This is a genomic window from Spirillospora sp. CA-128828 (genome assembly GCF_050945415.1).
Taxonomy (GTDB): Bacteria; Actinomycetota; Actinomycetes; order Streptosporangiales; family Streptosporangiaceae; genus Spirillospora.
Genome location: NZ_CP191986.1, coordinates 5879141 through 5933946, shown reverse-complemented (window position 1 = coordinate 5933946; position 54806 = coordinate 5879141). Strand labels below are relative to the sequence as shown.

55 protein-coding genes, 1 pseudogene and 1 riboswitch (2 of these 57 running past the window's edge) are annotated in these 54806 nt (G+C 72.7%); of the genes and pseudogenes, 21 read left to right on the top strand and 35 right to left on the bottom strand.

The features are described 5' to 3' along the window. On the top strand, positions 1–369 hold the 3' portion of the coding sequence (locus ACQPXG_RS28880; protein WP_433462264.1) for an IclR family transcriptional regulator domain-containing protein. Its footprint begins 441 nt before the window's first position; 369 of the gene's 810 nt are visible here — the last part of the coding sequence; its start codon lies beyond the left edge, outside the window; its stop codon occupies positions 367–369. On the opposite strand, the gene ACQPXG_RS28875 is transcribed toward ACQPXG_RS28880, so the two are convergent. The 5 genes from ACQPXG_RS28875 to ACQPXG_RS28855 are packed head-to-tail and all read right to left on the bottom strand — an operon-like array spanning position 347 to position 4515. Then, complete coding sequence (locus tag ACQPXG_RS28875) at positions 347–1312, bottom strand: quinone oxidoreductase family protein (RefSeq protein ID WP_433462263.1); 966 nt, start codon at positions 1310–1312, stop codon at positions 347–349. The two genes, ACQPXG_RS28880 and ACQPXG_RS28875, sit on opposite strands and share 23 nt — an antisense overlap. Before the next feature lie 4 nt (positions 1313–1316). After that, the gene (locus tag ACQPXG_RS28870; RefSeq protein ID WP_433462262.1) at positions 1317–1679 is read right to left on the bottom strand and encodes a hypothetical protein; all 363 of its coding nucleotides are present in this window, start codon (positions 1677–1679) and stop codon (positions 1317–1319) included. Next, positions 1676–2539 carry an extradiol ring-cleavage dioxygenase gene (locus ACQPXG_RS28865; protein ID WP_433462261.1) on the bottom strand — a complete coding sequence of 288 codons (864 nt, stop codon included), beginning with the start codon at positions 2537–2539 and terminating at the stop codon, positions 1676–1678. The genes ACQPXG_RS28870 and ACQPXG_RS28865 overlap by 4 nt, the downstream gene beginning before the upstream one ends. Beyond that, positions 2532–3350 (bottom strand): citryl-CoA lyase, encoded by an 819-nt coding sequence (locus ACQPXG_RS28860; protein WP_433462260.1) that lies wholly within the window; start codon positions 3348–3350, stop codon positions 2532–2534. Before ACQPXG_RS28860 ends, ACQPXG_RS28865 begins: the two co-directional genes overlap by 8 nt. Further along, the gene (locus tag ACQPXG_RS28855; protein WP_433462259.1) at positions 3343–4515 is read right to left on the bottom strand and encodes a CaiB/BaiF CoA transferase family protein; all 1173 of its coding nucleotides are present in this window, start codon (positions 4513–4515) and stop codon (positions 3343–3345) included. The genes ACQPXG_RS28860 and ACQPXG_RS28855 overlap by 8 nt, the downstream gene beginning before the upstream one ends. A 197-nt stretch (positions 4516–4712) precedes the next feature. On the opposite strand from ACQPXG_RS28855, the gene ACQPXG_RS28850 reads away from it, so the two are divergent. Together ACQPXG_RS28850 and ACQPXG_RS28845 are read left to right on the top strand one after the other, a co-directional pair. Then, the gene (locus tag ACQPXG_RS28850) at positions 4713–6146 is read left to right on the top strand and encodes an amidohydrolase family protein (RefSeq protein WP_433462258.1); all 1434 of its coding nucleotides are present in this window, start codon (positions 4713–4715) and stop codon (positions 6144–6146) included. A gap of 140 nt (positions 6147–6286) precedes the next feature. Further along, the gene (locus ACQPXG_RS28845; protein WP_433462257.1) at positions 6287–8032 is read left to right on the top strand and encodes a feruloyl-CoA synthase; all 1746 of its coding nucleotides are present in this window, start codon (positions 6287–6289) and stop codon (positions 8030–8032) included. Here ACQPXG_RS28845 and ACQPXG_RS28840 read toward each other — a convergent pair. Then, on the bottom strand, positions 8017–8847 hold the full coding sequence (locus ACQPXG_RS28840; protein WP_433462256.1) for a hypothetical protein: 831 nt from the start codon (positions 8845–8847) through the stop codon (positions 8017–8019). The two genes, ACQPXG_RS28845 and ACQPXG_RS28840, sit on opposite strands and share 16 nt — an antisense overlap. A gap of 191 nt (positions 8848–9038) precedes the next feature. On the opposite strand from ACQPXG_RS28840, the gene ACQPXG_RS28835 reads away from it, so the two are divergent. From ACQPXG_RS28835 to ACQPXG_RS28825, 3 genes are all read left to right on the top strand, one after another. After that, entirely contained in the window at positions 9039–9374 is a 336-nt protein-coding gene (locus ACQPXG_RS28835; protein ID WP_433470069.1) for a hypothetical protein, read from the top strand. Positions 9375–9472: 98 nt separating this feature from the next. Then, positions 9473–9838 (top strand): roadblock/LC7 domain-containing protein, encoded by a 366-nt coding sequence (locus tag ACQPXG_RS28830; protein WP_433462255.1) that lies wholly within the window; start codon positions 9473–9475, stop codon positions 9836–9838. Between the two features lie 38 nt (positions 9839–9876). Continuing rightward, positions 9877–10671 (top strand): SAM-dependent methyltransferase, encoded by a 795-nt coding sequence (locus ACQPXG_RS28825; RefSeq protein ID WP_433462254.1) that lies wholly within the window; start codon positions 9877–9879, stop codon positions 10669–10671. Between the two features lie 51 nt (positions 10672–10722). On the opposite strand, the gene ACQPXG_RS28820 is transcribed toward ACQPXG_RS28825, so the two are convergent. The 7 genes and pseudogenes from ACQPXG_RS28820 to ACQPXG_RS28790 all read right to left on the bottom strand — a co-directional run bounded on the left by ACQPXG_RS28820 (position 10723) and on the right by ACQPXG_RS28790 (position 15424). Continuing rightward, positions 10723–11010, bottom strand: coding sequence for a DUF6295 family protein (locus ACQPXG_RS28820; RefSeq protein WP_433462253.1), 288 nt, complete (start codon positions 11008–11010; stop codon positions 10723–10725). Between the two features lie 11 nt (positions 11011–11021). Next, positions 11022–11765, bottom strand: coding sequence for a dienelactone hydrolase family protein (locus tag ACQPXG_RS28815; RefSeq protein ID WP_433462252.1), 744 nt, complete (start codon positions 11763–11765; stop codon positions 11022–11024). Between the two features lie 96 nt (positions 11766–11861). Then, on the bottom strand, positions 11862–12692 hold the full coding sequence (locus tag ACQPXG_RS28810) for an undecaprenyl-diphosphate phosphatase (RefSeq protein WP_433470068.1): 831 nt from the start codon (positions 12690–12692) through the stop codon (positions 11862–11864). A gap of 121 nt (positions 12693–12813) precedes the next feature. Continuing rightward, positions 12814–13929, bottom strand: coding sequence for a 5-methyltetrahydropteroyltriglutamate--homocysteine S-methyltransferase (locus ACQPXG_RS28805; RefSeq protein WP_433462251.1), 1116 nt, complete (start codon positions 13927–13929; stop codon positions 12814–12816). Positions 13930–14047: 118 nt separating this feature from the next. Then, positions 14048–14587 carry an LLM class flavin-dependent oxidoreductase gene (locus ACQPXG_RS28800; protein WP_433470067.1) on the bottom strand — a complete coding sequence of 180 codons (540 nt, stop codon included), beginning with the start codon at positions 14585–14587 and terminating at the stop codon, positions 14048–14050. A 145-nt stretch (positions 14588–14732) separates the two neighbouring features. Continuing rightward, a pseudogene (locus ACQPXG_RS28795) lies at positions 14733–14945 on the bottom strand (LLM class F420-dependent oxidoreductase); the annotation flags it as partial. Positions 14946–14971: 26 nt separating this feature from the next. Next, the gene (locus ACQPXG_RS28790; protein WP_433462250.1) at positions 14972–15424 is read right to left on the bottom strand and encodes a MarR family winged helix-turn-helix transcriptional regulator; all 453 of its coding nucleotides are present in this window, start codon (positions 15422–15424) and stop codon (positions 14972–14974) included. A gap of 156 nt (positions 15425–15580) precedes the next feature. Here ACQPXG_RS28790 and ACQPXG_RS28785 point away from each other — a divergent pair, with 156 nt between their 5' ends. Then, positions 15581–17032 (top strand): MFS transporter, encoded by a 1452-nt coding sequence (locus ACQPXG_RS28785; RefSeq protein ID WP_433462249.1) that lies wholly within the window; start codon positions 15581–15583, stop codon positions 17030–17032. Between the two features lie 39 nt (positions 17033–17071). Here the strand turns inward: ACQPXG_RS28785 and cobF are convergent, their stop codons facing one another. Further along, positions 17072–17818, bottom strand: a complete 747-nt coding sequence (cobF, locus tag ACQPXG_RS28780; protein ID WP_433462248.1) for a precorrin-6A synthase (deacetylating) — start codon at positions 17816–17818, stop codon at positions 17072–17074. 63 nt (positions 17819–17881) lie between these two features. Here cobF and cbiE point away from each other — a divergent pair, with 63 nt between their 5' ends. Genes cbiE through ACQPXG_RS28765 form a run of 3 tightly spaced genes read left to right on the top strand, consistent with a single transcriptional unit; the run spans position 17882 to position 20558 of the window. Continuing rightward, a complete protein-coding gene (cbiE, locus tag ACQPXG_RS28775; RefSeq protein ID WP_433462247.1) occupies positions 17882–19099 on the top strand; it encodes a precorrin-6y C5,15-methyltransferase (decarboxylating) subunit CbiE in 1218 nt (405 codons plus the stop codon). Further along, positions 19096–19851 carry a precorrin-4 C(11)-methyltransferase gene (gene cobM, locus ACQPXG_RS28770; protein ID WP_433462246.1) on the top strand — a complete coding sequence of 252 codons (756 nt, stop codon included), beginning with the start codon at positions 19096–19098 and terminating at the stop codon, positions 19849–19851. Before cbiE ends, cobM begins: the two co-directional genes overlap by 4 nt. Further along, entirely contained in the window at positions 19836–20558 is a 723-nt protein-coding gene (locus ACQPXG_RS28765) for a cobalt-precorrin-6A reductase (protein ID WP_433462245.1), read from the top strand. The genes cobM and ACQPXG_RS28765 overlap by 16 nt, the downstream gene beginning before the upstream one ends. Here ACQPXG_RS28765 and ACQPXG_RS28760 read toward each other — a convergent pair. From ACQPXG_RS28760 to ACQPXG_RS28750, 3 genes are read right to left on the bottom strand one after another with little or no spacing between them, the layout of a single operon-like run. Then, positions 20549–22036 (bottom strand): precorrin-2 C(20)-methyltransferase, encoded by a 1488-nt coding sequence (locus ACQPXG_RS28760; RefSeq protein ID WP_433462244.1) that lies wholly within the window; start codon positions 22034–22036, stop codon positions 20549–20551. The two genes, ACQPXG_RS28765 and ACQPXG_RS28760, sit on opposite strands and share 10 nt — an antisense overlap. Further along, on the bottom strand, positions 22036–22656 hold the full coding sequence (locus ACQPXG_RS28755) for a precorrin-8X methylmutase (RefSeq protein ID WP_433462243.1): 621 nt from the start codon (positions 22654–22656) through the stop codon (positions 22036–22038). Before ACQPXG_RS28755 ends, ACQPXG_RS28760 begins: the two co-directional genes overlap by 1 nt. After that, positions 22637–23749, bottom strand: a complete 1113-nt coding sequence (locus ACQPXG_RS28750; protein WP_433462242.1) for a precorrin-3B synthase — start codon at positions 23747–23749, stop codon at positions 22637–22639. The genes ACQPXG_RS28755 and ACQPXG_RS28750 overlap by 20 nt, the downstream gene beginning before the upstream one ends. A 121-nt stretch (positions 23750–23870) precedes the next feature. Here ACQPXG_RS28750 and ACQPXG_RS28745 point away from each other — a divergent pair, with 121 nt between their 5' ends. After that, positions 23871–24539: an alpha/beta hydrolase gene (locus ACQPXG_RS28745; RefSeq protein WP_433462241.1), complete on the top strand. Its 669-nt coding sequence runs from the start codon at positions 23871–23873 to the stop codon at positions 24537–24539. 164 nt (positions 24540–24703) lie between these two features. Next, positions 24704–24827: riboswitch (cobalamin riboswitch) on the top strand. A gap of 52 nt (positions 24828–24879) precedes the next feature. Next, positions 24880–28482 (top strand): cobaltochelatase subunit CobN, encoded by a 3603-nt coding sequence (cobN, locus tag ACQPXG_RS28740; protein WP_433462240.1) that lies wholly within the window; start codon positions 24880–24882, stop codon positions 28480–28482. Here the strand turns inward: cobN and ACQPXG_RS28735 are convergent. From ACQPXG_RS28735 to ACQPXG_RS28710, 6 genes are read right to left on the bottom strand one after another with little or no spacing between them, the layout of a single operon-like run. Further along, a complete protein-coding gene (locus ACQPXG_RS28735) occupies positions 28437–29768 on the bottom strand; it encodes a cobyrinate a,c-diamide synthase (RefSeq protein ID WP_433470066.1) in 1332 nt (443 codons plus the stop codon). The genes cobN and ACQPXG_RS28735 overlap by 46 nt on opposite strands. Further along, on the bottom strand, positions 29765–30367 hold the full coding sequence (cobO, locus tag ACQPXG_RS28730) for a cob(I)yrinic acid a,c-diamide adenosyltransferase (protein ID WP_433462239.1): 603 nt from the start codon (positions 30365–30367) through the stop codon (positions 29765–29767). Before cobO ends, ACQPXG_RS28735 begins: the two co-directional genes overlap by 4 nt. Position 30368: 1 nt before the next feature. Further along, a complete protein-coding gene (locus ACQPXG_RS28725; protein ID WP_433462238.1) occupies positions 30369–32321 on the bottom strand; it encodes a VWA domain-containing protein in 1953 nt (650 codons plus the stop codon). Next, positions 32318–32920, bottom strand: coding sequence for a histidine phosphatase family protein (locus tag ACQPXG_RS28720; RefSeq protein WP_433462237.1), 603 nt, complete (start codon positions 32918–32920; stop codon positions 32318–32320). The genes ACQPXG_RS28725 and ACQPXG_RS28720 overlap by 4 nt, the downstream gene beginning before the upstream one ends. Then, positions 32869–33615, bottom strand: a complete 747-nt coding sequence (locus ACQPXG_RS28715) for a CbtA family protein (RefSeq protein ID WP_433462236.1) — start codon at positions 33613–33615, stop codon at positions 32869–32871. Before ACQPXG_RS28715 ends, ACQPXG_RS28720 begins: the two co-directional genes overlap by 52 nt. Before the next feature lie 8 nt (positions 33616–33623). After that, positions 33624–33809, bottom strand: a complete 186-nt coding sequence (locus ACQPXG_RS28710; protein WP_433462235.1) for a CbtB domain-containing protein — start codon at positions 33807–33809, stop codon at positions 33624–33626. 313 nt (positions 33810–34122) lie between these two features. Between ACQPXG_RS28710 and ACQPXG_RS28705 the strand changes: the two genes are divergently transcribed. Together ACQPXG_RS28705 and ACQPXG_RS28700 are read left to right on the top strand one after the other, a co-directional pair. After that, a complete protein-coding gene (locus ACQPXG_RS28705; protein ID WP_433462234.1) occupies positions 34123–35031 on the top strand; it encodes a class I SAM-dependent methyltransferase in 909 nt (302 codons plus the stop codon). A gap of 48 nt (positions 35032–35079) precedes the next feature. Continuing rightward, a complete protein-coding gene (locus ACQPXG_RS28700; protein ID WP_433462233.1) occupies positions 35080–35925 on the top strand; it encodes an LLM class F420-dependent oxidoreductase in 846 nt (281 codons plus the stop codon). Between the two features lie 5 nt (positions 35926–35930). Here ACQPXG_RS28700 and ACQPXG_RS28695 read toward each other — a convergent pair whose 3' ends face one another. The 4 genes from ACQPXG_RS28695 to ACQPXG_RS28680 all read right to left on the bottom strand — a co-directional run bounded on the left by ACQPXG_RS28695 (position 35931) and on the right by ACQPXG_RS28680 (position 41864). Beyond that, positions 35931–36707, bottom strand: a complete 777-nt coding sequence (locus ACQPXG_RS28695; protein WP_433462232.1) for an Fpg/Nei family DNA glycosylase — start codon at positions 36705–36707, stop codon at positions 35931–35933. An 18-nt stretch (positions 36708–36725) separates the two neighbouring features. Further along, a complete protein-coding gene (locus ACQPXG_RS28690; RefSeq protein ID WP_433462231.1) occupies positions 36726–38819 on the bottom strand; it encodes a SpoIIE family protein phosphatase in 2094 nt (697 codons plus the stop codon). A gap of 133 nt (positions 38820–38952) precedes the next feature. Further along, the gene (locus tag ACQPXG_RS28685) at positions 38953–40887 is read right to left on the bottom strand and encodes an amino acid transporter (RefSeq protein WP_433462230.1); all 1935 of its coding nucleotides are present in this window, start codon (positions 40885–40887) and stop codon (positions 38953–38955) included. A gap of 110 nt (positions 40888–40997) precedes the next feature. Continuing rightward, on the bottom strand, positions 40998–41864 hold the full coding sequence (locus tag ACQPXG_RS28680; protein ID WP_433462229.1) for an alpha/beta fold hydrolase: 867 nt from the start codon (positions 41862–41864) through the stop codon (positions 40998–41000). A 100-nt stretch (positions 41865–41964) separates the two neighbouring features. Here ACQPXG_RS28680 and ACQPXG_RS28675 point away from each other — a divergent pair, with 100 nt between their 5' ends. The 3 genes from ACQPXG_RS28675 (at position 41965) to ACQPXG_RS28665 (ending at position 43611) form a co-directional block, all read left to right on the top strand. Then, positions 41965–42282, top strand: a complete 318-nt coding sequence (locus ACQPXG_RS28675) for a hypothetical protein (protein WP_433462228.1) — start codon at positions 41965–41967, stop codon at positions 42280–42282. 100 nt (positions 42283–42382) lie between these two features. Next, positions 42383–43012, top strand: a complete 630-nt coding sequence (locus ACQPXG_RS28670) for a ClpP family protease (RefSeq protein ID WP_433462227.1) — start codon at positions 42383–42385, stop codon at positions 43010–43012. After that, positions 43009–43611, top strand: a complete 603-nt coding sequence (locus ACQPXG_RS28665; protein ID WP_433462226.1) for a ClpP family protease — start codon at positions 43009–43011, stop codon at positions 43609–43611. Before ACQPXG_RS28670 ends, ACQPXG_RS28665 begins: the two co-directional genes overlap by 4 nt. A 12-nt stretch (positions 43612–43623) precedes the next feature. On the opposite strand, the gene ACQPXG_RS28660 is transcribed toward ACQPXG_RS28665, so the two are convergent. Next, the gene (locus tag ACQPXG_RS28660; RefSeq protein WP_433462225.1) at positions 43624–43989 is read right to left on the bottom strand and encodes a helix-turn-helix domain-containing protein; all 366 of its coding nucleotides are present in this window, start codon (positions 43987–43989) and stop codon (positions 43624–43626) included. A gap of 135 nt (positions 43990–44124) precedes the next feature. Between ACQPXG_RS28660 and ACQPXG_RS28655 the strand changes: the two genes are divergently transcribed. Together ACQPXG_RS28655 and ACQPXG_RS28650 are read left to right on the top strand one after the other, a co-directional pair. Next, positions 44125–45264 (top strand): NAD(P)/FAD-dependent oxidoreductase, encoded by a 1140-nt coding sequence (locus ACQPXG_RS28655; RefSeq protein WP_433462224.1) that lies wholly within the window; start codon positions 44125–44127, stop codon positions 45262–45264. Positions 45265–45409: 145 nt separating this feature from the next. Continuing rightward, entirely contained in the window at positions 45410–46372 is a 963-nt protein-coding gene (locus tag ACQPXG_RS28650; protein ID WP_433462223.1) for an AraC family transcriptional regulator, read from the top strand. Positions 46373–46599: 227 nt separating this feature from the next. Here the strand turns inward: ACQPXG_RS28650 and ACQPXG_RS28645 are convergent, their stop codons facing one another. The 3 genes from ACQPXG_RS28645 to hemC form a co-directional block, all read right to left on the bottom strand. Continuing rightward, positions 46600–47970: a cytochrome P450 gene (locus ACQPXG_RS28645; RefSeq protein ID WP_433462222.1), complete on the bottom strand. Its 1371-nt coding sequence runs from the start codon at positions 47968–47970 to the stop codon at positions 46600–46602. Between the two features lie 41 nt (positions 47971–48011). Continuing rightward, entirely contained in the window at positions 48012–48839 is an 828-nt protein-coding gene (locus ACQPXG_RS28640; RefSeq protein WP_433462221.1) for an SAM-dependent methyltransferase, read from the bottom strand. 167 nt (positions 48840–49006) lie between these two features. Continuing rightward, positions 49007–49945 carry a hydroxymethylbilane synthase gene (gene hemC, locus ACQPXG_RS28635; protein ID WP_433462220.1) on the bottom strand — a complete coding sequence of 313 codons (939 nt, stop codon included), beginning with the start codon at positions 49943–49945 and terminating at the stop codon, positions 49007–49009. A 264-nt stretch (positions 49946–50209) separates the two neighbouring features. Here hemC and ACQPXG_RS28630 point away from each other — a divergent pair, with 264 nt between their 5' ends. Further along, complete coding sequence (locus tag ACQPXG_RS28630) at positions 50210–51277, top strand: methyltransferase domain-containing protein (RefSeq protein ID WP_433462219.1); 1068 nt, start codon at positions 50210–50212, stop codon at positions 51275–51277. A gap of 13 nt (positions 51278–51290) precedes the next feature. On the opposite strand, the gene ACQPXG_RS28625 is transcribed toward ACQPXG_RS28630, so the two are convergent. After that, entirely contained in the window at positions 51291–52082 is a 792-nt protein-coding gene (locus ACQPXG_RS28625) for a crotonase/enoyl-CoA hydratase family protein (RefSeq protein ID WP_433462218.1), read from the bottom strand. Between the two features lie 48 nt (positions 52083–52130). Further along, positions 52131–52796, bottom strand: coding sequence for a TetR/AcrR family transcriptional regulator (locus ACQPXG_RS28620; RefSeq protein ID WP_433462217.1), 666 nt, complete (start codon positions 52794–52796; stop codon positions 52131–52133). A gap of 79 nt (positions 52797–52875) precedes the next feature. Between ACQPXG_RS28620 and ACQPXG_RS28615 the strand changes: the two genes are divergently transcribed. Next, positions 52876–53622 carry an SDR family NAD(P)-dependent oxidoreductase gene (locus tag ACQPXG_RS28615; protein WP_433462216.1) on the top strand — a complete coding sequence of 249 codons (747 nt, stop codon included), beginning with the start codon at positions 52876–52878 and terminating at the stop codon, positions 53620–53622. A 39-nt stretch (positions 53623–53661) separates the two neighbouring features. Here ACQPXG_RS28615 and ACQPXG_RS28610 read toward each other — a convergent pair whose 3' ends face one another. Beyond that, positions 53662–54579: an NADP-dependent oxidoreductase gene (locus ACQPXG_RS28610; protein ID WP_433462215.1), complete on the bottom strand. Its 918-nt coding sequence runs from the start codon at positions 54577–54579 to the stop codon at positions 53662–53664. Between the two features lie 117 nt (positions 54580–54696). Beyond that, positions 54697–54806, bottom strand: partial view of a winged helix-turn-helix transcriptional regulator gene (locus ACQPXG_RS28605; RefSeq protein WP_433462214.1) — the final stretch only. It continues 541 nt past the right edge of the window; 110 of the gene's 651 nt are visible here — the last part of the coding sequence; its start codon lies off the right edge, out of view; the stop codon is at positions 54697–54699.

Genomic DNA, 54806 nt, shown 5'->3' with positions numbered 1-54806 from the left:
CAGCTCGCCGCGCTCGACCCGGCGGAGGCCGACCGGATCCTGGCCGAGCCGACCCGCTCCGGCCTGGAGCCGCGCGTGCAGTTCGGCAAGCAGGAGCGGGACGCGGAGCTGCGCGAGGTGCGGGCGCGCGGATGGGCGCTGACGGACGAGCAGCTCGCGCGCGGCATCCGGTCGGTGGCGGCGCCGCTGCGGGACGGCTCAGGCAAGGTCATCGCCGGCATCAACGTCAACACCCATGCCGCCGAGACGCCGGTCGAGCGGCTGCTGGAGGAGTACCTCCCGATGCTCCTGCACACGGCGGGGGAGATCAGCGCCGATTTCGCCCGGCTGGAGACCGTCCCGCAGGTCACCCGGGCGGGCGCGGGGTGAGGACGATCCGCCCCGCCGCCGTCCCCTCGCCCTGACGGCGCCACGCCGCCGCCGCGTCCTCCAGCGGCACGGTCTCGTGCGCGACGGTCAGCCTCCCGGCCGCGGCCTCCGCCGCGACGAACGCGACCGCCGACGCCCGCTGCTCCACCGTCAGCTCGTTGTTGGTGTACCCGAGCAGCCGCAGCGACCTGCCGCGGATGGTGGAGGAGTCGATCGGGCACGTCTCGTCCGCCGAGCTCCCGAGGTTGACCAGCCGCCCGCCGGAACGCAGCGTCCGCGCCGCTGCCGCCGCCGGGGCCCCGAACAGCGGATCGATCACGAGATCGACCGGCCCGTCGGCGGCGTCGGCGAACCGCCGCGCCAGCTCGGCGACGTCCCCGGTGTCGAGCGCGACGACGGCGTCGGCACCGGCCTGCTCCGCCCGTTCCCGCGCGGCTGGGGAACGCGCCGCGCCGACGACCCGCCGCGCGCCCGCCGTCCTGGCGAGCTGGACGGCGGCCTGACCCACCACGCCACCCGCTCCCAGCACCACGACCTGCTCGCCGGCAGCCAGCTCACCGCGCCAGGACAGCGCCATGTGCGCGGCAACGGCCGACAGCCCGAGCGCCGCCAGTTGCACCGGGGCGGCGCCGTCCGGCAGCGCGACGAGGGAATCCTCCGGGACGGCCGCGACCTCGGCCATGCTCCCGTCGCCCGGCGCCATCCCCGCCTGGCTCGGGAACCAGACCGTCCTGCCCTCGACGGTCCCCACGCCCTGCACACCCGGTACGTACGGGGTCGCGGGTGTTCCGAAGTAGGACGTCCCGCTCGCGCACAGTAGATCGAGCGGCGTGATCGGCGCGGCGAGGACGTCCACGAGCACCTCGCCGTCCCCGGGCACGGGCGGCTTACGCTCCGCCACCACCGGTGGTCGGCCCGGCTCCCTGATCTCGGCGGCGCGCATCGGCTCAGGTAGCGATGTCGGGGTAGGGGAGCGAGAAGTGCGAGATCCGCCGCGCGTACTCCAGCTGGAAGCCGAGCGGCTCGTCGTGGTCGCGCTCGAACATCGCGATGAACAGCGTGAGCGTCAGGAACGGGTGCGCGCCCAGCTCGAACAGCTTCGGGTAGTCGTGCCCGGCGAGCGCGGCCCGCTCGGTGTCGTCGAACCGCAGCCAGGTGCTCGACTCGCAGCCGTGGCAGTTGATGATGCGATTGGCCTGCTCCTCCTCCCACCACGCGACGGTCGCCGCCGGCTCCCCCCGGTACCGCTCGACGAGCTCCGGGTCGCGGTCGACGGTGTAGAGGAACTTGTTCAGCAGGTACTTGCTCACTGGCCGGCTCCGTTCGGATACCAGGTGAAGTAGGCCTCCATCGTGTGGAACAGGTCGTAGGTGTCGACGTAGTCGGCCTTCCGGCCCTCGCCCGCGACGCCCATCATCAGCATGAAGTCCATGAACCCGTGGGTGGCGTTGCCGGGCGCGTGCAGGCTGTCGAGCGTCACCTCCGAGAGGCAGCCCTCGATGTCGCCGGACGAGATCCACTCCACGGCCTTCGCGTCGAACTCGGGATCGGGCCCGTGCGGGCCGAACTGGCGCGGCCCGCCCAGTTCCAGCGACAGGTGGCCGGTGCCGATCACCGCGACCCGCCGGTCGTCCGGCCACGACTCGACCAGCTCCCGGATCGTCCGGCCGAGCTGGACGAACCGCTTGGGCCGCGGCAGCGGCGGCGCGAAGATGTTGGTGTAGACGGGGACGATCGGCAGGTCGTTCTGCGGCCGCAGCGTGATGATCGGGCACGTGATCGAGTGGTCGATGCGCAGCTCGTTGGAGAAGGCCAGGTCGAAGCCGGCGTCCAGGCCCTCGCGCAGCAGGTACGCCGACAGGTCCTCCTGCCCTTGGAGCACCATCCTCGGCAGGCCGAACTCGCGTTCCTCGTTGTACCAGTTCGCGTCGTAGAACGGCGCCTTGCCGATGAGGAACTGCGGCATGTTGTCCAGCCACAGCTGGTGGAAGTGGTCGGAGCCGACCATCACCAGGACGTCCGGCCGCGCTTTGGTCAGCGTCTCGCGGAACGCCTCGACCTTGCGGACCCACTCGTCGGCGAAGTCGGGACGGTCCTCGCCGGTCGCCGTGCTGGCGCGGTGGTAGAAGGGGTGGTGGGTCGAAGCGATCACAGCGACCAGTTCAGCCATGACGGTCTCCGGGGGGGTAGGGATCGGGGGCGACGGACCGGTTGTTGAGGTCGACCGACAGGAAGATCTCGTTGCCGACGGGATGGCGCAGCTCCTCGGCGAGCTGCCCGATCAGCCCGGCGGTGCGGGCGAGCAGCGCGAACCCGCGCAGCAGCTCCAGCGGCAGCCCGAGGTCGGCGAGCGCGGCGCCGCACACCCCGGCGCCGTTCAGCGGCAGCGTCCGGCCCAGCACCTCGGGGTGGACACGCCCGATGGCGGCGAACAGCGAGAGGTGCGGCCCGAACAGGCCCTCCTCGGTGGCGATCTCCATGAGCCGCGGCGTGCGCGGGTCGCCGTCCTTGTGCACGTGGTGGCCCAGGCCCGGCACGAACCGCCTGGCCTCTCTCTCGGCCTTGACGGTCTTCAGCGCCAGCGCGTCCCACCCCTCGCCGTCGGCCGGAAGCCCGCCGTCCACCGAGGACAGCACGTCGTGGAGGAAGCGGCCGGTGTCCTCGGTCACGCCGAGGAACCGGGAGCCGCCGCCGAGCAGCCCGGCGGCCAGTGCGCCCTGCACCGAGTCGGGCGCCGACAGGTACGTCAGCCGGGTGACGATCGCCGTCGGGGTGAAGCCGTGGTCGGCGAGCGCGGCGAGGACGGCTTCGAACACCCGCGTCTCCCCGGGCGAGGGGCGCCGCTGCGCCGCCAGCCAGAACGCCAGCTCGCCGAACCCGACCTCGCCCATCACGTCCCGGGCCAGGTCGTGCCCCAGCAGCGTGATGGTCTCCCGGCTGGACGCGCCCAGCGCCGTCGGGTACTCGCGCGGCTCAGCCACGGCCGTCCTCCTCCGGCTCGGACAGCCATTTGCGCAGCTCGGTGCCGTGCTCGTCCAGCTCGGGCGGCGGCAGCCGGTAGTCCACGGGCGTCCGCGAGAAGCGGATCGGATGCCGGGTGGTCGGCACCGCGTGATCCCCCTCGCCGACCACCACGACCGGGTCCAGCTCGAACCGCTCGGCCATCGCGAACCCGCCGTCGATCGTGTTGATCGGCCCGCTCGGCACGCCCGCCTCCACCAGCAGCTCGAACCACTCGACCGCGCCGCGCCGGGCGAGCCGCTCGACCAGGATCGGCCGCAGCTCCGCCCGGTTGGCCGTCCGGTCGGCGTTGGTCGCGAACCGCGGATCGTCCGGGACGTCCGGGATGCCGAGCACCTCGCACAGCCTCCGGAACTGCCCGTCGTTCGCCGCCGTGACGATCAGGTCGTTGTCGGCGGTCGGCAGCGGCTCGTAGGGGAACACGCTCGGGTGCGCGTTGCCCATCCGGTACGGGACGGTGTCGCCGGCGACGTAGGCGGAGCTGTGGTTGACGAGCCCGGTCAGCGCCGACGACAGCAGGTTCACCTCGACGTGCTGGCCCTCGCCGGTCGCGTCCCGGTGCCGCAGCGCCGCCAGGATCCCGATCGCGGCGTGGTTGCCCGCCATCACGTCGAACACCGAGATGCCCGCCCGGTACGGCGGGCCCTCCGGGTCGCCGGTGAGGCTCATCAGCCCGGAGATCGCCTGCACCATCAGGTCGTACCCGGGGACGTGCCGTCCCGCACCCGACCCGAAACCGGTGATCGAGCTGTAGACGATGCCCGGGTTGGCGGCGCGCACCGAGTCGTAGTCGAGCCCGAACCTCGCGAGGCCGCCCGGCTTGAAGTTCTCGATCAGGACGTCCGCGCGGCGCGCCAGCTCCCGCCCGGCCGCCAGGTCGTCCTCGTCCCGCAGGTCCAGCGCGATCGAGCGCTTGCCCCGGTTGACGCCCAGGTAGTAGGTGGACACACCGCCGCGCTCCGGCGGCGTCCACGACCGGGTGTCGTCGCCCTTCGGGCCCTCCACCTTCACCACGTCGGCGCCGAGGTCGGCGAGCAGCATCGTCGCGTAGGGCCCGGCCAGGATGCGGGAGAAGTCCGCCACCAGCACCCCCGACAGCGGTCCGCCGCGCACGGTGTCCGTCATCCGGCCCCCTCGCTCGTCCGTTGGACGGACGTTCGTCCGTCATTCCGATTCTGGCACGGCACCTTCCCGCCCGGTCAACCGGTTGACACCCTGACCACTGGTGACGAGAGTGGGCGACATGCAAGTGTGACCGTAGAACGGACAACAGTCCGTGAATGCTTCCGGCGGTCGTGTCCCGAGGACGAGGAGTGCGAGCGATGAGCGAGTTCGAGCCTGGGCGTCCCCTGGTGCTGCGCGGCGGCACCGTCCTGCCGATGACCGACGGGCGCGAGGTCCTCGACCGCGCCGACGTCCTGGTCGAGGGCGACAGGATCGCCGCGGTCGGCCCCGATCTGCCGGTCCCGGACGGCACCGCCGAGATCGACGCGTCCGGCGGCATCGTCATGCCCGGCATGATCGACACCCACCGGCACATGTGGCAGACCGCGATGCGCGGCTACGGCGCCGACTGGACCCTGACCCAGTACTTCGTCTGGTACTACCTGGAGCACGGCAAGCGGTTCCGCCCCGACGACGTCCACGCCGGGAACGTGCTCGCCGCGCTGGAGGCGCTCGACGCGGGCGTGACCACGGTCGTCGACTGGTCGCACGGCCTGCAGACCCTCGACCACGCGGACACCGCCGTGGACGCGCTCCGCTCGGTGCCGGGACGGTTCGTCCTCGCGTACGGCAACATCCAGGCGCCGCCCGCCGAGTGGACCGGGACGCCCGAGTTCCGCGCCTTCGCCGGCAAGCTCATCGGCGGCGACATGCTCGGCTTCCAGATCGCGTTCGACGTGCTCGGCGACCCGTCCTTCCCGGAGCGGCCCGCCTTCGAGATCGCCCGCGAGCTCGGCGTCCCCGTCACCACCCACGCCGGGGTCTGGGGCGCGACCAGCGACGAGGGCATCAAGCAGATGCACGACCACGGGTTCATGACGCCCGAGACCGTGTACGTGCACGCCGCGTCCCTTTCCGCGGACTCCTACCACCGCATCGCCGCCACCGGCGGCTCCATCTCCGTCTCGACCGAGAGCGAGCAGAGCGCGGGGCAGGGCTACCCGCCCACCTGGGTCCTGCGCACGCACGACATCCCGGTGTCGCTGTCGATGGACACGAGCGTGTGGTGGAGCGGCGACCTGTTCTCCGCCATGCGGACCACGCTCGGCGCCGACCGCTGCCGCATGCACCTGGAGGCGCACAACCAGGGCGACACCGTCACGCACTGCACCCTGCGCGCCGACCAGGTGGTCGAATGGGCCACCCGCGGCGGCGCCCGGACGCTCGGCCGCGACGACCTCGGCAGCCTCGAACCCGGTAAGAAGGCCGACGTCGTGCTGATCAAGAACGACGACTCGCCGGTCTCGTTCCCGGTCCTCAACCCCTACGGGCACGTCGCGTTCCAGGCGCAGCGCGGGGACGTCCACACCGTCGTCGTGAACGGGCGCGTCGTCAAGCACGACCACCGCCTCGTGGGCGTGGACCTCGGCGCCGCCCGCCGCGAGATCGAGGCCACGGTGGAGCACCTGCGCTCCTCGATGGGGGAGGAGGAGTGGCGGAAGGGCATGTACCCCGACGTCCCCGAGACGAAGATCCTCGACAACCCCTACACCTACACCGAGTATCGCAGCGCCTCCACGCACACCCGCTGACCCGGCCTCGGCAAACCGCACGTCCGGATCCGGTAGAGAGACTCGACATTCTCTTGACGCGCCTCAAAGAATTTGTATAGCTTCTGGCTGAGGTCGCACGGAGACGTCCACGTCACGCCCGATCCGGACCGAGGTGAGCCATGGATCTGTTCGCCACGCCGAGGACGCTCGCCGAGCGGCGCGCGGACGGCTCGATCGTCCTGGAGTCGGCGCTGCCGCTCGGCCCATACGCCGCGAGCATGGCGGACCTGTTCCGGAGCGCCGCGGACGCCCATCCCGGCCGCCTCCTCGTCGCCGACCGCGACGGGGAGGACTGGCGGCGCGTGACGTACGGCCAGGCGCGCCGCATGGCGGACGGTCTCGCGCAGGCGCTGCTCGACCACGGCGCGTCCGGCCGCCCGGTGATGATCCTTTCGGGCAACTCCGTGGAGCATCTGCTGCTGACGCTCGCCTGCTACACGATCGGCTCGCCCGCCGTCCCGGTCAGCACCGCGTACTCCCTGCTGGACACCGGCAACGCCAGGCTCCGCGACATGGCCGCGCTGACGAGACCCGCCGTTGTGTTCGCCGACGACGCGGACGGCTACGCACCCGCCCTGGAAGCGGCCGGCGGGACGGCCCTCGCCGGACGCGACGCCTTCCGGGAGTGGGCGGCGGCCGAGCCCACCCGCCGCGTCGAGGAGCACGCCGGGCGGGTAGGCCCGGACACCATCGCCAAGATCCTCTTCACCTCGGGCTCGACGGGCCGGCCCAAGGGCGTGATCAACACGCACCGGATGCTGTGCGCGAACCAGCGGATGCTCCGGCGGATCTGGCCGTTCCTCGCCGGCGAGCCGCCGGTCCTGCTCGACTGGCTGCCGTGGAGCCACACGTTCGGCGGCAACCACAACATGGGCCTCGCCCTTGCCAACGGCGGCAGCTTCTACGTCGACGACGGGCGCCCCGGCCCCGACATGGTGAAGCGAACCGTCCGCAACCTTGCCGACGTGCGCCCGACCGTCTACTTCAACGTGCCCGCCGGGTACGCCTCGCTCCTGCCGCACCTGGAGTCCGACCCGGAGTTCGCCGCCGCGTTCTTCTCCCGGATGCGCTACGTCTTCTACGCCGCCGCCGCGCTACCGCAGCAGGTGTGGGACGGCATCGCCAAGGTCGCGGCGTCAACCGGGTCCTCCGCGCCGATGACGACGTCCTGGGGTGCGACCGAGACCGCGCCGGGGGCGACCTCGGCGTACTTCGCGTCCGGGCGCAGCGACTGCATCGGCGTCCCGCTGCCGGGCGTCTCGATCAAGCTGGCGCCGGTCGGGCCGAAGCTGGAGATCCGTGTCAAGGGCCCGTCCGTCACCCCCGGCTACCTCGACGATCCGGAGCGGACCCGGGAGGCGTTCGACGAGGACGGCTACTACCGCACCGGCGACGCCGTCCGGATGGTGGACGGCACCGACCCCGGCAAGGGACTGGTGTTCGACGGCCGCATCAGTGAGGACTTCAAGCTGTCCAGCGGGACGTGGGTCAGCGCGGGCACGCTGAAGTCCGCGCTCCTGAGCGCCTGCGGCGGGCTGGTCTCCGACGCGGTGCTGACCGGCCACGACGCCGGCTCCGTCGGCGCGCTGGTATGGCTGAACCCGGCGAGGGCGGCGGCCTGCCCGGACGTCCGCGCCGCTCTCGGCGAGGCGCTGCACCGGCTGAACGACGGCGAGGCGGGGGCGTCCCGCAGGATCGCCCGGCTCCTCGTCCTGGACGGTGCGGCGTCGCTGGCGGACGGTGAGATCACCGACAAGGGTTATGTCAACCAGCGCGCCGTCCGCGACAGGCGTGCCCACCTGGTCGAACTCCTGCACACCGACCCCGCCCCGGCCGAGGTCGTGCTGCCCTACTCGCCCGGGTAGGCGGTACCGCGCCGCCGGATCGACCCGTCCGGGCCGGTGGGAACGGGCACCGGGCCGGCGGGGACGGAGGACGGCGCGGTGACACGGGCTTCGGCGGGCGGCGGGTCGAGCGCGGCGAGGCCGTCCTCGACGAGGGTGGCCAGGTCCGTCAGCACCGAGTAGACGCCGCGTCCGAGCGCGAACGCGATGTCGCGCGGCGTCCTGCGCCCGTTCGCCCGGTCGAGGATCTCGCGGCGGCTCCGGTTGAGCGGCGTGGTCTCCCTGGCGTGCGTCGCCCGCGGCCTGCTCGCCATGGTCAGGCCCCGCGCCTGCCAGCCGTCGGCCATGGCGAGCCGCCGGGTGATCTCGCGGGCCAGACGCTCGGGGGCGAGACCGGGGTCGGCGGGCAGCGGCGGCGGCGTCCCCTCGGGGCCCGCCGTGCAGGTGTGCACGCCGCACAGCACCATCGCGAACAGGGCGTCGACCACCGCGGTCTGGGTCACGACCTCGACCCCGGCGCTGCCGAGCAGGCCCCGGCGGACGAGTTCGTCGGCGAACCGGCCGTCCGGCGCGCCCGCGCTGAAGGCGGCCGTCCAGTCGGCCTCCGAGACGCGGCCCGACCTCAGCAGCAGCGGCTCCGGGCCGGGCGCCGCCGGAGTCGTGGCGGCGGCGACCAGCCCGTTCCGCATCACCACCGTGCCGCCCGGCGACCCGTCCAGGCGCAGCGTCCCGGAGAACCGCTCCCGCCCCCGCCGGTTCAGCGCGGAGAGCACGATGCCGGCCCGCTCGGACGCGGCCGGCGGATGATCGCCCCGTGCAGGGACTGCTCTGACCATTCATCCATCATGTCAGCTACGCGGTTTTTTGGGAGAAGGTCGTTCGCAGACGATCTACAAGATAGATTGCTCCGAAAACAAGCGAGACGTCGCTTGTATCGCTCCAAGGAATCGAACGGTTACATTCCGGCGTTCACGCACTCGCCGGACGGGGAGGCCTCTTGAACATCGAAACGGCGTTGAAGGAAGCCATGGCCATTGAGGGCGCCATCGGGGTGGCCCTCGTCGACTATGAGAGCGGTATGTCGCTCGGCACCCTTGGCGGCGGTCACGACCTCGACCTGGAGGTCGCCGGGGCGGGCAACACCGAGGTCGTCCGGGCCAAGGTCCGCACGCTGGAGTCGCTCGCGATCGACGACTCCATCGAGGACATCCTGATCACCCTGCGCGGCCAGTACCACCTGATCCGCCTGATGGACCGCGGCCACGGCCGCCTGTTCCTCTACCTCGCGCTCGGCCGGGAACGCGCCAACCTGGCGCTCGCGCGGCACCGCCTGCGCCGCATCGAGAGCGAACTCAGCGTCTGAGCGGCGGCCCGCACGCGCCGCCCCGGCCCGCTCGCCGGGCGGCGCTTTCGCGCACGGCGCCCCCGCGCGGGGGCGCACCGGAGACTAGGGGGATGGGCATGCGCGATGCGGTGCTCGCGGAACTGCAGAAGCTGCGCGGCGCGGTGGTGGGCGTCACCGACACGGCGGTCGCGTCGGTCGACGGGCTCCTCGTCGCCTCCGACACCGACGAGGTGCGGCCGGACGTCCTCGCGGCCCTCGCCGCGGCGGCGCTCGGCCTCGGCCGGAGCACCGGCGAGGAGGTGGGGATGGGGGAACTGCGCGAGGTCGTCACGCGCTGCCAGCGCGGCCACATCGTCGTCTACGCGCTCCGCGGGAAGGGGCTGCTGGTCGTCCTCGGCGATGAGGGACTCGATATCACCGATCTGCATTTGCGGTCCAGGCCTGCCGTCGACAGCCTGGGCGCGATACTGGAGACCGGATAGGGCTCCCGCGTCGCCGGAAGCTGTGCCAGATTCAAGGCGTGACCGAAGAGCCGGAAATCAACACAGAAGTGCCGCAGGCCGCCCGGATCTGGAACTATCTGCTCGGCGGAAAGGACAATTACCCGGTCGACCGGGAAATGGGCGACCAGGTCAGGCGGGTGCTGCCGGAGATCGACCGGCTGGCCGTCCAGTCCCGGCAGTTCCTCAACCGCGCCGTCGCCCATCTCGCCGGGGACGTCGGGGTCCGCCAGTTCCTCGACATCGGCACCGGCCTGCCCACCGCCGACAACACCCACGAGGTCGCCCAGCGGGCCGCACCCGGGTCGCGGGTCGTCTACGTCGACAACGACCCGCTCGTCCTCGCGCACGCCCGCGCCCTGCTGACCTCCAGCCCGGAGGGCGCCACCGACTACCTGGACGCCGACGTCCGCGACCCGGACACGATCATCGAGCGGGCCGCCGGGACCCTGGACTTCGGCCGCCCGATCGCGCTCATGCTGATGGGGATCCTGGAGTTCGTGCCCGACCACGACGAGGCGAACGCGATCGTCGACCGGCTGGTGGGGGCGCTGCCGTCCGGGTCCTATCTCGCGCTGTACGGGTCGACGAACGTGGTGCACGGTGAGCGGACGGACGAGGGCGTCCGCATGTGGAACGAGGCGCCGGGCACGAACCCGATGACGATCCGGACCGTGGAGCAGATCGGCCGGTTCTTCCGGGGGCTGGACCTGGTGGAGCCGGGGCTCGTCCCGATCGTGGAGTGGCGTCCCGTCCACCCCGACCTGCTCCCCGACCCGGTCGACGGATACGCGGCGGTCGGCCGCAAGCCCTGACCCGGTCAGCGCCGGGAGACGCGGCCAGGGCACCGCGTCACCCGGGCACCGTCACGCGGCGCCCGCGCGCCGTCCGGCGGAGGCGAGGCCGGGCGGGGCGGCGGCGAGGGCCCGCTGAATGGCCTCGACCAGCGCGAGCGCCGACTCCTCCGTCAGCTCGACCGCGACGCGCGCGGACGGCCCGTCGCCCGGGTTCGTGAAGTCGATGTTCACCGTGTGCTCGTGGCAGGCGTGGTACGGGTGGTCCACGTAGACCGCGCCGTCGGTGAGCGTGAACCAGCCGTCCGCGCCCTTCGCCGCTCCGTCCAGCTCGACCTTGACGGTCTGGTAGGTGCACATGGGGACTCCTCTCAGGCGCTCAGGTGGCGGCCGTAGAAGGCGAAGATCTTCGCCCAGCCGTCCTTGGCGGCGGCGGGACGGAACGCGGGCCGCTCGACGGCGAAGAACGCGTGCCCGGCGCCCGGATAGGTGTGGAACTCGTGGTCCTTGCCGAGCCTGGTCAGCTCCGTGTCCAGCGCGGCGACCTCGTCCGGCGCGGGGAACCCGTCCTCCTCGCCGAACAGGCCGAGCAGCGGGCAGGACAGGTTCGGCGCCTTGGACACGATCGACCTGGCGGAGGTCGGGGCGTCCTCGGGCGGGTCGTTGACGACGAAGGCGCCGTAGCAGTCGACGGCGGCGTCGATGTCCAGCTCGCAGGCGGCGAGGAACGCGTGGCGTCCGCCCGAGCAGTGGCCGATCACGCCGATCCTGCCGTTGGCGTGGTCGAGCGAGTTCAGATGGGCGGCGGCCCCCGCGACGTCGCCGACGAGCTGCTCGTCGGGGACGCCGCCCTTGGCGCGGGCGGCGGCGGCCTGGTCGTCCGGGGCGACCTCCGCGCCCTCCCGCGAGTACAGGTTCGGGGCGATCGCGGCGTATCCGTGCGCGGCGAACGTCCGGACGAACTCCTTGGTGCCCGGGTCGTATCCGGGCATGTGGTGGATCACCACCACGCCGCCGCGCGGGGCGTCGCCGAGCGGCCTCGCCAGGTACGCCTCAAGGCGGTCGTCGCCGTGCCCGGTGATGTCGACGGTCCCGGCCCACATCGCATCGTTCATGACTGTCAAAACGCTCCGTTCCTCGGCGGGCCGGCGCGCACGCCGCCCCCGCTACGGCCGTACGGATCTTGACAGTGTCCCGCATACCCGCGGGTCTCAGGCGTCCAACGTCCCCGCGCCGAGCAGACCGAACAGGAGCAGGCCGATGACGACCCGGTAGATCACGAAGGACGTGAAGCTGTGCCGCGCCACGAACCGGAGCAGCCAGGCGATCGAGGCGTAGGCGACGACGAACGACACCAGCGTGCCGACGATCAGCGGCGTCGTGCCGGCCCCCGAGTCCAGCGCGCTGGGCAGTTCGTAGACGCCGGCGCCGGTCAGCGCGGGGATGCCCAGGAAGAACGACAGCCGGGTCGCGGCGACGCGGTCCAGGCCGAGCAGCAGGCCGGTGGACATCGTGGCGCCCGACCGGGAGAAGCCGGGGAACAGCATCGCGAGGATCTGCGACGAGCCGATGAGCATCGCGTCGGTGAAGGACGTGTCGTCCTCGCCGCGCTTGTGCGTGCCGTACCGGTCGGCGAGCCACATCACGACGCTTCCGCCGATCAGTGAGCCGGCGACGACCCACAGCGAGGCGAGCGGGCCCTCGATGAGGTCCTTGGCGGCGACCCCGACGATCACGACCGGGACGGTCGCGAAGATCACCCACCAGCCGAACTTGTAGTCGTGGTGGTACCGCTCGGACGGCTTGGCGATGCCGCGGCCCCAGGCGGTCACGATCCGGACGATGTCGGAGAAGAAGTAGACGAGGACGGCCGCGATCGCGCCGACCTGGATCACCGCGGTGAACCCGACGACGGCCTTGTCGTCCACCGGGATGTCCATCAGGCCCTCGGTGATCTTCAGATGCCCGGTCGAGGACACCGGGAGGAACTCGGTCAGGCCCTCCACGATCCCGAGGACGATCGCCTGTCCGACATTGATCACGCTCAAAGACCCGGTTCCTCTCCCGACCTGCGTCCTGTCCGCGGCGAGCCTACTCCCGGCCCGCGACCGCGTCCCGCAACGGCGGCGATAACTTCACCCGCCGTTCACCCTCCGGTCGGTTTCAGCCCCAGATCTCCTCGGCGGTCTCTGCGATGAGGCGCAGCTTGGCGGCCTGCTCGTCGGCGGTGAGGACGTTGCCCTCGACGGTGGAGGAGAATCCGCACTGCGGCGACAGGCAGATCTGGTCGAGGGGGACGAACCGCGAGGCCTCGTCGATGCGGCGTTTGAGGTCGTCCTTGGACTCCAGTTCGCCGCGCTTGGTCGTCACCAGGCCGAGCACGACCATCTTGCCCGGCGGGACGAACCGGAGCGGCTCGAAGCCGCCGGACCTGGCGTCGTCGTACTCCAGGAAGAACCCGTCCACGTTCAGCTCGCCGAACAGGGCCTCGGCGACGAAGTCGTAGCCGCCCTCGGCCGTCCAGGACGAGCGGAAGTTCCCCCGGCACATGTGGGTGGTGACGTTCATGCCCTCGGGGCGGCCGCCGATCGCGGCGTTGATCTGCCTGATGTAGCGCAGGTGCAGGTGCTCGGCGTCTTCGCCCCGCTCGGTGATCATGGCGCGTTGCGCGGGGTCGTTGAGGTAGGCGAGGCTCGTGTCGTCCAGCTGCAGGTAGCGGCAGCCCATCTCGCCGAGCCGGCGGACCTGCTCGGCGTAGGCGGCGGCGAGGTCGTCCCAGAACTCCTCGATGTCCGGGTAGACCTCCGGGTCGATCGCCGCGGGTCCGCCGCGGTAGTGAACCATGTTCGGCGACGGGATCGTCAGCTTCGGGGTCACGCCGTCCCCGACCGTCTCCTGCAGGAACGCGAAGTGGTCCCCGAAGATCGTGTCCTCCAGCCGGACCCTCTCGTGCACGCGCAGCGCCGCGGTGGTGAACTCGATGTCGCCCGCGTCACCGTGGAAGCGCACCTTGATCTTCTCGTCGGCCGGGCTGATGCCGCCGAGCCGGTAGATGAAGTCCATGTGCCAGGACGTGCGGCGGAACTCTCCGTCGGTGGCCGACCGGAGCCCGGCCTCGCGCTGCATCCGCACGACGTCGCGGATGGCGGCGTCCTCGGCCGCGGCGAGGGCCCCGGCGTCGATGCGGCCCTGCGCGTGGTCCTCTCTGGCGGCCAGAAGCGCGGCCGGACGCAGGAGGCTGCCGACGTGGTCGGCGCGGAACGGCGGCGCCGTCCGCATGGATCGGTTCGTACCTTCGGGCACGGCTCGCTCCCTCCGCGAGGCGGGGACTTCGCCCTAGCCAATCTAGGCACCGCCGCAACAGCGATCAAGAAGCTGCCCAAGATGGGCGGGGCGATCAGGGGACGGCGATGTCCAGGGCCGCGACCGCGGCGAGGTCCCGCCAGGCGTCGCCGGGGCGGAGGGTCTCGTCCGGGTCGCCGTTGAAGGGATCGAGGAGGACGGTGTCGGCGCCGAGCAGGCGCAGTTGTTCCAGGTCGTCGGCCACCTGGTCGATGGTGCCCTCGCCGGCGAGGCGGTCCGGGCCGGTCACGGGGGAGGGCGTCAGCCTGAGCGCGATGCGGGGCTGGAGGGCGGGAACGGGACGGCCGTGCTCGTTCGCGATGGTCGTCAGGCGCTCCAGCGCGGCGCGGAACCAGGGGAGGGTGAAGCGGAGGGGATGCCAGGCGTCGCCGAGGCGGACCGCCCGGCGGAGCGCGGCGTCGCTGTTCCCGCCGATCCACAGGGGGATGTTCACGGTGCGGTAGTCGCCGACGTGCTCCCAGGCGGTGCGGATCGTCTGCAGGTACTCGTCCGTCAGGGCGCCGCGCTGGTGGAACGGGACGCCGAGCGCCGCGAACTCCTCGCGGGCCCAGCCGACGCCGGCGCCGAGGACCAGCCGCCCGCCGCTCAGGTCGTTGAGGTTGGCGCCGAGCGAAGCTCGTCCTTGGATTGGTGGTGGGTGGGGGCTGGAGGACGGTGGCCATGCGGGCGACGAGCAGCGGGTGCCGGTAGGGGACGATCAGCACGGTGGTCCCGAGCCGCACCCGATCTGTGACGCCGGCCAGCCAGGCGAGCGTGGTGAACGGCTCGTAGAACGGTGCCGGGTACTGCTCTGCGACGTCGGGCGTGATCACGACGTGGTCGGAGACCATGAGCAGGTCGAATCCGAGCCCTTCGACCGTCTGCGCCCATTGTCGGAGGACACCGGGGTCGGTGCCGGGCCCGAAGTTGGGGACGTTAACACCGAAACGCATCGACCCAGGCTAACCGGCCGTCCACATCAGGGGCGGGGCCAGGGGTGGCCGGCCAGGCGTTCGATGTCGGTGTTGAAGCGCTGGAGGAAGGCGGCGAAGGCGGCGACCTCGTCCGGCGTCCAGTCGACCAAGATCTTGTCGATGCCGGCCGTGATCTGACCGCGCTCGGCGTCCAGGCGCCGCTCGCCCTCGCCGGTGATGCGGAACTTGCGGGCGATGCCGCCGGCGGGGTCGGGGATGCGCTCCACCAGCCCGTCCCGCAGCATCGCGGAGGTCTGCCGGTTGAGGGTCGAGGGGTCCAGGTCGAACGCCTCGCTGAGCTGCCGGATGGACATCGGGCCCTCGATGCGGATGCGGCTGAGCAGGATGTAGGCGCTCCGCTCCAGCAGGCCGCCCGCGCGGCGGGAGCGGCGGGTGGCCATGCTGTGCCGTCCGAGCAGCATGGTCTCGTACTCGATCTGATCCGTGGGCTTGTCCATGCCGGTCCTTCTCCCGGTCGTGCGGGTCCGGGTCACTCCGTCTCGATGCTCGCACCATGCCTACCACAGCGATATGCGCCATACATAACTTGTGTATGGACCACATCATATGTATGGTGCACAAGATTCTTGTGTCCGGCAGAAGGGAAATCTCACGTGGACGAGTCAGCGCCCCCCGTCCGCCCCGGCGGGATCGTCGGCGTGCTCGCCGTGGGCGGCATCGTCGCCGCGTTCATGCAGACCCTGGTGGTGCCGCTGATCGCTCAGCTGCCGCGGCTGCTGGACACCACGGCGTCGAACGCGACGTGGGTGATCACCGCCACGCTGCTGGCGTCCGCGGTGGCCATGCCGATGATCGGGCGGCTCGGCGACCTGTACGGCAAGCGCCGGATGCTGCTGGTCTGCATGGTGCCGCTCATCGCCGGGTCGGTGCTCTGCGCCGTGTCGAGCTCGCTGATCCCGATGATCGTCGGGCGGGGCATGCAGGGCGTCGGCATGGGCATGATCCCGCTCGGCATCAGCGCGCTGCGCGACCTGCTGCCGCCCGAGCGGCTGGGGTCCTCGATCGCGCTGCTGAGCTCGTCCATGGGCATCGGCGGGGCGTTCGGGCTGCCGATCGCGGCGGTCGTCGCGGAGAACACGAGCTGGCGTGTGCTGTTCTGGGGGTCGGCCGCGCTGAGCACGCTGGTCGCCGTGCTGATCTGGCTGCTGGTGCCCGCCACGCCTGTCCGGGCCGTAGGACGCTTCGACATCGTCGGGGCGGTCGGTCTCGGCGTCGGTCTCGTGTGCCTGCTTCTGGGCGTCTCCAAGGGCGCCGACTGGGGCTGGACGAGCGGCACGACCATCGGGCTCTTCGCCGCCACGGTCGTCGTCCTGCTGGCGTGGGGCCGGTGGGAGCTGCGCACCCGCGACCCGCTGGTCGACCTGCGCGTCACCGCGCGGCGCCAGGTGCTGCTCACCAACGCGGCCTCGGTCGTGATCGGCTTCTCGATGTACGCCCAGTCGCTGATCGTGCCGCAGCTGCTGCAGCTCCCCGAGGCGACCGGGTACGGGCTCGGCCAGTCGATGGTGGCCGCCGGCCTGTGGATGGTGCCGTCCGGGCTGCTGATGATGGCGGTCTCGCCGCTCGGCGCACGGCTGTCGGCCGCGCGCGGCCCGAAGGTCACCCTGGCCGCCGGAAGCCTGGTGATCGCGCTGGGGTACGGATCGTCCACGGTGCTGCTCGGGACGGCCTGGGGCCTGATGATCGTCACCGCGATCTGCGGAATGGGCGTCGGCCTCGCCTACGGTGCGATGCCCGCCCTGATCATGGGCGCCGTCCCGCGGTCGGAGACCGCCTCGGCCAACAGCTTCAACACGCTCATGCGCTCGGTCGGCACCTCGACGTCGGCGGCCGTGGTCGGGGTCGTGCTGTCCCAGCTGACCATCGATCTCGGCGGCCACGTGCTGCCGTCCGAGGACGGTTTCCGCGTCGGCCTGCTGATCGGCTGCGGCGTGGCGCTCCTCGCGGGCGTCATCGCGCTGACCATCCCGGGACGCCGTCCCGCGGATCCGGCGGCCGGGCACGCCGCCGCCCCGGGCGAGGCGCCCGCGGCCTCCAAGGCGTGACACCGTCCGGGCCGCCGTGCCGCGCGGCGGTCCGGACGGTCAGCCGGAGCCCGCGACCCGGCGGAGCAGGTAGGTGTCCATGATCCAGCCCTTGCGGGCCCGGGCCTCGGCCCGCGCGGCGCGGATCTCGTCGGCGACCTCCTCGACCGGGCCGGAGATGAGGATCTCGTCCGGCGTGCCGAGGTAGGCGCCCCAGTAGATGTGGAAGCCGTCGCCCGCGCCGGCGAACGAGCAGTGCGCGTCCAGCATGACGAGGACGTCGTCGGCCGTGGCTCCCTCGGCGGCGAGGCGGCGGCCGGTGGTGAGGTGGACGGGCCGTCCCACCCGCGTGAGGCCCACGCGGTGCCGGGCGGTGAGGACGGAGACGCTGCTGATCCCCGGGATCACCTCGTACTCGAACTCGGCGTCGATCTCGTCCAGCGCGGCGAGGGTGCTGTCGTAGACGCCCGGGTCGCCCCAGACGAGGAGCGCGCCGGTCTGCCCGTCGTCCAGCTCGTCCCGGACGAACGACTCGTAGATCCGCGCGCGGCGGGAGCGCCAGTCCTCGACGGCGGCGGTGTAGGCGGCGGCGTCGCGGTCGCGTTCGGGGTCGCGGGCCTCGACGATCCGGTACGGGTGCCGGCCGTGCGCCGCGATGAGGTCGTGCCGCAGCCCGGCCAGGTCGTGCTTGGCCTCGCCCTTGTCGACGAGGAGGAACACGTCGGCGGCGGCGATGGCCTTGGCCGCCTGGAAGGTCAGGTGGTCGGGGTCGCCCGCGCCGATCCCGATGATCGAAAGCCGCTTCACGCGGCCAAGTGTGCCAGAGCGTCTCCTATAGGCTTGACGCCCGGTTTCACCCTGAGGAGGCCAGTGGACACGCGTGTCATCACCGTGGTGGGAATCGGCGCCGAAGGGTGGGACGGGCTCACCGAGAACTCGCGCGAGGCGCTGCGGGCGGCGGAGGTCCTGTTCGGCAACCAAAGGCAGCTCGACCTCGTCCCGGGCGACGAGCCCGAGCGGGTCGCCTGGCCGTCGCCGCTGCTGCCCGAGCTGCCGGGGCTGATCGAGCGGTACGAGGGCCGCGCGATCGTCGTGCTGGCGAGCGGCGACCCCATGTTCCACGGGATCGGCTCCACCCTCGCAGGGCTGCTCGGACCCGACCGGATCCGCGTGCTGCCCCATCCGTCCTCGCCGTCGCTCGCGTGCGCCCGCCTCGGCTGGCCGCTGGACCGGGTGGACGTCGTCAGCATCGTGGGCCGTCCCGCGGCGGCCCTGAACGCGGTCGTGGCCCCGGGGCGGCGGCTCATCGTGCTCGGCGCCGGCAAGGAGGCCCCGATCATCGTCGGCGCGCTGCTCGCCGGCCGCGGCTTCGGGCCGAGCCGGATGACCGTCCTGTGCGATCTGGGGGCGGTCGAGGAGACGGTACAGCTCGGTGTCGCGGAGGAGTGGACGGAGCCCGCCGCGTCCCCGCTCACCCTCATCGCCGTCGAATGCGTGCCCGGTCCGGACGCGGCGCCGCTGGCCCGCACGCCCGGGCTGCCCGACGACGCCTTCGAGCACGACGGGCAGATCACCAAGAGCGAGGTCCGCGCCGTGACGCTGTCCCGCCTCGCGCCGCTTCCCGGCGAGCTGCTCTGGGACGTCGGCGCCGGGTCGGGCAGCGTCGCGATCGAGTGGGCGCGGGCGCACCCGGCCTGCGAGGCCATCGCGATCGAGAACAGCCCGAACCGGGCCGAGCGGATCAGCGCCAACGCGGCCGCGCTGGGCGTGCCTCGCGTCCAGGTCGTGAAGGGCGAGGCGCCGGACGCGCTGGACGGCCTCCCCGAGCCCGACGCGGTCTTCATCGGCGGCGGCCTCACCGCCCCCGGCCTGCTGGAACACTGCTGGGACGCGCTGAAGCCCGGCGGACGTCTCGTCGCCAACGCCGTCACCCTCGAATCCGAGGCCAAGGTGGCCGAGTCCCGCCGGTCCCTCGGCGGCGAGCTGATCCGCGTCGGCGTCGAGCGCGCCGCGCCGCTGGGCGGGTTCACGGCCTGGCGTCCCGCCATGCCCGTCACCCTCTGGACGGTGCGGAAGGACCCGGAATGACGGTGTACTTCGTCGGTGCCGGGCCCGGTGCCGCCGACCTGATCACCGTGCGCGGCCTGCGCGTTCTGGAGGCCGCGCCGGTCTGCCTGTACGCGGGGTCGCTGGTGCCGCGCGAACTGCTGGACGCCTGCCCGTCCGGCGCCCGCCTCGTGGACACGGCGAACATGACCCTCGATGAGATCGTCGCCGAACTGACCGCCGCCCACCGCGACGGGCTGGACGTCGCACGCCTGCACTCGGGCGATCCGTCGGTGTTCAGCGCGGTCGCCGAGCAGATGCGGCGGCTGGACGCGGCGGGCGTCCCGTACGAGGTCGTCCCGGGCGTCCCGGCGTTCGCGGCGGCGGCGGCCTCGCTGGGACGGGAGCTGACCGTGCCGGGTGTCGGCCAGACCGTGATCCTGACCCGGACGGCCGTCCGCGCGACCCCGATGCCGGACGGCGAGGACCTGGCGACCCTCGGCGCGAGCGGCGCCACGATGGTGCTGCACCTGGCCGTCCAGCGCATCGACGAGGTGGCCGCCGAGCTGCTGCCCCACTACGGCGCCGACTGCCCCGTCGCCGTCGTCGCCCGGGCCAGCCGTCCGGACGAGGTCGTCCTGCGCGGCACCCTCGCCGACATCGCGGATCTTGTGCGGGAGGCGGGGGTGAAGCGCACGGCGGTGATCGTCGTCGGCCGCGTCCTGACGGCCTCGGCGTTCCCCGACAGCCATCTCTACAGCGCCGACCGGGACCGGGCGTGCGGCGCGTCCTGATCCTCGGCGGGACGGCGGAGGCACGCGCCCTCGCGGCCCGTCTGACGGACGTGCACGTCGTGTCGTCGCTCGCCGGGCGCGTGTCCGACCCGCGCCTGCCGGTGGGGGAGGTGCACATCGGCGGGTTCGGCGGCGCCGGGGGACTGGCGACGTGGCTCCGCGAGCACCGGATCGACCGCCTCGTGGACGCGACCCATCCGTTCGCGGAACGGATGAGCGCCTCGGCCGCGCGCGCATCGGACCTGGCGGGCGTTCCGCTGCTCGCACTGCGGCGTCCCGGCTGGGACGAGGAGGACGGCGACACCTGGCAGCGCGTCTCCTCGCTGGCCGCCGCCGCGGGGGCCCTGCCGGACGGCGCGCGCGTGTTCCTCACCACGGGCCGCCGCAGCATCCCGTTGTTCGCCGCCCGGACGGACGCATGGTTCCTCGCCCGGTCGGTCGACCCGCCGGAGCCGCCCGTCCCGTCCAACGTGCACGTGCTTCTGGCGCGCGGCCCCTACACGCTGGACGGCGAGCGCGCCCTGATCCGCGAGCACCGCCTGGACGTGCTGGTCACGAAGGACAGTGGTGGCGCGATGACCCGCGCGAAGCTCACCGCCGCCCGCGAGGCAGGGATCCCGGTCGTCATGGTGGAGCGTCCACGTCTGCCGGACGGCGTCCGGACGACCGACGACGTGGGAGCGGCCGCCGCCTGGGCTCAGGGGTAACGGCGGGGCGTGTAGACGACGCCCTGATCGGTGACCGTGGTGGTCGACGATCCGATGATGAGCAGGCAGCGCATGTCGACGTCGTCCGGGTCCAGCTTGCCGAGCGTCGTCACGGTGACGCTCTCCTCGGGGCCGCCCACATCGCGGCCGATCACGACCGGCGTCTCGGGGGAGCGGTGCTCCAGCAGCAGGTCGCGAGCCGCCGGGAGCTGGTGTTTCCTGCGGCTGGACGACGGGTTGTACAGGGCAAGCACCAGATCGGCCTCGGCCGCCGCGGACAACCGCCGCGCGATCACGTCCCATGGCTTGAGGATGTCCGACAGCGACAGGACGCAGAAGTCGTGCCCGAGCGGCGCGCCCGCCCGCGCCGCGACGGCCTGCGCCGCCGTCAACCCGGGCACGACCTGCACCGGCACGTCCGCGAACTCGTCCTCGTCCGCCACCTCCAGCACGGCCGCCGCCATCGCGAACACACCCGGGTCCCCGGACGAGACGACGGCGACCCGCGCCCCGTCCCGCGCGAGTGCGAGCGCGTGCCGCGCCCGGTCGGCCTCCACCCGGTTCCCACTGGAGTGCCGGCGCTGACGCGGGTTCGCGGGCACCCGGTCCAGGTACGGCCCGTAGCCGACGAGGTCGGTGGCGGACGCGAGGACGTCCTGTGCCTCCGGGGTGAGCCACGGCCGTCCCGCCGGCCCGAGCCCGACGACCGTGACACCGCCCGCCCCCTCCGGCCGGGCCGGCGGAGGGGCCTCGAACGATCCTTCCGCCGGGCTCGTCAGCAAGGCGAGGGACATGTACGGCACCTCGGCCGGGTCGACCTCGGCGAGCGGCACGACCCGCTGCCGGCCGGACGAGGCCCGCTCGACGTACCAGGCGTCGGCCAGCCGGCCCGCGTCCTCGAAGGCCTGCCTGACCTTGGTGAACGTCCGGCCGAGTTTGAGCACGGCCGCCGCGTCCGTGCCGCGGAGCCGCTCTGCCAGCTCGTCGCGGGGGAGCGTGCCCGGCAGGACGGTCAGCGTCTCCTCCCGCTCCACCAGCGGACTCCCCGCCGCCGCCGCCGAGGCGCTCAGCGACGTCACGCCTGGCACGACCTCGGTCGGGTAGTGCGGCGCGAGCCGCTTGTGGAGATGCATGTACGAGCCGTAGAAGAGCGGGTCGCCCTCGCTCAGGACCACGACCGTCCGCCCGTCGTCCAGATGGGCGGCGAGACGGGCGGCGCAGTCGGCGTAGAACTCGTCCAGCGCCCCCTGGTAGCCGCCCGGGTGACCGGTGGTCTCCGTCGTCACCGGGTAGACGAGCTGCTCCTCGATCTGGTCGCCGCGCAGGTACGGCTCGGCGACCGACCGGGCGATGCTGCGGCCGTGACGCGCGCTATGGAAGGCGACCACGTCCGCCTCGCCGATCAGGCGCGCCGCCTTCACCGTGACCAGCTCGGGGTCGCCGGGTCCGACGCCCACACCGAACAGCCGTCCCGTCATCACTCCGCCTCACTGGCGATCGCGTTGACCGCCGCCGCCGTCATCGCGCTGCCGCCGCGCCGCCCGCGCACCACCAGATGGTCGAGGCCGCTCGCGGCGAGCGCCTCCTTGGACTCGGCCGCCCCGATGAACCCGACCGGGATCCCGAGGACCGCCGCCGGACGTCCCGAGCCCGCCTCCACCAGCTCCAGCAGCCGGAACAGCGCCGTCGGCGCGTTGCCGACGGCGACGACGGCACCGTCCAGCCGGCCGGCCCACAGCTCCAGCGCCGCGGCGCTCCGCGTGGTGCCGAGCCGCGCCGCGAGCTCGGGCACCCCGGGGTCGCCGAGCGTGCACACGACCTCGTTGGCGGCGGGCAGCCTGGCCCGCGTGATGCCGGACGCGACCATGCGCGCGTCGCACAGGATCGGCGCCCCGCCCAGCAGCGCCGCCCGCGCCCGCTCCACGACCCCCGGCGACCACGCCAGGTCCTCGACGAGGTCGGTCATCCCGCAGGCGTGGATCATCCGCACGGCCACCCGCGCCACGTCGCCCGGCAGGCCAGACAGGTCGGCCTCCGCGCGGATGGTCGCGAACGACCGCCGGTAGATCTCGGCGCCGTCACGGACGTAGTCGGTCATCTGCCATCCTCACCACGACGGGGCCGCGGGGCGTCCCGCAGCGTCGGTCACAGCCGGCCCAGTGGACGGGCGTCCCGGGGGCGCGCTCCAGGCCGTCCACCCAGCGCCGGGCCTCGCCCTGCACGTCACCCCGCGACTTCGCGCATCCGGGACTGCCCGTGCACGCGGTCACCCCGACCCACGGCGACGCGGCGTCGACGGCGAAGCCCGCCGCGTCGAGCGCCACCGCGACGGCGGACGCGTCATCCCTGGTCAGATCGCGCAGGACCACGCTGCGCCACGGCGTGACCCGGACGTCGTCCGCGACGTCGGCGAGCGCTTCGGCCTGCGCGCCGGACAGCCGTCCGAGCGGCGGCACGACCTCAAGCGCGACGGACCCGTCCCGCTGCTCGATGACTCCGGCATGCGGGGCGGGAGGGTTGCCGGCGTCCCGCGCCTTCCCGAGCGTCCCGCCCAGCCTTTCGGCGACCCGTCGCGCGCCGTCCGGCACTTCCGCCAGCCGCCACGCGTCACCACGGACCGCAAGGAACGCCTCCGCCGCCGCGACCATCGCCCCGATCGGCTCGTCGCAGGTCGGCTCGATCGGCACGCCGGCGAGCAGGAGGCCGGACGGCGTGCAGCTCACGTCGGCTTCCAAGGAGGTGACGTCACCGGATCCGTCATCGAGGGCGAACAGGAAACGACCCGGAAGCCCGGCCAGCAGGGGACTCGCGCACAACGCCGCGTCGAGCGCCGCGACCAGCGGATCCGTCGCCAGAATCCCGTGGACGCCGCGCCCGCCCAGCGGCGAGGAGACGATGTTGCGCACCCGCTCGTGGGACGGCGAGGGGAGCAGCCCGGCGGTCTCCAGCCGGGCCGCGAGAGCCGGCGGGTCGCCGACGCCGCGCAACTGGAGGTTGGCGCGGGAGGTCAGCTCGATCACGTCGAGTCCCAGCTCGCGCGCCGCGGCGCCGAGCACCCTGAGCTGTGCGGCGGACACCGCGCCGCCCGGAACGCGGACGCGCGCCAGCGGCCCGTCGGCGGCATCGTGGGTCTGCAGCGTCCCGGGGCACGCGTCGGCACGCGCGCGTCCCGCCGCAGGGGCATTCGGCACGAGGAGGATGTTAACCGCACCTTGCCGGCGCGCCGCGCCGCGGCAGGCGCCCCGACGCGCCTCCGCACCTCCCGCTCGGCGACGAGAATGTCAGTACGACCCAGGTAGCGGGAGGGCCACTATGGCCACATTCGTCTTGATCCACGGCGCCGGCGATGTCGGCTGGTACTGGCATCTGGTGGAGGCCGAACTGCGTGCGCGCGGTCATGACACCGTTTCGCCGGATCTTCCCTGCGAGGACGACTCGGCCGGCCTGCCCGAGTACGCCGGCACCGTGGCCGAGGCGATCGGCGACCGGACCGATCTGGTCGTCGTCGCGCAGTCGTCCGGCGGCTTCACGGCCCCGCTCGTCTGCGACCGGGTGGCGGTGGAACTGCTCGTCCTGGTCGCGCCCATGATCCCGGCGCCGGGAGAGTCGCCCGCCGGCTACTCGGCCGGCACCGGATACGACCGGGAGGAGCGGGGCCGCTACGACGATGTCGTCGCCCTGTTCTACCAGGACGTCCCACCGGAGCTGGCCGCCGAGGCGCTGAAGCGGGGGCGCGCCCAGTCCGAGGCCCGGATGGGGGAGCCGTTTCCGCTGCGGGCCTGGCCCGACGTTCCCACGCGGGTCCTGATCTGCCGCGACGACCGGGTGTTCCCCGCCGGATTCCTTCGCCGCGTCTCCCGGGAGCGCCTGGGCACCACCCCCGACGAGATCGACGGCGGGCACACCCCGGCGCTGAGCCGCCCGCACGAGCTGGCAGACCGCCTTGAGGCGTACGCCGCCGAGGAAGGATTGCTCCGCTGATGGACGCCGGCGGTTACGACGCCGAACCGTGGCGGCACGACGAGGTACTGCGCCAGGCCTGGATCATCACCGCCCGTCGCGGCTGACGGCGCATGGAAGGATGCCCGCCGCTGTTTGCAGGCGGGCCGCGCTGCCGTACGCTTCTGCCCAGGCGATGGCAATGGGAGGAAGCCGGTGCGAATCCGGCGCGGTCCCGCCACTGTGACCGGGGAGCGAACCCCGCTTGAGGCCACTGTCCGCACGGACGGGAAGGCCGGGGCGAGCATCGATCCGGGAGCCAGGAGACTCCTGCCGTCGCGACACCCGCGACCGGGGCGAGGACCCCAGGGGAGGAACGACCGTGTCCGCTGGCACCGTCCTGCTGCTGTCGACGTCCGACACCGATCTGCTGAGCGCCCGCGCGTCCGGCGCCGCCTACCGGCTGGGCAACCCGGCGCGGCTCGCCGTGGACGATCTGCCGGAGCTGACCGAGGGCGCCGATCTCGTCGTCGTCCGCCTGCTCGGAGGGCGACGGGCCTGGGAGCACGGCCTCGACGCGCTCCTCGCGGGCCCCCGCCCGGTCGTCGTCCTCGGTGGCGAGCAGGCCCCGGACGCCGAGCTGATGGAGCTGTCCACGGTCAGCGGCGGGGTCAGCGGCGGTGTCTGCGCCGAAGCGCACGCCTATCTCGCCCATGGCGGGCCCGCCAACCTCGCCGAACTGCACGCCTTCCTGTCCGACACCGTGCTGCTGACCGGACGCGGGTTCGCGCCGCCGGCACCGACGCCGACATGGGGACGGCTCGACCGCGAGGCCCGCACCCAGGACGGCCCCGTGATCGGCGTGCTCTACTACCGCGCCCACCACATGGCGGGCAACACCGCGTTCGCGGAGACGCTGTGCGAGGCGATCGAGGACGCGCGCGGGCAGGCCATGCCCGTGTTCTGCTCGTCCCTCCGCACCGCCGAGCCCGAGCTGCTCGCCACGCTCCGCCGGGCGGACGCGCTGGTCGTGACCGTGCTCGCGGCGGGCGGGTCCAGGCCCGCGACGGCCGGGGCGGGCGGCGACGACGAGGCGTGGGACGTCGGGGCTCTCGCCGCGCTGGACGTCCCGATCCTGCAGGGTCTCTGCCTCACGACGAGCCGCTCCGACTGGGAGGCGAGCGACGACGGGCTGTCGCCGCTGGACGCCGCGTCGCAGGTCGCCATCCCCGAGTTCGACGGACGCATCATCACCGTCCCGTTCTCCTTCAAGGAGATCGACGAGGACGGCCTCACCGTCTACCGGGCGGATCCCGAGCGGGCGGCGCGGGTCGCCGGGATCGCCGTCCGGCACGGACGCCTGCGGCATGTCCCGCCCGCCGGGCGGCGCGTCGTCGTGATGCTGTCGGCGTATCCGACCAAGCATTCCCGCGTCGGAAACGCCGTCGGGCTCGACACTCCCGCGAGCACGGTCCGGCTGCTGGCCCGGCTCAGGGACGAGGGGTACGACCTCGGCGAAGGCTTCCCGGGCGTCGCCGGGCAGGACGGCGACGCGCTCATCCACGCGCTCATCGCGGCCGGAGGGCAGGACGAGGACTGGCTCACCGAAGAGCAGCTCGCGGGCAACCCCGTCCGCATCGCCGCCGCGTCCTACGAACGCTGGTACCGCACTCTCCCCCCGGACCTGCGGGAGGAGATGGAGCGGCACTGGGGCCCGCCGCCCGGGGAGCTCTTCGTGCAGGACGGCGACATCGTGCTCGCCGCCCTCCGCGCCGGCAACGTCGTCGTCATGGTGCAGCCACCGCGCGGCTTCGGGCAGAACCCGATCGCGATCTACCACGACCCCGACCTGCCCCCGAGCCACCACTACCTGGCCGCGTACCGGTGGCTGTCGGACGAGTTCGGCGCGCACGCGATCGTCCACGTCGGCAAGCACGGCAACCTGGAGTGGCTGCCTGGCAAGGCGGCGGGCATGTCCGCGTCGTGCGGCACCGACGCCGCGCTCGGCGACGTTCCGCTCATCTACCCCTTCCTCGTCAACGACCCGGGTGAGGGGACGCAGGCCAAGCGGCGCGCGCACGCAGTCCTCGTGGACCACATGGTCCCGCCGATGGCCCGCGCGGAGACCTACGGCGACATCGCCCGCCTCGAACAGCTCCTCGACGAGCACGCCACGATCGCCGCGATGGACCCGGCGAAGCTGCCCGCGATCCGCGCGCAGATCTGGACGCTGATCCAGGCCGCGAAGCTCGACCACGACCTCGGCCTGGACGATCGCCCGCACGACACCGAGTTCGACGACTTCCTCCTGCACGTGGACGGCTGGCTGTGCGAGGTGAAGGACGCGCAGATCCGCGACGGCCTGCACATCCTCGGCGAGGCACCCGAGGGCGCGACCCGCGTCGATCTGGTGCTGGCCATGCTCCGCGCCCGCCAGATGTGGTCGGGACGCGAAACGCTGCCCGGCCTGCGTGAGGCGCTCGGTCTCAGCGAGGACGGCGGCGAGTCGCTCGCGGATGTGGACGCCGCCGAGGCCGCCGCCCGCTCCCTCGTCCAGGCCATGGAGGACGCCGGCTGGGCCGTGGACGCCGCAGGCCGGGTCGCCGAAGCCGTCCCCGCCGACCGCCGCGAACCCGTCGAGCGCGTCCTGGAGTTCGCCGCGACCGAGGTCGTCCCGCGCTTGGCGCGGACGTCCGACGAGCTCGACCACGTCCTGCACGCCTTGGACGGCGGCTACATTCCGGCGGGTCCCAGCGGGTCGCCGTTGCGCGGCCTCGTCAACGTCCTGCCGACGGGCCGGAACTTCTACTCGGTGGACCCGCGCGCCATCCCCAGCCGCCTCGCGTGGGAGACCGGGCAGGCGATGGCCGACTCGCTCCTGGACCGCTACCGCGCCGACCACGGCGAGTGGCCGCGCTCGGTGGGCCTGTCGGTGTGGGGGACGAGCGCGATGCGCACGGCGGGCGACGACGTGGCCGAGGTGCTGGCGCTGCTCGGCGTCCGCCCGGTCTGGGACGAGGCGTCCCGCCGCGTCACGGCGCTGGAGCCGATCCCGGTCGCGGAGCTCAAGAGGCCGCGCATCGACGTGACCGTCCGCATCAGCGGCTTCTTCCGGGACGCGTTCCCGCACGTCGTCGCCATGCTGGACGACGCCGTCCGGCTGGTCGCCGGCCTGGACGAGCCCGGCACCGACAACTACGTCCGGGCCCACGTGAAGGCCGACCGCGAGCGGCACGGCGACGAGCGGCGGGCCACGCTGCGCGTCTTCGGGTCCGCGCCGGGCGCCTACGGGGCCGGGCTGCTGCCGCTCATCGACAGCCGCAACTGGCGCGACGACGCCGACCTCGCCGAGGTGTACGCGGTGTGGGGCGGTCACGCCTACGGACGCGACCTGGACGGCGTCCCCGCCCGCGCCGACATGGAGAGCGCCTACCGGCGCATCGCCGTCGCCGCCAAGAACGTCGACACCCGCGAGCACGACATCGCCGACTCCGACGACTACTTCCAGTACCACGGCGGGATGATCGCGACCGTCCGCGCGCTGACCGGCCGGGCGCCGGAGGCGTACGTCGGGGACAGCACCCGCCCGGACGCCGTCCGCACCCGCACCCTGTCGGAGGAGACCGCGCGGATCTTCCGGGCACGCGTCGTCAACCCGCAGTGGCTGGCCGCGATGCGCCGGCACGGGTACAAGGGTGCGTTCGAGTTGGCCGCGACCGTCGACTACCTCTTCGGTTACGACGCGACCACCGGGGTCATGGCCGACTGGATGTACGACAAGCTCACCGCCGCCTACGTCCTCGACGAGGAGAACCGCGAGTTCATGGCGGAGTCGAACCCGTGGGCGCTGCACGGCATCGCCGAACGGCTGCTGGAGGCCGCCGAACGCGGCATGTGGGAGCATCCCGACCCGGAGACGCTCCAGGGACTCCAGGAGGTCTACCTCAAGACGGAGGGAGATCTGGAGGACGACACGAGCCGCTGAGCCGCCTCCGGGCATCCCGCCCAGTGCAGGTGGAGGTAGGACGCGGTGATCCGTTCGTCGCCGAACCCGTCGGAGCCGTCCTTCCACCGGAACAGCGGATCTGCGTCGGTGGTCAGAGCCGTCCGGTGGAACTCGTGCCCGCGGAACCGCTCGCCCGGACGGGTCAGCGGCGACTCCGCCACCGCGACCGCCTCCCGGTATCCCAGTGTCAGCCGGGACGTCATCCGCGCGCTTCCCGGCACGCGTCCGCACATCCTCTGCCCATCGAGCCGCTCGCACAGATAGAGGAGCCCGGCGCACTCGGCGGCGATCGGGCCCGGGAACGCCGCGACCTCGGCGAGCAGCGGCGCGTTGGCGGCCAGGTCGGCGGCGTGCACCTCCGGAAACCCGCCGCCGATGACGAGCGCGCCGGTTCCGGCCGGGAGCCTCTCGTCCCGCAGCGGGTCGAAGACGGCCACATCGGCGCCCGCCGCGCGCAGCAGCTCCACATGCTCCGCATAGGAGAAGGTGAACGCGGCCCCGCCCGCGACGGCGACGACCGGCCGGCCGTCCACCGGCGCCACCTGTTCGGACGGGTCCCACGCGGGCCCGGGCAGCGGGGGAGCGGTGCCGGCCAGCCGCAGCAGCGCGTCCAGATCACAGGACCGGCCGACCAGCTCGCCGAGCCGCTGCACCGCCTGGACGGCCTCGGCCTCCCGCTCCGCCGCCGGGATCAGCCCCAGATGGCGGGACGGCGTCAGGACCGCGTCGTCCCGCCGGACCGCGCCGAGCACCGGCACGCCCGTCGCCTCCAGCGCGCTCCGGCACAGCTCCTCATGCCGGTCCGAGCCCACCCGGTTGAGGACGACCCCGCCGATCCGCACACCCGGCTCGAACGTCGCGAAGCCGTGCACGAGCGCGGCCACCGACCGGCTCTGCCGCGCCGCGTCCACGACCAGCACCACCGGCGCCGCGAGAAGCGCCGCGACATGCGCCGTGGACGCGAAACCGGTGTCGCCGCGCCCGTCGAACAGGCCCATCACACCCTCGACCACGGCCACGTCGCAGCCGGCGGCGCCGTGCAGGAACAGCGGTGCCACCCGGTCCTCGCCCGTGAGCCACGGATCGAGGTTGCGGCCGGGACGCCCCGCCGCGAGGGCGTGGTAGCCGGGGTCGATGTAGTCGGGTCCGACCTTGTGCGGCGACACCCGCAGGCCGCGCGCCCGCAGCGCCGCGATCAGCCCCGTCGCGACGGTCGTCTTCCCGGAGCCGGACGACGGCGCCGCGACGACCAGCCGGGGGATCACCACTCGATGCCCCGCTGCCCCTTCTGCCCGGCGTCCATCGGGTGCCGGACCTTGCCCATCTCCGTGACCAGGTCGGCGGCGTCGGCGAGCCGGTCCGGCGCGTCGCGCCCGGTGATGACGACATGCTGGTTCCCGGGCCGGCCGGTGAGCGTTTCGAGCACGTCGTCCAGGTCGATCCAGCCCCACTTGAGCGGGTAGGTGAATTCGTCCAGCACATAGAAACGGTACGTCTCGGCGGCCAGGTCCCGCTTGATCTGCTCCCAGCCCTCCCGCGCGTCCGCCGCGTGGTCGTCCTCGGTCCCGGGACGCTGGATCCACGACCAGCCCTCGCCCATCTTGTGCCAGGCGACCGGGCCGCCCTCGCCGCTCGCCCCCAGCACCCGCAGCGCCCGCTCCTCGCCGATGCGCCACTTCGCCGACTTCACGAACTGGAACACCCCGACCGGCCAGCCCTGGTTCCACGCCCGCAGCGCCATCCCGAACGCGGCGGTCGACTTCCCCTTCCCGGGGCCGGTGTGGACGATCAGCAGCGGCCGGTTGCGGCGCTGCCGGGTGGTGAGGCCGTCCTCGGGGACGGACACGGGCTTCCCCTGCGGCATGTCAGGCCGCCTTCCTGTGGTCGCGAACGATTCCGTCGAGGTCCGCCAGCGGGACGAGCCGTGCCCCGAGCCGTGCCGCCAGCCGTCCCGCGAGACCGAGCCGGACCGGGCCGTCCTCACAGTCCACGACGATCCCGGCGGTCCCCGCCAGCAGCCCGGCGGCCCGGTCCGCGTCGCCGCCCGCGGTCGCCCGCCCGTCGGTGACGACCACGAGCAGCGGACGCCGCGCCGGGTCGCGCAGCCGCTCGGCGCGCAGCACCTCCGCGGCACGGACGAGCCCGGCGGCCAGCGGCGTGCGGCCCCCGGTCGGCAGCGCCCGCAGCCGCGCCGCACCGGCCTCGACCGAGGACGTCGGCGGCAGGACGAGGTCGGCGGTCCGCCCCCGGAACGTGATCAGGCCGACCTTGTCGCGGCGCTGGTAGGCGTCCAGCAGCAGGCTGAGGACGGCGGTCTTCACCGTCGTCATGCGGCGGCGCGCGGCCATCGAGCCGCTCGCGTCCACCACGAACAGCACGAGGTTGCCCTCCCGGCCCTCGCGGGTCGCCTCGCGCAGGTCGCCGGGCTTCAGCAGCAGGCCCGCGCCGGACCGTCCGCGCGCCCTCTGGTGCGGTGCGGCGGCCAGCAGCGTCGCCACCACGTGCGGATCGCGGACCCGGTCCGCCGGGCGGCGTGCCCCGGTGACCCGGCCCCGTGCCGTCCGCGACCGGGACCGCCGGCCCGCCACGCCGTCACCGACACCGGGAACCTCCAGCAGCGGCACCGCGTGCGGCGCCGCCACCGCCGCCACCCGCTCGCCGCCGCCCCCGGACCGCTCCTCCCGCTCGCCCTGCTCGCCCGCGGACTCCGGCCCCGCCTGGGAATCGGCGCGGCCCCCGCCGTCGTCCGGCGGGCCGCCGTCACCCGGTGGAACACCGCCGCCCGGGGGAGGGTCATCGTCGTCGGGGGACGAGCCGTCCAGGAGCTCGTCCAGCAGCGACTCGTCCAGGCCCGGCGCGTCGAACGGGTCGCGGCGACGCCGGTGCGGAAGCGACAGCCGGGCCGCGGCGCGCACGTCCTCGGCCGTGACCGCGTCCCGCCCCTGCCAGGCGGCGTGCGCGAGGGCGGCGTTCGCCGTGACGAGGTCGGCGCGCAGCCCGTCCACCTCGAACCCGGCGCACACGGCCGCGATCTGCTCCAGCCGCTCGTCCGGCAGCCGCACGCCGTCCAGCCGTTCCCGCGCGGCGGAGATGCGGTCCGCGAGACCGGACTCGGCGTCCGCCCACCGCGCCGCGAACGCGGCGGGATCCGCCTCGAACGCCAGCCGCCGCCGGACGACCTCGGCGCGCTCCTTCGGCTCCCGCGACGCCTTCACCTCGACCGTCAGCCCGAACCGGTCGAGGAGCTGGGGACGCAGCTCACCCTCCTCGGGGTTCATCGTGCCGACCAGCAGGAACCGCGCCGCGTGCCGCACCGACACCGACTCGCGCTCGACATAGCAGGTGCCGAGCGCGGCGGCGTCCAGCAGCAGGTCCACCAGGTGGTCGTGCAGCAGGTTCACCTCGTCCACGTAGAGGACGCCGCGGTGCGCCGCCGCGAGCAGCCCAGGCTCGAACGCCTTGACGCCCTCGGTCAGCGCCCGCTCGACGTCCAGCGATCCGGCGAGCCGGTCCTCGGACGCGCCGACCGGCAGCTCCACCAGCGCCGACGGCCGCCGCCCGGCCGGTCCGCCCGCCTCGTGCGGGCCGTCCGGGCACAGCGGGTCGGGTGCCGCCGGGTCGCACCCGAACCGGCAGCCGGCCACGACGTCCACGGCGGGCAGCTGGGCGGCCAGCGCCCGCACGATCGTCGACTTGGCGGTGCCCTTCTCGCCCCGGACCAGCACACCGCCGACCCGCGGCGAGACGGCGTTGAGCAGCAGCGCCAGCTTCAGGTCGTCCAGCCCGACGACGGCGCTGAACGGGTACGTGGCGTTCAATCGAGGACCTTCCGGTTGACGTGGGCGACCCGCCAGCCGTCCCGGGCGGCGGTGAGCCTCGTGGTGGACAGCGGCGCGACGTCGATCCGATCGGCCGCCGGGACGGCGATGCCGAGGGCGTGCCCGAGCGCGGCACGGATGACGCCCGCGTCGCAGACCGCGATCCCGGACGGCCCCGTGCCGAGCCAGGCCGCGACGCGTGCCGCGAAGGCGGCGCGGCTCTCGCCGCCGTGCGGGACGGCGTGCGGGTCCGCCAGCCAGCTCGCGAGCGCGTCCGGCTCGTCCCGCGCGACCTGCGCGTAGCGGACACCCGCCCACCGGCCGTGGTCGGCCTCGGCGAGGGCGGCCTCGGTGCGGGCGTCGAGACCGAGCGCGGCGCAGGTCTCCCGGGCGGCGCGGGCAGGGGATGACCACGCGTCGCCGTCCGGCAGCGACCCGGCCAGGGCCCACGCCCTGGCCAGGCCGGACGCGTCGGCGGCGGGATCGGCGGGGAACCGGGCGTCCCGCATCCCCGCCGACGTCGCGTGCCGGACGAACAGCACCCCGTTCAGGCCGGTGCGGGGGCGCGCGCGGGACGCGCCGCCCGGTCGCAGAACCACCCGAACAGCGTCCCGAAGGACGCCCAGAACACCAGCTGCGTCCCGAGCGAGGTGATGCGGAACTGCCACAGCAGCGTGGCGGGGAACCCGTCCGGCACCTCGTCCACCCCGGGAAGCAGCAGCGACGCCACCGCCACCGGGACGACGAACGCGAGCACGGCCGCGGGCCACCGGGCCCACGGCCCGCCCGGCACGCTGCGCGCCGTGGTCACGGCGATGGCGGCGGAGAGCAGCCCGACACCGATCATCGCCAGGTACAGCACGGTCCGGGTGTTGATCGTCTCGGGGTCGCCCACCGCCGGCGGGTTCGCCGGATACTTCACGAACGGGACGAGGATGACCGCGGCGAAGGCCGTCCCCGCGGTGGCGAGCGCGAGCCCGCCGTCCGACCGGGGGCCGACCCGTCCGCGCAGTCCGGCGAAGACGAGCGCGAACACGCCGCCGACGGCGAGCCCGTAGAGCCCGGTGGCGAGGAAGAGCCCGGCCTTCTGCGTGCCGCGGCTCACCTCTTCGCCGTGCTCGTGCTCATGCGCGCCGGCGCCTTGCCCGTGCTCGTGCTCGTGTGCGGCGGCGGCCTTCTCCAAGGCGATCGCCTCGTCGATGCGGGGCTCGCCGGCCGCGAACGCGAAAACGCCCGCGACGAGACCGGCCAGCAGGCCCAGAAGCAGGCCCCTGACCAGCAGGGTGCGCACCATGCGGCGGCCTAGTGGCAGGGCACGCCGAGCAGGTGCCGCCCGTCGTGCATCAGCTCGTGGAGGTAGCCGCCGGTCTGCGACACGGCGCCGTTGTCCATCAGGACGAGGTAGCCGAGGAGCAGCAGCGCGGGCACCGCGAGCAGCCAGGGAATGAGGCGGGGAAGGGGGATGTGGCGAGCCGACAGCGTGCTCACGGAGCCTCCGTAGGGGATCTTGCGCGTCCCGGACAATGAGGTCGCGATCACCCGAGCGACCTGGCTCCCGGGATCTGCGTCCCGGATACAGTGGCGCGTCCGCACCGGCTTCTCACCGGATTTCCCTCGGGCAACCGTGAATCAGCCGAACCGTACGGCTCCGCCGGCGCCCCTGTCAACAGCACCCCCGGCCGGGTTCGTCACCGAGCGGATACACAAAATGGCCGGATGTTGCCATAATGGCAGTCTCACCTATCATGACGACCTCCTTTCGTGTCCCCCCTCCCGAACACGATGACGCTGGAGCCGTCCTATGATCAGCCAAGAGACCGACCCCCCCGCCACCCTCGACGACGTCAAGGGGTGGTTCCCCAAGGTCGACCAACTGCTCTTCACCTGGTTCCTGGAACGCCAGGAACGCGGGGAACAGCGCGGCGATCTCGTGGAGCTCGGCTCCTACCTCGGCAAGAGCGCGATCCTCATGGGCCGCCACCGGCGCGAGGGCGAGACCTTCACGGTATGCGACCTGTTCGACTCCGAGGCGCCGGACGACTCCAACCAGGCGGAGATGAAGGGCTCGTACTCCACCCTGACCCGCCAGGCGTTCGAGGCGAACTACCGTGCCTTCCACGACACGCTCCCGGAGATCGTCCAAGGTCCGACCTCGCTGATCCTGGACCACGTCCAGCCCGGGACCTGCCGATTCGTGCATGTGGACGCGTCCCATCTGTACGAGCACGTGCACGGCGACATCCGGGCCGCGCACGCCATGCTCCCCCCCGAGGGGATCGTCGTGTGCGACGACTACCGGTCCGAGCACACTCCCGGGGTCGCCGCCGCGGTGTGGGAGTCGGTGGCCGTCGACGGGCTGCGCCCGATCTGCGTCACCACCCAGAAGCTCTACGGCACGTGGGGCGACGCCGCCGCCGTCCAGGACGAGCTGCTCGACTGGCTGGCCGGGCGGGACGACGCCTGGCACGAGACCCAGCAGGTCGCCGGGCGGCGCCTCGTCCGCGTCAAGGGCAAGTCGGCGGCGCGCTCCAAGCCGAACGATGTGAAGGGGCTGAAGGAGCGTCTCGCCAGGACGGAGAAGCGGCTGGCCCGTGCGGAGGAGGGGCTCGCCCGCGCCCGCAAGGAGCTGGAGTCCGTCCGCAACTCGGTCAGCTTCAAGATCGGCCGGAGTGCCACCGCCGTGCCGAGGGCGCTGCGCCGCGACCGGTGAGCGGGCCGGCCCCGGCGCTGGGTTAGAACGCGTTCTAGTATCGCCTTCATGCGACACGGCATCGTGCTCTTCACCAGTGACCGGGGCATCACGCCCGCCGCCGCCGCGAAGGCCGCCGAGGAGAACGGGTTCCACACCTTCTACGTCCCCGAGCACACGCACATCCCGGTCAAGCGCCAGGCCGCGCACCCCGGCACCGGCGACGAGACGCTCCCGGACGACCGCTACAGGCGCACGCTCGATCCCTGGGTCTCGCTCGCGTCCGCGGTCACCGGGACGTCCACGATCCGGCTCGCCACCGCCGTGGCGCTTCCGGTGGAGTCCGATCCGATCACGCTCGCCAAGGCCATCGCGACGCTCGACCACCTGTCGGGCGGCCGGGTCACGATCGGCGCCGGATTCGGCTGGAACACCGACGAGCTCGCCGACCACGGCGTCCCCGCCGGTTCGCGCCGGACGGTGCTGCGCGAGTATGTGGAGGCCATGCGGGCACTGTGGACGCAGGAGCAGGCGTCCTACTCGGGGCAGTTCGTTTCGTTCGGCCCGTCCTGGGCGTGGCCCAAGCCCGTCCAGCCGCACATCCCGCTGATGATCGGGGCGGGCGGCGGCCCGAAGACGCTCGCGTGGATCGCCGCCCACGCCGACGGGTGGATGACCACCCCGACCGAACGCGACATCCTGGCCAAGGCCGCCGCCCTCCACGCGGCCTGGTCGGACGCGGGCCGCGCCGGACGGCCGGAGATCTCCGTCCTGGCCGCCACCCGCCCCTCGGCGGAGGACATGGCCGCGTGGGAGGAGGCCGGCGTCACCGAGATCATGTGGGGCCTGCCCGACAAGCCCGCCGACGAGGTCATCGCCTTCCTCGCCCGGCACGCCCGGCGTCTCGGCCTCTAGAAGACTCATGCCGGCTGGCAGGTGCGGCACCAGACCGTCCGGCGGCCGGAGACGCGACGCCCGGAGAGGGGCGTTCCGCAGCGGGGACACGGGCTCTCGGGCTCGTCGCGGGCCCCGGTGAGCCAGGTGGCGCGCGGCGGCACCCGTCCGGCCCTGACCGATGCGCGCAGCACACTGCGCATCGCCCGGTGCAGGCCGGTGATCTCGGCGTCGTCGAGGCCGCCGGCGACGCGGAGCGGGCTGATCCGGGCCCGCCAGCAGATCTCGTCCGCCAGCAGGTTGCCGAGGCCGGCGAGGACGGACTGGTCGGTCAGCGTCGGCTTGAGCCGTCCGCGCCGGCCCGAGAGCAGCTCGCCGAGGTCGCGGCGGGAGACCTCGCACGCGTCCGGGCCGAGATCCGCGAGCCGCCGGTCCGCCTGCTCCTCGTCGTCCACCAGACGGATGCCGTGGAGCTTGCGCATGTCGCGGTAGCGCAGCTCGCCGTCCGGCAGCCGCCAGGTGACCCGGTCGTGCCGGTGTCCCTGCTCGCCCGTGGAATGCCAGGAGAGCGAGCCGGTCATCCCGAAGTGCAGCAGCACCACCGGGCCGCCGGCCGGCACGAGCAGCCACTTGCCGTGCCGGCGGGGCTCGCCGAACCGATGGCCGCGCAGCGCCGCGTCCAGCCTCCGGGCGGTGACGCCGCGAAGCACGCCGGCGTCGTGCACGGACACCGAGACGATCGGCTCACCGGTGTGCTCCGCGAGAACCCGGCGGAACCCTTCGACATCGGGAAGCTCCGGCATGGGCCGACCCCGTCGCGGTCAGGGGAGGGCCTGTTCGGCCCAGATGGTCTTGCCCTCCGGTGTCTGCCGGGACCCCCAGCTCTGGGTGAGCTGGGCCACCAGGAGCAGGCCGCGGCCGCCCTCGTCGAAGACGCGGGCCCGGCGCATGTGAGGAGCGGTCGTGCTGCCGTCGGAGACCTCGCAGATGAGCGTCCGGTCCCGGATGAGACGGAGCCGGATCGGGCCCTCGGCGTGCCGGATCGCGTTGGTGACCAGCTCGCTGACGACGAGTTCGGTGACGAACCCGAGCTCGTCGAGACCCCACGCGCCGAGCTGCTCGCCGACCTCCCGGCGGGCGTCGGCGACGATCGCCGGGTCGGCGGGCAGGTCCCAGGTGGCGACGTGGCCCGGGCTCAGCGACCGGGTGCGCGCGACCAGCAGGGCGGCGTCGTCCATGGGAGTGCCGGGCAGGACGGTTCCGAGAACGTGGTCGCAGATATCGTCCAGCGGCGCCGTCGGTGACAGGGACGGCGCCGACAGCGCGTGCCGCAGACGCTCCAGCCCGGCGTCGATGTCGCGGCCGCGGGACTCGACGAGGCCGTCGGTGTAGAGGACGAGGGTGCTGCCCTCGGGAAGCTCGACGTCGACGCTCTCGAAGGGCAGCCCGCCGAGACCGAGCGGTGGGCAGGCGGGCAGGTCGAGGAACTCCACCCCGCCGCCGGGGCCGATGAGCGCGGGCGGGCAGTGCCCGGCGCGGGCCATGCTGCACCGGCGGGACGCCGGATCGTAGACGACGTACAGGCAGGTGGCCCCGACGTCGTGCTCCGCCTCGGCGTCGGACTCGGGGGCGAGCCGGCCGACCAGGTCGTCCAGGTGGGTGAGCAGCTCGTCGGGCGCCAGGTCGATGTCGGCGAGTGTGCGCACCGCCGTGCGGAGCCGGCCCATGGTGGCGGACGCCTGCAGCCCGTGCCCGACGACGTCGCCGACGACCAGGGCGACGCGAGCGCCCGAAAGGCGTATGACGTCGAACCAGTCGCCGCCGACGCCGGCATGGGAGCTCGCGGGCAGGTAGCGGCCCGCGACCTGCACGGCCGACGTCTCCGGGATCCGCCGGGGCAGCAGGCTGCGCTGCAGCGCCAGCGCGGTGGTGTGCTCGCGGGTGTACCGGCGGGCGTTGTCCAGGCAGACGGCCGCCCTCGCGGTGAGCTCCTCGGCGATGAGCACGTCGTCGGCTTCGAAGGGGTCCGGGCGGCGGCCGCGCAGGAACGCGGCGACGCCGAGGGTGAGGCCCCTGGCGCGGATCGGCACCGTGATGACCGAGTGGAGCCCGTGCTTGCGGACGCTGTTCGCCCGGTCCGGGTTGTGGCTGATCGAGGGGAGGAAGGCGGGGTCGTGGAAGCCGGTCGTCACTGTCTCGCCTGTGGCCAGGGCACGGGCCGAGGGGGCGGAGTCCGGATAGTGATCGATGTCGCCGAGCTTGATCACGGTTTCCGGGACGCCCTCGTTGACGGACTGGTGGGCGGTGCGGCGCAGTGCGATCGTGGCGGGCAGCGGCCCGGGGAGCGGCTCTTCCCCCTGGAAGACGGAGTCGAGCAGATCGACGATGGCGAGGTCGGCCAGCTGCGGCACGGCCACGTCGACGAGCTCCTGCGCGGTCCTGGTGATGTTCAGCGTGGTGCCGATGGCCGTGCTCGCCTCGTTCACCAGGCTCAGCCGTTGCCGCGTCCGGTACTGCTCGGTGACGTCGAGGACCCCGATCAGGATGCCCTGCGTGCCGCCCCTCTCGTCCTTGAGGGGGGAGACGGACACCGACCAGGCCCGCTCGCGGGCCTCGCCGGGCACCCGGCGGTAGGTCTCCCGCTGCACCGGCTCCCCGGTTTCGAGCACCTGGCGCATGTACCGCTCCAGGGTGTGGAACTGGGGGGTCGGGAACGTCTCGGCGATGCGCCGCCCGCGGAGCCGGTCCTCGGTCGTCTGGAACATCTGGCACAGGCGCTCGTTGACGCGCAGGACCACCAGGTTCCTGTCGTGGATGGCGAGCGCGAACGCCGACTGGGTGAACGCCCAGTCGATGAAGGGCTGCTGGAGCTCCATAGCCACTGGCAGCCCTTCGGTGTGCGCGTCCGATGTCATGCGCTCCGCCCCCGCAGGAGTCTCATCTCCCGTCGTCGCAGGTCAGACAATCAACTTACCAGGAGGCAAGGCGGACGTGCCATGGATCACACCGGCCGCCGCTGTCACGGTGTGATCACGCGGCTCCGTATGGTCAGCCGACGTGGACGATGGGCCGGCGCTCGATGTCCGGCTCGGCCTGGCGGAGGATCTCGCGGGTGAGGGGCGGGATGTCGCCGCCACCGAAGATCAGGTAGCGCAGCAGCGCGCCGACCGGGTTGCCTTCCACCCAGTGGAAGTAGACGTGCGGGTGCTTGCCGGTCTCCTCCTGGATGTGCAGCAGGATCGCGGCGATGGCGTTGGCGATGCTCGGGCTCTCGGTGCGCAGGATCCGGTAGCCGTGCCGCTCCTCCCCGGTGACCTGCACGGTGGACTCGAACTCCGAGGCGTCGGAGACGGTCACCTCCAGGAACAGCAGTCCTTCGTCGTCGCGCAGGCGGTGCAGGGCCCACGCCTCCTCGGCCTTGTCCAGGTACTCCTGGCGGTCGCGTTCGTCGGGTTCGTTGGCGATGATCCGCAACTCGCCGGCGTCGTCGAGGAACCGGCGGGCGGCCGTGTCGAAGTCGACGCCGGTGATGCGCAGTTCGGTGGAGCGGGTCGCGCGGGAGATCAGCGACGTCACCACGATGGCGATGCAGAACAGCACCGCGATCACCAGGCCGTCGGGGCGCTCGATGATGTTGGCGATGGTCGCGTACACCAGGATCAGCGTGACCAGGCCGAACGCGGCGCCGACGCGGCGCCGGCCGCTCTTCCAGGCCGCGAGCGTGGCGGCGACCGCCGCGGACAGGATCAGTGCGAGCACGCCCGTGGCGTACGCGCCGCCCTGCGCCTCGACCTCCGCGCCGAAAAGCAGCGTGATCGCGAACGAGACGACCGTGAAGATGAGGACCAGCGGACGGGTCGCGCGGGTCCAGTCCGGCGCCATCCCGTACCTCGGCAGGTACCGCGGGACGATGTTGATCAACCCGGCCATGGCGGAGGCACCGGCGAACCACAGGATGGCGATGGTGCTGATGTCGTAGGCGGTGCCGAACCAGTCGCCCAGGTTCTCGTGCGCGAGGTAGGCCAGGGCCCGGCCGTTGGCCTTGCCGCCCTCCTCGAACTCCTTCTTCGGGATCAGCACGGTCGTGGCGAAGCTGGAGGTGATCAGGAAGACGCTCATGACGGCGGCCGCCGTGGTCAGCAGCTTGCGCGTGCCCTGGATGCGCTGCTCCAGTTCGCCCTTGACCAGCGGCATCACGGCCACTCCGGTCTCGAACCCCGACAGCCCCAACGCGAGCTTGGGCATGACGAACAGCGACACCGCGATCATCGCGACCGGGTTGGCGTGCTCGGCGGTCAGCACGTTGCCCCAGTCGGTGACCAGCCCCGGGTGCGTCACGACCTTGGCCAGCGCCGTCCCGACCACCACGACGTTCAGGGTGAGGTAGACCGCCACCAGCACGACGGCGATGGAGATGGCCTCGCTGAACCCGACCAGGAAGATGCCGCCGAGCGCGGCGATCAGCACCAGCGTGACGGGCACCTGCCAGCCTGCCATCGCGTCCGGCACGAACGGGTTGTGCAGCAGGTGGGCGGTCGCGTCGGCGGCCGACAGGGTGATCGTGACGATGAACGCCGTCGCGACGAAACCGAGCAGGAACAGGACCAGCAGCTTGCCGCGCCACCCGGGCAGCAGCCGTTCCAGCATCGACAGTGAGCCCAGCCCGTACGGGCTCAGCCCGGCCACCGACCGGTACACGGGCAGTGCCCCGAACAGGGTCAGTGCCACCAGCAGCAGCGTGGCGATCGGGCTGAGAGCGCCCGCGGCCAACGCGGCGATGCCCGGCTGGTAGCCCAGGGTGGAGAAGTAGTCGACGCCGGTCAGGCACATCACCTGCCACCAGCGGTGCTGCTTGTGGGGCGCGTCCTCGTGGGACGGGGCCGGCCGGTGGTGCGGGCCGGCCTTGCGGCCGGGGCGGTGGAGCCCCTGCAGCAGCCATCGCCGCATGCCCTCACCCGTGTCCGGCTGGAGTGACGCGCTCATCCGAACCCACCTCGGTCTTCCACACCCGGGCTGATAAAACAGCACACCCTACTGGGGCGCCCGCCCATCGCGCGCGGGCGGCCCAGAGAAAGATCGGACGAGAGCGGCGGTCAGGCGCCGTCGAGGATCTGGCGCAACCTGCGAGCGAACGCCTCGGGTTGGCCTGCGTAACCGAACTCGCCGCCCATGAAGCCGCCGTGATGGCTCGGGAACACCGTCACCTGCTGACCGAGCAGTTCGGCCGTCGCCACCGCGGTGCGTCCGGTGAAGGTTCCGCCGGACTCCTCACCGACCGCGATCACGACCCGCGTGGGCGCCGCGGCGATCGCACCGGCGTCGGGCCGGTAGCCGCTGACCGCCCAGGACCGGTCGGAGAGCAGCGGATCGTCGCGGGAGCCGTCGTCCTCGGCCGGCATCCCGAACGCGGCGGGATCGGGTGCGGGCCGGGCGAAGTAGTCGTCGGTGAACTCGCCCTGCCACGACGTCATGGCGATGAACGCCGCCATGCCGGCGCCCGGACCCTTGGCCTCGTAGGCGTCCCGGACGCCGTCCCGGGCGCGCTCGGCGGCCCGGGCGTCGGGAAGGACCGGGATGAGCGGCGGCTCGTGCGCCACCAGGGTGGTCACGTCGTCGGGGTGCGCCGTCACCAGGGCGAGCGCGGTCACCGCACCGCCGCTGCTGGCGAACATCTCGACCGGGCCCGCGCCGAGCGCCTCGATGAGGGCGTGCACGTCGGCGGCCTGGACCTCGGGCACGTTGTCGACCCGGCCGTCCTTGCGGGTGCTGCGGCCGAGACCGCGCGGGTCGTAGGCGACGACGGTGCGCTCGGGGAAGTACGACGCGAGCGTGCGGAAGCCGCTCGCGTCCATGGGCTGGCCGATCATGACCAGCGGCGAGCGCCCGTCGGCGGTCGGGAGCGGACCGTGGACGTCGTAGACGAGACCGACTTCGGGTGTCTGGAGCGTTTGCGTAGCCATGACCAGGTAGACCACCCCCTGGCCCGGAACTCATCGGCGCCCCCGGGGCATCGCTCATGGGCGCGGGCCGCTACGTGCGGGTCCCGCGCCCATCGTCGCCGTGGTCGTGCTGCTGACCGTGCTGGCAGCGGGCGCTGTGATCTGGCATCACGTGGACCGATCCGACGATTCCGGTCCCTGCTGCAAGCTGCCGCCCGACACCAGCGCGGTCGAGGATGTGCCGCGGAAGTGGCAGGCCGTCCTCGGTCAGGGCGATGTCCGCTCCGCGTGGGAGTTGCTCACTCCCCAAGCGCAGCGGCGATACGGCTCGGCCGACGGCCTGCGGGCGGCCATGACCCGACTCGATATGCGCCCGAAGGGGCCGGCGACATGGCGGCAGATCACCTCGACCACCAATGGAAGGGGCACGGTTCGCTGACGCGCGCCGGCCGGCCGGCACTGATCCGCGCTGCTCTGGGCGGATCCGCCGTGGGCGGATTTGGCTGGGAGCAGTGCACGCGCCGACGCAGAGTTGGGGCATGAGCGAGGAACAGAAAGTCCCGTTGTTCAACGAGCGAGTGCGGCGCGAGCTCTACCAGCAGCGCGTTCTCGTGCTCGACGGCCCTCTCGACGACGACAATGGCACCCTGCTGGCGACGCAGCTGATCACGCTGGCGCGGGAGGACTCCTCGACCGACATCGCGCTGTGGATCCATTCCCCCGGCGGGTCGGTGCCGTCGATGCTCGCGATCCGCGATGTCATGCGGCTCATCCCGTGCGACGTGTCCACGGTCGTGCTCGGCATCGCCTACAGCGCCGGCCAGTTCCTGCTGTCGTCCGGAACCCCCGGCAAACGCCGCGCCATGCCGCACGCCCGCGTGCTGATGCACCAGGGCTCCGCCGGAATCGCCGGCGCCGCCGTCGACATCGAACTGCAGGCCAACGACCTCCGCCACACCCGCGACACGGTGCTCGGGCTCATCGCCGAGGACACCGGGCAGCCCCTGGAACGGGTCTTCGAAGACTCGCTGCACGATCGCTGGTACACGGCGCAGGAGGCGCTCGACTACGGGTTCATCGACGCGGTCGTCAGCACGTTCGACGAAGTCGTACCGACCAGCAACCGGCCCATCGGGCTCGGTGCCCCGTCCGAAGGAGCAGCCCGATGAGCACCTACACGATCCCCAACGTCATCGCGCAGCACCCTCGCGGTGAACGGATCATGGACGTCTACTCGCACCTGCTGACGGAGCGGATCATCTATCTCGGCACCGCCATCGACGCGGGTGTCGCGAACGCCCTCGTCGCGCAACTGCTCTACCTGGAATCCGACAGCCCCGAACGCGACATCCAGCTGTACATCAACTGCGAGGGCGGAGACCCGAGCGCGATGCTCGCCGTGTACGACACGCTGCGCTACATCCGTCCGGAGGTGGCGACGACGTGCGTCGGCCAGGCGGTCGCCGTCGGCGCCGTGCTCCTCGCCGCGGGCACCCCCGGCAAGCGCGCGGCGCTGCCCCACACCCGCGTGGTCCTGCACCAGCCGACGGGGCAGAGCCGGGGAGCGATCCCGGACCTCATCCTCCAGGCGGACGAGGTCGTCCGCGTCCGCGCGGACATCGAGCACATCCTCTCCCGGCACACCGGGCAGGACACCGCGACACTGCGCGCCGACACGGACCGCGACCGCGTGTTCACGGCGAACACGGCACTGGACTACGGCCTCGTCGACCATGTGATCGAGGAGCGGCAGCCGCTGCCCGTCTAGATCGGGGGACGCCTACGCGGCCAGTGCGTAAGCGGCCTGGCAGGTCGGGCCGGCCGGAGCGGCTCCGGCCGGCACGGCCAGGAGGGTCGTCGCGATCGCGAGCGTCAGATCACCGAGCGACACGTCCAGGGCGCCGGCGACCGCGGCGATCATCTCGCTCGAAGGTTCCTTGACGCCGCGTTCCATCTCGGAGAGGTACTGCGGTGAGACCCCGGCACGGCGGGCGGTCTCGGTCAGGATCTCGCCGCGCTCCAGGCGCAGTCGCCTGAGGCACTGGCCGAGCGCGTCGCGCCAGAGCGGCTCCGTCGGCCGACGCGGCGCGGTCGGCTTGTGCGGCGTGTCGTCGGCGGGCATGAGCGGTCGGGCGGTCTCGGCCATGCGCTCATCGTAAGTCGGCGATGCCGGCGAGCCCATGCATTCCGCCCACCGCAGAACCGCGCTCGCCGAGGGGCGCCGCTCGCGGCGACCGATTGAGGCCGTCCCGCGGCGTTCGTGCCCTGTCATCCTGAGGGCATGCGGATTCTGGTCGTTGGTGCAGGGATCATCGGGGCCGCGCTGGCGGACCGGCTCACCCGTGCGGAACGCGATGGCCGCTCGGGCCCGCGGGACGAGGTCACGGTGATCGAGGAGCGGGAGCCCGGCGCCGGGACGTCCGGCACCAGCTACGCCTGGATCAACGCCAACGACCCCGGGGACCCGGCCTACCACCGGTTTCGGACGGCGGCGATGTCCGCCTGGCGGGACCTGGCCGCCGGGTTCGGCGGCCCGGCCTGGTACCGGCCGGCGGGCAACACCACGTGGGCGACCACCGAGGACGCGAAAGGCCGGCTGGCCGACCGGGTCGCTCGTCTCGCCGACCTCGGCTACGCCGCCGAACTGATCGGCCTCGACCGGTTACGCGAGCTCGAACCGCACGTCCGGGCTCCGCAGGACGCCCTCATCGCGCACTACCCCGACGAGGGCTACGTGCAGGGAGGCTCCGCCGCGCGAGCTCTGGCGCGGCGCGCACGTGAGTCGGGCGCCGGCATCATCACCGGTCACCGCGCGGTCCGCCTCAACACCGAGGGCGACCGCGTGACCGGAGTGCGGCTGGACGACGGCCGGGACCTGGACGCCGGCCTCACCATCTGCGCGGCGGGCCGGCACAGCCCCGCGCTCCTGGCCACCGCCGGCGTCCCCCTTCCGCTGGTCGACCCGTCCGAGCCCGGCTCGGCCGCCCCCTGCCTCGTCGCCACCACCTCCACGGCGCGGGACGTCCTCAACGGTCTCGTCCACGCGCCTGGCCTGTCCGCCCGCCAGGCGGAGGACGGGGGGCTCGTCCTGGAGGCCGACGACCTGGACGCCGGTGTCGACGAGTCGGCCGCCCCGGCGCTGGTCCGGGCGGTCGGCGCCGAACTCCTCGCGCGAGCGCGCACGCTCGTCCCCGGCCTGACCGCGGACGTCGCCGGAGTGCGGCGGTGCGTCCGCCCGCTGCCCGTCGACGGGTATCCGCTCACCGGCTCCCAGCGGCCCGGTCTGTACACCGCCGTGACCCACAGCGGCATCACGCTCGGTCCCTTTCTCGCCGCGCTTATCTGCCAGGAGATTCACGGCCACGAGTCACCGGCGCTCGATTCCTACCGGCCGGACCGTGTCCCCGCAAGGCGCCGCTGAACGAGTCCGGATGCCGGATTCCCCAGGACGCGCGGGGAAGGCGGAACTATGCTTGATCTTCATCATGTGAGCGCCGCCGACCGATGCGGTGTTGAAGGTGCGCATTCTTTGCGAACCGTCGGTGCCGCACAAGGGAGTGCCTTCGATGGCCGTTGGAGTTTACCGGGTGGAATCCGCGAACACGGCGGATCTGAAGCCCGGTGACCGCACGGACTTCTGGAGCGAGCTCATCAACACCTACAACCAGAGCCCGATGGGATTCGCATACCGGCGTCCCGACAGTTTTCACGGCGAGGCGGTCCGTCAGTCCAACGGGGCCTACCATCTGCTCGACGTCCGGTCGGATGAGCTCACCTACGTTCGCACACCGCGCCAGATTCGCCGGAATCCGGACCCCGATTACCGCTTCGTGGTGCCGCTCAGCGGAGCTTTCGAAGTCCGGCAGGACGGCGCGGAGTCGGTGCTGTCGCCCGGCACCGGCGGCCTCATGACGCTCGAGACGGCGGTGGAGTTCAAGCAGGTCGCGGGGACCCGCGCGCTCATCGTGACGATTCCGGGCCACGAGGTGGACGGGCCCATGAACCGGTCGTCCCCGGTCAGCGCGATGGTGGACGTGACGCGCGGGCTGGGGCGCGTGGTGGCCGAGATGCTCACCGGGCTGGCCGGCGAGCGCGACGGGCTCCACAGCCGCCACTTCGCCGCCGTGTGCGACCGGGCGGTCGAGTTGCTGTGCATGCTGGCCGTCGGCGACGACCGCCCGGTCGTGCCGGGCCATCTCGCCGAGGTGGAGGCGATGGTGCGGCGGCATGTGCGCGAGCGTGTCACCGACCCGGGGCTGACCGGCGCGTCGGTGGCGCGGGATCTGGGGTGGTCGCTGCGCCAGGTCCAGCTGGCGCTGCAGCACGCCGGAACCACGCCGCGCGAGCTGATCCGGGAGGAGCGCCTCCGGCTGGCGCGAGACCGGCTGACGAGCCCGACGTACGACCACCTGAGCATCACCGATCTCGCCGGCCTGACCGGTTTCTCGTCCGCCAGCGTATTCAGCACCGCGTTCCGGCGGCACTATGGAGCCACCCCCCGCGAGATCAGGCACGACCGCGACTCGTGATCGTTATGACATCCGTCACGGCGGCCCGCGGAAAAGGCATTTACTGAAGCGCGTAAGACGAGATGCTCCGCCGTTCCGCGTTTTCCGGTCGTGCGCGGGTTGTGAAAGCGGCCCTTTACCGAATGATCACTTACTGTATCGGTTCGTGACGGTGGTGAAGGGGTTCGGAATGCCGGCTCGTGCGGAAAGAGTGGACGCCCTCGGCGCGGTCGGCGACTCCGCTTAGATCAGCTGTCTCCGCCCCTCCGCCGGCGGGCCAGCGGGCCCCAGAACGACCGGGGCCCACCGGCGGCGGAGGCGCCGGGCGGTGGACCGGACGGCACGGCGGACCCGGCCGGTACGGGGGCGGCGATGAAACGGTCGTCGCGGACGGCGGGGGCGGGCTCGGCCGGCTGCGACGGCGGGAAGACCACCGGGAGCTCGACCAGCGCCCGGTGCACCCATCCGGTGCGCCACGTCAGCTCCTCGGCAGGAACCGCCAGCCGCATGTCGGGCAGGCGGTCGAGCAGCTTCTCGATGGCCACCGAGGCGATGAGCCGGGCCTGCCCCTTGGCCGCGCAGGTGTGGTCTCCGGCGCTGAAGGCCAGGTGAGCACGGTTGCCCGTCCGGTCGCCCCTGGTGATCGACGGGTCGGTGTTGGCGGCGGCGTAGCTGACGACGACCGGCTGGTCGGCGGGCAGCCGGACCCCGGCGAAGTCGACGTCCTTCACGGGATAGGTGATGCCGTAGTTGGCGATCGGGGGATCGGACCACAGGATCTCGTCGAGCGCGTCCTGGACGGCCAGGCTGCCGCCCGACAGATCGCCGGCGAACCGGTCGTCGGCCAGCAGCAGCCGAAGCGTGTTGATGATGAGGTTCTGCTCGGGCTCGGTCACCGTCCCGAGCAGCATGACGATCTGGTGCGCCATCTCCTCGTCGTTCAGCCGCGCGGGATGCGCCATCAGCCAGGACACCACGTCGGCGCCGGGTTCACGGCGTTTGAGGGCGACCAGCTCGGCCACGGCCTGGGCCAGATCGCGGTTGGCGTTCTCGGCGTCGGCGCCGCCGTCCATCATCGCGCTCATGCCGGCGACCAGCCGATCGCCGAGGGCGGCGGGGACGCCGCAGAGCCGGTTGAAGACCAGCAGCGGCAGGGGCAGCGCGTACCGGGTGCGCAGGTCCGCCGCCCCCTCGGCGCCGAACCGGTCGATGAGCAGCTCGGCGCTCTGCTCGACATGACCGCGCAACGCCTCGACGTCCACCTGGGCGAGGCTCTCGGACACCGCCTGGCGGAGCCGGTCGTGAACGGCGCCGTCGGTGAGGTTCGCGGTCGGCCGGTACTGCATGAGCGGCAGGACCGGGCAGTCGGACGGGACCGAACGCTGCCACCGGCGGGCGTCCTTGGGGAACGTGTCCGCGTCGCGCAGTACTTCCAGCGCGTACTCGTAGGAGGTGACGAGCGTGGCCGGGATCCCGGGAGCCAGCTCGACCGGTGCGACGGGCCCGTATCGGCGGAGCAGCTCGTAGACGCTCGCGGGATCGGCGGCGAACGCCGGGCCGTACAGCGGGACACGGTCCGGCAGCGGTGCCGGGCCGGAATCGGCGGGCTCGAAGGTCACGGGCACTCCTGTTCGGTGGCGGGTGCTGCCGCCGGGAACGGCTACGGCTTCATGGCGAGACCGCACAGCGCGAGCGGGGGCTCACGTGTGCGGCGTCCGGCGGTCCAGGTCCCGAGTGCCCGGACCCCCTGCGGACCCGGATCGAGGCCGCCGGCGAACGCCGCGATCGCGTCCCGCGACCGGAACCAGCCGGAGCCGAGCTCGGCGACCAGCATGTTCTCGGCACAGCGCGCCTGGTCCTCCATGTGCCAGGGGGCGTCCGGGGCGTGGAAATGGCTGAACGCGAGCATGGACCGCGAGGGAAGCCGGTCCATGTACGACCGCGTGATGCCGTGGGGATCGTCCGCGTCGGGGAAGTGATGCAGCATCGCGGTGAGCAGCACGCCGACCGGACGGGACGGATCGACCAGCTCGCGCGTCTCGTCCGCCGCGAACACCGCGTCGGCATCGCGCACGTCCGCGTGGACGACCGCGGTCCGGCGGGCTTCGGCGAGATGGGCCCGGCCGTACGCGACGACGACCGGGTCGTGGTCGACGTGGACCACCCGGACGGGCCCGGCGAACCCGCGTCTCACCTGCCCCGCGGCGTTGGTGCCGGGCAGCCCGCAGCCCAGGTCCAGGAACTGCGTGACGCCGAGGCCGGCCATCTGCCGCATGGCCTGAACGACGAACCTGCGGTTGAGGTGCAGGATCCGCGGCAGGCTGGGCGCGACCGCGATCAGCCGCCTGGCCAGCTCCCGGTCCTCGGCGAAGTTGTCCTTCCCCTGGAGCATGGCGTCGTAGAACCGCGCCATGTTGGCGGTGCGCCGCTCCAGCACGGGCTGCGGGCCGCCTCGTCCCGGATCGAGCGGGCCACGTGGACCAATCATGGCTGGCTTCCTGAGTCCGATGACCGACAACAGTGGATGTACGACCGTAGGTCGGCGGCATCGTCCCCAGTTGCTCCGCCGCGTAAGGAACTTGCGACTGTGCGCAGCGCCGCCGGGGCACCGCTTCGGCCCGTCCGAGGAGAGTCGGGGAACGTGCCGGCCTGGGCTCAGCCGATCAGGTCGCGGGCGCCCTGGCGCAGGAGGTCGGCCGCGACCGATGCGCCCAGACTCTCCGCCTGTTCGGGAGCGGCCTGCATCTGGAAGTGCACGGACCGGTCTCCGTCCCGGTCGAACACCATGCCCTCCAACGACAGCCGTCCGTCGGGCTCGTAGCGGGCCCGTCCGGCGATGGGCGAGTCGCAGTCACCGTTCAGCTCGAACAGCATTCTGCGCTCGGCCGCCACGCAGGTCCGCGTCCGCGCGTGGTCCAGCCGCCCGAGCAGTTCGGTGAGACGAAGATCGGCACTGCGGGAGGCGATCGCCAGCACGCCGGCCCCGACGGCGGGAAGCATGTCCAGCGTCTCGTACGGCCGTTCCAGTCCGAGCCGCGCCAGCCCCACGTGGGCGAGGACGATCGCGTGGAACTCCCCGCCGGCGTCGAGCCGCGCGAGCCGGGAGTTGACGTTGCCCCGGAGGTGCTCGACGCGGAGGTCCGGCCGTAGCCGCCGGAGCTGGGCGCGTCGCCGGACGGCCGACGTACCGACCCTGGCGCCGGAAGGCAGGTCGGCCATGCCCGTGATGCCCGACGTCATCGGGAAGAGCATCACGTCCCGCGTGTCGTCCCGCTCCAGATAGGCGGGCCACGCCAGCCCTTCCGGCGGCGGCACGTTTCCGGGAACGTCCTTGAGGCAGTGCACGGCCAAGTCCACGGTGCCCGTGAGCAGGGCGTGGTCGATCTCCCGCAGGAACGCGCCCTTTCCGCCCTGCTCCGACAGGGAACCTTGGAACCTGTCGCCGGACGTCTCGATCCCGACGATCTCGACGGCCACCGGCGCCTGCTTCTCCAACAGGTCCGCGACATGGCGGGCCTGCGCCATGGCCAACGGCGAGCGGCGGGTGCCGAGCCTGACATGCCCCTCGTCAGGCACGGGTCCGAGACCTGGCATGCGTGCGCCTTCCGTCGTCATGCGCGGTGATGTGGCCCAACGGACCGCGGAGATCGCCCTTCATGTTGCCGTACGCGGCGAGCCCGTCCCGACGTGCCCCCTGATCCGGAACGACAGCGTCACCCGTGCCCTAATGTGTTGCTCATGACGTTCTTCTTCCACCTGCGTTAGCGCGCCGCCGACGAAGCGAGGATTCCCCGGCGTCGGCGAGGCGGGGTGGCGGAGCGCTGCCCCGAGTGCTGACGTGGGAGAAGAACGATCACCATGCGCATTCCGCGCCCCTGTCTGGTCGCGCGCTGCGTCCGCGGGCTGGAGTCCGCGGTCGCCGCGGAGGTCCTGGAGTCCGGGCTCGGCGCCGTCACCCGTCTCGGCCATCGCGAGGTTCAGTTCCGCCTCCGCTCGCCGGAGCCGATCCCGGTGCCCCGCACCGCGGACGACCTCTTCCTGCTGGCCGCGCGCCGACCTGACATCGGGACGACGAAGTCTGACCTGCACGCCCTCGCCGAGCTCGCCGAACTGGCCGACACCGATCTGCTGCTGCGCCTGCGTCGCACGCTGACTCAGGCGAAGGACGATGTCCCGGGCATCGATGTCTCCGCCTCCTTCCTCGGGCGGCGCACCTTCAGCCGGTACGACGCCGAGGACGTCGTCGGCGCGGCCCTGGCGGAGCGGCTCGGCGTCCCCTACCACTCGCGGCGCGCCGGCGCCGCACCTCCGCCGGGCCACCAGGGGTGGCGGTTGACCCTGGACGGCACGCACGCCACGCTCATGCTGCGGATCAGTGACCGGCCGCTGCACCGCCGCGCCTACAAGCGCAGGACGGTCCCGGGCACCCTCCACCCGCCGGTGGCCGCGGCCATGGCCGTGATGGCCGACATCCGGCCGGGTCACACCGTCCTGGACCCGTGCTGCGGCGCCGGCACGCTGCTGATCGAGGCCGCGCTCGCCCGGCCCGGCGCCCGCCTGCGAGGCTTCGACCTTTCACCTGACGCCGTCGCGGCGGCACGGGCGAACGCCGCCGCGTTGCCCATCGGCGTGGATCGTTGCGACGCCGGCCGCCTTCCCTTCTCCGACGCAAGCATCGACCGCGTCCTGAGCAACCCGCCGTGGGGCACCCAGGTCCACCCCCGCGGCCTGCTCGCCGACTCACCGTCCCGCTGGTGGACGGAGCTTCGTCGCGTCCTGTCACCGGACGGTACGGTCGTGCTCCTCCTCCCCACCTCCGAGACTCTGGCCGGCGCCATCCGGCACGGCCTTGCCCCCGTCCACATCCAAGGCGTCCGCGTCTCCGGCGCCCAATCGTTCATCGTCCGCCTGCAACCGACATCGTGAACGGGCAGGGCGTTCACGAGTGGTCTTCCGCCGGGGTGAAGGCTCCGTGGCGGCCCTCGCCGGCGGCGAACCGGGCGGCCCCCGCCACGCCCTCGGCCGCCACGATCGGCGCGCCCGCCGCGCCTTCGGCCCGCAGCGCCTCGGCCAGCGGCAGATCGAGGGCACCGTAGGTGGAGGCCCGGTCGGCCAGCACGCACCCGAACGGGAACGAGGCGATCTCCCCGGCCAGTTCACGCGCCACCCGGACCGCCTCGCCCGGACCGACGACCCGGTTGGCCAGGCCGATCGCCAGGGCCTCGTCCGCATCCACCGGACGCCCCGTCAAGATCAGGTCCAGGGCGCGGCCCAGCCCGACGATCCGCGGCAGCCGGACCGTGCCGCCATCGATCAGCGGCACGCCCCACCGTCGGCAGAACACCCCCAGCACCGCGTCGCTCTCGACCACCCGCAGGTCCGCCAGCAGCGCCAGCTCGAGCCCGCCGGCGACCGCGTACCCGCTGACAGCGGCGATCAGCGGCTTGCCCAACTGCATCCGGGTCGGGCCCATTGGGCCGGTTCCGCCGCCGTCGGGGTCGAGCTCGTTCCTCCGCTCACGGTCGCCGACCGTGGTCAGATCGGCGCCGGCGCAGAACGTCCCGCCGGCCCCCGCCAGGATCGCCACCTTCTGTTCGGGGTCGGCCTCGAACGCCTGGAACGCGTCCCGCAACTCTGCCGCCATCGGGCCGTCCACGGCGTTGCGGCGCTCGGGCCGGTCCATCCAGATCGTGGTGATCGAGCCCTCGATCTCGACCCGCACATCACCCATCACTACCTCCGGCCACTCGATGTCGACGCCTGGATCTTCACCGGCCCGTTACGGCGCGCCGGTGAGGTTGCCCACCACCTGGTAGACCTGCTCCTGGGTCAGTGGGGCGGTGGGGAGGGGATGGGCGGCTTCGGTGCGCAGGCCGTCGAGCATGAAGGCGACGTTTCGCCGCCAGGCGTCGGGCGCGGTGTCCTTGGCGGCCCGGGAGAGCAGGGCGTTGGTGCCGAAGATGAACAGCAGGTCCTCATGGGTGAAGTCGGAGCGCAGGGTGCCGGCCTGCTGGGCCCGCTCGATGATGCGGTCGGCGGCGGCGTGTGAACGCGCGCAGAAGGCCATCAGGCGTTCGGCGTCCGGGTAGCGGCCGGTGACCACGTCGCTGATCGCGGGGTCGGTGACCTGGAGTTCGCAGAGGGTCTCGATGTAGTACGCGAACCCGTCCCAGGCGTCCTCATGGGCCAGGGCCTGCTCGGCGGCCTTTTCGAGCCGGCCCGCGGCCAGGTCCGCGACCACTTCGTCGATGAGCGCCTCACGGGAGCCGTAGAGGTTGTAGAGGGTGCCATGGCTCACCCCGGCGCGGCGGGCGATCTCCTTCAGAGGGGCTTGGAGGCCCCGCTCATGGAAGAGCTCGGCCGCCGCTGTTCGCAGCTTCTCCGCGTTGCGTCGCGCGTCGGCCCGCATCCGGCTGCCCTCCTCGTCGTGTGCTCGGCGCCCCATGGTTTCATCCTCTGGCCGCGCCTAATTTGACCCATGGGTCAACTTGTGTCAGAATATCTCTTCGGCAGGGAGTCGTGCCATGTCCAAAGTGATCGCCGTCTTCGGCGCCGGTACCGGTCTTGGTGTGTCCGTCGCCTGCCGCTTCGGCCGGGAAGGCTTCCGCGTGGCTCTGGTGGCCCGTCGCAAGGAGCGGCTGGACGCCCTGGTCGCGCAGCTCGCCGGCGAGGGCGTCGAGGCCGCCGCCTTCCCCGCGGACCTGTCCGACCCGGCGGGAGTTCCCGCCCTGGTGGACGCCATCCGTGGCCACTTCGGCCGGATCGACGTCGTCGAGTACGGGCCGATCGGCGGCGACGTCTCCTTCACCCCGGCCGCCCGGCTGGACGCGGCCACCCTCGAAGGGCTCTCCCGGCTGCTCCTGCTCACGCCCGTGGAGGTGTTCCGCGCGGTGCTGCCGGAGATGATCGAACGCGGGGACGGCGCCGTCCTGATGACCATCGGCTACACGGCGGTGCAGCCGATGCCCCAGCTCAGCGGGCCGGGCCCGGTGATGGCCGCCGCCCGCAACCACCTGTACTCCCTCAACGCCGAACTCGCCGGTAGCGGCGTCTACGCCGGCACTCTCACCGTCGCTGCCATGATCACCGGCAGCGAGGCAGCCGAGGCGGCCGAGGCTGAGGGCGACGACAGGTTCACCGGCGCGGCGTTCCCCGTCGTCGACCCGGCGGAACTCGCCGAGCACTACTGGGACATGTACACCAGGCGCGACCGCGTCGAGCAGGCCCACCCCGTGGAACTGACCCCGCAAGCCGGCGGCGTCCCCGCGTGACCGCCGGTCGCGGCTCACCCGGCAAGCCGAGCCCGCCTACTAGGGCCGGAGCACGATCTTGCCGTGGGTGTGCCGCCGCTCCAGCTCGCCGAACGCGTCCCGCACCTGCTCCAGCGGGTAGGTGCGGGCGATCGGCACCTCGAGCTCCCCGCGCGCGGCGAGCCGGGCCAGCTCGCCGAGCACGACCGCGGACGCCGCCGCGCCTTCTCCATAGGTCCGCGCACCGACCTTGGCCGCGGCCTGCCAGTCGCTGATCGTGTTGATCCGCTCGGGTCGCACGCCCAGCTCCACCGCCAGCTCCACATAACCGTCGCCAAAGGTGTCGATGAACGCGTCGACCTTCCCGCCGGAGGCCTGCCGGATCCGCTCGGCCACGCCCTCCCCGTACTCGACCGGGACGACACCCCGATCCTTCAACCAGGCATGGTTCGGATCGCTCGCCAGCCCGATCACCGTGGCGCCACGGCGCCGCGCGAGCTGCACGGCAAGCGAGCCGACGCCGCCCGCGGCACCCGACACCACGACCGTGTCGGCCGGTCCGGGGTCGACCGCGAAAACGGTGGCGTATGCGGTCGTCCCGGCCACGTACAACGACCCGGCCGCGTCCCAGGACAGCCCCTCCGGACGCAGGATCAGCTGCACGTCGTCGACCACGACGAATTCCGCGTGGCTCGCCCTGTTGTGTGTGAAGCCGAGGACCTCGTCGCCCACCGCGAAGCCGCGCACCTGCGGACCGACCTTCGCCACGACGCCGGCCAGATCGCTGCCCTGCCCGGAGGGGAATGTCGCCGGCCACCGCTCGTGCAGCCCACCGGTACGGATATGGACCTCTCCGGGCTGGATCCCCGCCGCGCGGACCTCGACCAAGACCTGCCCGGGGCCGGGCACCGGACGCTCCACGTCCTCCACCCGCAGGACATCGATCTCGCCGTACTCGTGGAACCGCACCGCCTTCATCGCGTGATCACCGCTCTTCCTCGTCCGGATGGATCTTGGACGGCCACCTCTGGGGTTGCCGCACCTCGATCGTGCCCTCGCCTTCGACGGCTTAGGAACGGAGCGGTTTCCCTAGGATCAACGGTCCGAGGATGCGTGTGATGAACGGTGGTGGTTGAAGAGGGCTTGTACAGCAGCCGCGTCGCCTTCGATTTCAACGAGCCCAAGGGTGTCGTTGAGGGCGAGCT

What these genes read in the sequence shown, in the direction of transcription:
- ACQPXG_RS28705 (WP_433462234.1), top strand. Translation starts at nt 34,123, where the DNA reads ATGATCAGCCAAGAGACCGACCCCCCCGCCACCCTCGACGACGTCAAG.
- hemC (WP_433462220.1), bottom strand. Translation starts at nt 49,945, where the DNA reads ATGCCAGGTCTCGGACCCGTGCCTGACGAGGGGCATGTCAGGCTCGGC.
- ACQPXG_RS28840 (WP_433462256.1), bottom strand. Translation starts at nt 8,847, where the DNA reads ATGGTCAGAGCAGTCCCTGCACGGGGCGATCATCCGCCGGCCGCGTCC.
- ACQPXG_RS28755 (WP_433462243.1), bottom strand. Translation starts at nt 22,656, where the DNA reads ATGACCGACTACGTCCGTGACGGCGCCGAGATCTACCGGCGGTCGTTC.
- ACQPXG_RS28615 (WP_433462216.1), top strand. Translation starts at nt 52,876, where the DNA reads ATGTCCAAAGTGATCGCCGTCTTCGGCGCCGGTACCGGTCTTGGTGTG.
- ACQPXG_RS28865 (WP_433462261.1), bottom strand. Translation starts at nt 2,539, where the DNA reads ATGGCTGAACTGGTCGCTGTGATCGCTTCGACCCACCACCCCTTCTAC.
- ACQPXG_RS28680 (WP_433462229.1), bottom strand. Translation starts at nt 41,864, where the DNA reads ATGGCTACGCAAACGCTCCAGACACCCGAAGTCGGTCTCGTCTACGAC.
- ACQPXG_RS28715 (WP_433462236.1), bottom strand. Translation starts at nt 33,615, where the DNA reads ATGGTGCGCACCCTGCTGGTCAGGGGCCTGCTTCTGGGCCTGCTGGCC.
- ACQPXG_RS28845 (WP_433462257.1), top strand. Translation starts at nt 6,287, where the DNA reads ATGGATCTGTTCGCCACGCCGAGGACGCTCGCCGAGCGGCGCGCGGAC.
- ACQPXG_RS28745 (WP_433462241.1), top strand. Translation starts at nt 23,871, where the DNA reads ATGGCCACATTCGTCTTGATCCACGGCGCCGGCGATGTCGGCTGGTAC.
- ACQPXG_RS28805 (WP_433462251.1), bottom strand. Translation starts at nt 13,929, where the DNA reads ATGCGGACGGCGCCGCCGTTCCGCGCCGACCACGTCGGCAGCCTCCTG.
- ACQPXG_RS28655 (WP_433462224.1), top strand. Translation starts at nt 44,125, where the DNA reads ATGCGGATTCTGGTCGTTGGTGCAGGGATCATCGGGGCCGCGCTGGCG.
- ACQPXG_RS28690 (WP_433462231.1), bottom strand. Translation starts at nt 38,819, where the DNA reads ATGACATCGGACGCGCACACCGAAGGGCTGCCAGTGGCTATGGAGCTC.
- ACQPXG_RS28760 (WP_433462244.1), bottom strand. Translation starts at nt 22,036, where the DNA reads ATGACGGGACGGCTGTTCGGTGTGGGCGTCGGACCCGGCGACCCCGAG.
- ACQPXG_RS28700 (WP_433462233.1), top strand. Translation starts at nt 35,080, where the DNA reads ATGCGACACGGCATCGTGCTCTTCACCAGTGACCGGGGCATCACGCCC.
- cobM (WP_433462246.1), top strand. Translation starts at nt 19,096, where the DNA reads ATGACGGTGTACTTCGTCGGTGCCGGGCCCGGTGCCGCCGACCTGATC.
- ACQPXG_RS28685 (WP_433462230.1), bottom strand. Translation starts at nt 40,887, where the DNA reads ATGAGCGCGTCACTCCAGCCGGACACGGGTGAGGGCATGCGGCGATGG.
- ACQPXG_RS28660 (WP_433462225.1), bottom strand. Translation starts at nt 43,989, where the DNA reads ATGGCCGAGACCGCCCGACCGCTCATGCCCGCCGACGACACGCCGCAC.
- ACQPXG_RS28610 (WP_433462215.1), bottom strand. Translation starts at nt 54,579, where the DNA reads ATGAAGGCGGTGCGGTTCCACGAGTACGGCGAGATCGATGTCCTGCGG.
- ACQPXG_RS28855 (WP_433462259.1), bottom strand. Translation starts at nt 4,515, where the DNA reads ATGACGGACACCGTGCGCGGCGGACCGCTGTCGGGGGTGCTGGTGGCG.
- ACQPXG_RS28620 (WP_433462217.1), bottom strand. Translation starts at nt 52,796, where the DNA reads ATGGGGCGCCGAGCACACGACGAGGAGGGCAGCCGGATGCGGGCCGAC.
- ACQPXG_RS28665 (WP_433462226.1), top strand. Translation starts at nt 43,009, where the DNA reads ATGAGCACCTACACGATCCCCAACGTCATCGCGCAGCACCCTCGCGGT.
- ACQPXG_RS28790 (WP_433462250.1), bottom strand. Translation starts at nt 15,424, where the DNA reads ATGGACAAGCCCACGGATCAGATCGAGTACGAGACCATGCTGCTCGGA.
- ACQPXG_RS28640 (WP_433462221.1), bottom strand. Translation starts at nt 48,839, where the DNA reads ATGATTGGTCCACGTGGCCCGCTCGATCCGGGACGAGGCGGCCCGCAG.
- ACQPXG_RS28630 (WP_433462219.1), top strand. Translation starts at nt 50,210, where the DNA reads ATGCGCATTCCGCGCCCCTGTCTGGTCGCGCGCTGCGTCCGCGGGCTG.
- ACQPXG_RS28850 (WP_433462258.1), top strand. Translation starts at nt 4,713, where the DNA reads ATGAGCGAGTTCGAGCCTGGGCGTCCCCTGGTGCTGCGCGGCGGCACC.
- ACQPXG_RS28670 (WP_433462227.1), top strand. Translation starts at nt 42,383, where the DNA reads ATGAGCGAGGAACAGAAAGTCCCGTTGTTCAACGAGCGAGTGCGGCGC.
- ACQPXG_RS28695 (WP_433462232.1), bottom strand. Translation starts at nt 36,707, where the DNA reads ATGCCGGAGCTTCCCGATGTCGAAGGGTTCCGCCGGGTTCTCGCGGAG.
- cobO (WP_433462239.1), bottom strand. Translation starts at nt 30,367, where the DNA reads ATGCCGCAGGGGAAGCCCGTGTCCGTCCCCGAGGACGGCCTCACCACC.
- ACQPXG_RS28815 (WP_433462252.1), bottom strand. Translation starts at nt 11,765, where the DNA reads ATGAACGATGCGATGTGGGCCGGGACCGTCGACATCACCGGGCACGGC.
- ACQPXG_RS28625 (WP_433462218.1), bottom strand. Translation starts at nt 52,082, where the DNA reads ATGGGTGATGTGCGGGTCGAGATCGAGGGCTCGATCACCACGATCTGG.
- ACQPXG_RS28650 (WP_433462223.1), top strand. Translation starts at nt 45,410, where the DNA reads ATGGCCGTTGGAGTTTACCGGGTGGAATCCGCGAACACGGCGGATCTG.
- ACQPXG_RS28875 (WP_433462263.1), bottom strand. Translation starts at nt 1,312, where the DNA reads ATGCGCGCCGCCGAGATCAGGGAGCCGGGCCGACCACCGGTGGTGGCG.
- ACQPXG_RS28820 (WP_433462253.1), bottom strand. Translation starts at nt 11,010, where the DNA reads ATGTGCACCTACCAGACCGTCAAGGTCGAGCTGGACGGAGCGGCGAAG.
- ACQPXG_RS28830 (WP_433462255.1), top strand. Translation starts at nt 9,473, where the DNA reads ATGCGCGATGCGGTGCTCGCGGAACTGCAGAAGCTGCGCGGCGCGGTG.
- ACQPXG_RS28835 (WP_433470069.1), top strand. Translation starts at nt 9,039, where the DNA reads ATGGCCATTGAGGGCGCCATCGGGGTGGCCCTCGTCGACTATGAGAGC.